Genomic DNA, 55,396 nt, shown 5'->3' on the forward strand with positions numbered 1-55,396 from the left:
CCACATCGAGCCGAACGGCACGCGGCACGGCACGGTCGGCCGGCGGGGCGGCCGGCGCCGGGAGAGCCGGCGCGGCGGGGAGCGGAGTGTCCGCCGGGCCCGCCGGGGAGGACGGGGCGGCTGAGGACCGGTGGCGGGGATGAGCGGCAGGCACCCCCTCAGCGTAAGGGGTGTGACCAAGTGACGGAACTGTCGCCCACCTTGTGGACAGCCTGCCGAACGCTCCGCCGAGCGGTCCGTGGACCGGCCCGCGCCACGCCCCCGGGAGACGGCCGTGCCGGGGCGGCCGGTGGCTTCACGGCGGCCCGGGATCGGCGGACCGGCCGACGCGTCCTACAGTGAGCGCATGACGCAGACCCAGACTCCGATGGACCGCGCCCTCATCGAGGAGGCCACCAAGAAGTCCGGCCTTATCTGGGTCCAGGGCGGGGACCACGCGGCCCGCTCGCTGTGGCACGTCTGGCACGACGGCGCGGCCTGGCTGGTCGGCGGCCCCGGCGAGCAGCCGCTGGACGGGCTCGGCCTGGTCGATGGCGGCACCGCCACCGTGACCGTGCGCAGCAAGGACAAGGGCGGTCGGCTGGTCGCCTGGCAGGCCCGGGTGGTCGAGCCGGCCGCCGGGAGCGAGGAGTGGACCGCGGCGGTCGAGGAGTTGAAGGGCAAGCGGCTCAACGCCCCGGACGCGGAGCGGATCGCGGACCGCTGGGCCGCCGAGTGCCGCGTGCTGCGGCTGGAGCCGCTGGCGGAGAGCCGTCCGGCGGCGCTGGACGGGCTGCCGGACGCCTCGCTGGCCGCGCGTCCGCTGCCGAGCCCGGCGATCACCCGCCGTCCGGTGCCCGCGGCCCTGCCCAAGCTGCTGGCCCGCCGCCGCGGACGCGGCCGCACGGCCTGATCGACTGCCCAGCCGCCCGACGCGGTCACGGGGCACCCGGCCCGACGAGCGGCGGCCTGAACGGGCCTCCGGCCTGACCCGAGGCCGACCCGGCCCGGCCTCAGCCCCGGCCCGGCTCCGGCGTGGCCTGCCCGGACACGCCCTAGTAGTGCTTTGTTAGGTGGTGTCGTAGGGCTGCCATGGGACGGTCTGCTGGCAGGTGGGGCAGGTGCCGGTCCAGGTGGCGATGAGGTGTTGGAGGAGGTCCAGGGCCTGGTAGAGGGTCAGGCCCTGGCAGGGGCTTTTGGGCTGCTCCGCTGTTCGGTGAGGAACAGGTGGGCGGCGGTGACGAGGGTGACGTGGCGGTGCCAGCCGGCGAATGAACGGCCCTCGAAGTGGTCCAGGCCCAGGGCAGTCTTCAGTTCGCGGTAGTCGTGCTCGATGCGCCAGCGGGCTTTCGCGAGACGGACCAGATCCTTGGCGGGAAGGTCGGCGGGCAGGTTCGAGATCCAGTACTTCACCGGCTCCGCCTCGCCCTCGGGCCACTGGGCGATCAGCCAGACCAGACCGATCGTGCCGTCGGCGGCCGGCTTGGGCCGTCGGCCCGCCAGGCGCACGCGTAAGAGTACGAAGTGCGAGCTCATCGCCGCTTTCGAGCCCTTGCGCCAGGTCAGGGTCCTGCCGCTGGTGCGGCCCGCGGCCAGCACGTGCTCGCGCAAGGAGGCAGGGCGGGTGCGGTAGCGGGGCAGCGGCCGGGGGCCGAGCCCGCCGTAGTCGGGCTGGTACGGCACCGCCTCTTCGCCGTGGGCGGTCATCTCGCCCTTGACCTGGAGCATCCAGGCCAGGCCGCGTTCGTCCAGACCACGCCGGAAGTCGGCGTTCGCGCCGTAGCCGGTGTCCGCGACCAGGACGGCGGGCCGCAGACCGGCGGCGGCAAGGTCGTCGAGCATGTCCAAAGCGAGCTGCCACTTGGGCCGGTGGTGCTCGGTGTCGGGGATCCGGCAGGCCCGCCTGCGGGCTTCGGCATCGGGCCCGTCCCAGGTGGCGGGCAGGAACAGGCGCCAGGACAGCGGGCACGAGGCGGTGTCGGAGGCGGCGTGGATGCTGACGCCGATCTGGCAGTTGCCGACCTTGCCCAGCGTGCCGGAGTACTGCCGGGCCACCCCGGGCGAGGAACGGCCGTCCTTGGGGAAGCCGGTGTCGTCCACCACCCACACCTGCGGCCGCACAGCGGCCACCGCCCGCCATGCCAGCCGGGCCCGCACCTGCTCGACCGGCCAGGTCGAGGACGTCATGAACTGCTGCAACTGCTGATGGTCGACACCGAGCCGTTCGGCCATCGGCTGCATCGACTTCCGCCGACCGTCCAGCAGCAGCCCTCGCAGATACAAGGAACCTTTCGCCCGCTGGTCCCGCCGCGCAAGCGGCGCGAACACCTCCCCGGCGAACTCCTCCAACCGGCCCCGACACGCAGCAAGCTCACCCGCCCTCATACACACAGAGAACTACCGAACACCCACCGCGACAAGGCCAGCTAACAAAGCACTACTAGGGGGTGTCCGATGGGTCGGCGTGGGAGAAGGAGCGGCGTCTGGCGCCTGTGATCGCAAGGCGGAGGAGGGAGTCCACGCGGAGCGGTGGGGGCACCTCCCTGCTCGAGCGAAGCCGAGAGCTTGGGGGAGACTGACGACAACGCCGCGAGCGCGGGTGCCAGGGGTCGCGACGCCGCGCAGACCCGTCGGACACCCCCTAGCCCTGCGAGGGGATCTGCTGCCCGTAGTCGACGATCTCGTCCTTCTCCGGCGCCGCGAGGGCGAACTCCTTGTTCCAGTCGGCGAGCCGGATGACGCCCGCGCCGCCCGCCCGGTGCAGCCGCAGCGGGTACGGGACGCCCTCCAGGGAGACGTCGACCGAGCCGCCCGAGCCCTCGGCGGCCAGCACCCGGATGGTGCGGACCCCGGCCAGCTCGCCCCGGTCGCCGGTGGACAGGGTGCCGTGGAGTCCCAGGAGCAACCCATCGACCAGCAGGTTCTTGTCGGTGAAGCCGCCGAGCTGCTTGTAGGAGGGGTCGCCGGCGGGCACCTTCACGTACTTGCCGTCGAGCTTGTCGGCCGCCGCCTGGCCGGTCTTGGAGTCGTCCCGCTGGGTCCAGAAGTCCGCGTCGGCCTTGAGGTAGAGGTCCTTGCCGACACGCAGCAGCTCGAAGGTCGCGTCCTTGGTGGAGACCCGGCCGGTGCCGCCGTCCCCCGCGAGCCGCATGTCGAGCTGGTAGGAACGGCCCTTGCTGACCAGGGTGCCGGACAGATGCACGGCCCGTGCGCTCTGTGCCGACCGCCGGGCCTTGCCCTCGATCTGTTTGGCGGAGAGCTTGCCGACGCCATTGGTGTTCGCGTCGGGATCCTCTCCTCCGCCGCCGCAGCCCACGAGCGTCGTGGCCAGTCCCACGCACATCGCTCCCACGAGAGCCATGTTCCCGATGCGCACGTCTGCTCTGCCTCCTGATGCCGGTGCAGTAGGGCAGCGTACCTGTGCGGCCCAGGGGGGTCCGCAGGGTGCCGTACCGCCAGCGACACAGGCCCGGGCACGCTAGCCTGAATCCGCATTGTGCTGATATGAGCGAAACGGGAGGTGTGTGGACGTGGGGGCAGGCGGGTCCAGGGTGTTCGTGTCGCACCTCGCGGGAGTCGCCGTGTTCGATCCGAACGGCGATCAGGTCGGGCGTGTCCGCGACCTCGTCGCCATGCTGCGCGTGGGCGGCCGCCCGCCGCGGATGCTGGGCCTGGTGGTCGAGGTGGTCAGCCGGCGGCGGATCTTCGTGCCCATGACCCGGGTCACCAGCATGGAGTCCGGCCAGGTCATCACCACCGGCGTGGTCAACATGCGGCGCTTCGAGCAGCGCGCCTCGGAGACCCTGGTGCTGGGCGAACTGCTCGACCGGCGGGTGCGGCTGGTGGAGACCCGCGAGGAGGTGACCGTGCTGGACGTCGCGATGGTGCAGCTGCCCGCCCGCCGGGACTGGGAGATCGACAAGGTCTTCGTGCGGCGCGGCAAGGGCGGGGCGCTGCGGCGGCGCGGCGAGGCGCTGACCGTGGAGTGGTCGGCCGTCACCGGCTTCTCGCTCCAGGAGCACGGCCAGGGCGCGGAGAACCTGCTGGCCACCTTCGAGCAGCTGCGCCCCGCCGACCTCGCCAACGTGCTGCACCATCTCTCCGCCAAGCGGCGCGCCGAGGTGGCCGCCGCGCTGGACGACGACCGGCTGGCAGACGTGCTGGAGGAGCTGCCGGACGACGACCAGGTGGAGATCCTGGGCAAGCTGAAGGAGGAGCGCGCCGCCGACGTGCTGGAGGCCATGGACCCCGACGACGCGGCCGACCTGCTCTCCGAGCTGCCGGAGGAGGACAAGGAGCGGCTGCTGGGGCTGATGCGGCCCCGGGAGGCCGCGGACATGCGGCGGCTGATGGCGTACGAGGAGCGCACCGCGGGCGGCCTGATGACGACCGAGCCGATCGTGCTGCTGCCGGACGCCACCGTCGCGGACGCCCTCGCCCTGGTGCGCAACCGCGACCTGTCCCCCGCGCTCGCCGCCCAGGTGTACGTCTGCCGGGCCCCGGACGAGACGCCGACCGGCCGCTACCTGGGCACGGTGCACTTCCAGCGGCTGCTGCGGGACCCGCCGTTCACCCTGGTCAGCTCGCTCGTCGACACCGATCTGCGGCCGCTGCCGCCGGACACCTCGCTGCTCGCCGTGACCAGCTATCTGGCCACCTACAACATGGTCTCCGCGCCGGTGGTGGACGACGGCGGCTCGCTGCTGGGCGCGGTGACCGTCGACGACGTGCTCGACCATCTGCTGCCGCACGACTGGCGGGAGCGCGAGCTGCACAGCGCGGACGTGCCCGAGGTCGGGGAGGCGACCGGTGGCGGATGAGGCGAGCCGGCTGGCCCGGCCGAAGGAGCGGCGCCGCACCCCGCTGCCGAGGTGGGACCCGGAGGCGTTCGGCAAGGCGTCGGAGCACATCGCGCGCTTCCTGGGCACCGGCCGGTTCATCGCCTGGATGACGGTCTTCGTCTGCGTCTGGGTGACCTGGAACGTCTCCGCCCCCGAGCGGCTGCGCTTCGACGAGTTCCCGTTCATCTTCCTGACCCTGATGCTGTCGCTCCAGGCGTCGTACGCGGCCCCGCTGATCCTGCTCGCCCAGTACCGGCAGGCCGACCGCGACCGGGTCGCGGTGGAGCAGGACCGCAAGCAGAACGAGCGCAGCATCGCGGACACCGAGTACCTGACCCGCGAGGTCGCCGCGCTGCGGATGGGGCTGGGCGAGGTGGCCACCCGGGACTGGATCCGGTCGGAGTTCGAGGAGCTGGTCAAGGAGCTGGAGGCGCGCCGGATATTCCCGCGGGAGAGTGAGGAACGCGACCGCTGAAGGACTTACCGACCGGTCGCCCCGGAGCCGTACCATCGGGTCATGGCTACCGACACTTCCCCGGACTCCGCTCCCACCGAAGACGCGGTGCGCGCGGCACTCGCCACGGTGAACGACCCGGAGATCCACAAGCCGATCACCGAGCTCGGCATGGTCAAGTCCATCGAGATCGCGGCGGACGGCACCGTCTCGGTGGTCGTCTATCTGACGGTCGCCGGCTGCCCCATGCGGGGGACGATCACCCAGAACGTCAGCGACGCCGTGGCCAAGGTGCCCGGCGTCACCGGCGTCGACGTCGAGCTGGACGTGATGAGCGACGAGCAGCGGCGCGAGCTGGCCTCCTCGCTGCGCGGCGGGCAGACCGAGCGTGAGGTGCCGTTCGCCAAGCCCGGCTCGCTGACCCGGGTCTACGCGGTGGCCTCCGGCAAGGGCGGCGTCGGCAAGTCCTCGGTGACGGTCAACCTGGCCGCCGCCATGGCCGCCGACGGCCTGAAGGTCGGTGTCGTGGACGCCGACATCTACGGCCACAGCGTGCCGCGCATGCTGGGCGCCGACGGCCGTCCCACCCAGGTCGAGAACATGATCATGCCGCCCTCGGCGAACGGCGTGAAGGTCATCTCGATCGGCATGTTCACCCCGGGCAACGCCCCGGTGGTGTGGCGCGGGCCGATGCTGCACCGCGCCCTTCAGCAGTTCCTCGCCGACGTGTACTGGGGCGACCTGGACGTGCTGCTGCTGGACCTGCCGCCGGGCACCGGTGACATCGCGATCTCGGTGGCCCAGCTGGTCCCGAACGCCGAGATCCTGGTCGTCACCACCCCGCAGCAGGCCGCCGCCGAGGTCGCCGAGCGGGCCGGCTCGATCGCGGTGCAGACCCACCAGAAGATCGTCGGCGTGGTGGAGAACATGTCCGGGCTGCCCTGCCCGCACTGCGACGAGATGGTCGACGTGTTCGGCACCGGCGGCGGTCAGCTGGTCGCCGACGGCCTGACCCGGACCACCGGCGCGACCGTGCCGGTGCTGGGCAGCATCCCGATCGACGTGCGGCTGCGCGAGGGCGGCGACGAGGGCAAGCCGGTCGTCATCACCGACCCGGACTCCCCCGCGGGCAGCGCGCTGCGCGCCATCGCCGGCAAGCTGGGCGGCCGTCAGCGCGGCCTGTCCGGCATGTCGCTGGGCATCACCCCGCGCAACAAGTTCTGAGGTTCCGGGCACGCGAGCCAAGCGTGAGGGGCGGCCGGTCTGCTTCAGACCGGCCGCCCCTCACGCACATCGGCTCGCCCGCGGGCAGGCGTGGCGCCTCAGGCGTAGCTGGTGATGTCCTTGATCACCGAGAAGCCCAGACCGTAGGCGCTCATGCCGCGCCCGTACGCCCCGACGTGCACGCCCTCCCGCGCGGAGCCGGCGAGCACCCAGCCGTACTCCGACTCGCGGTAGCGGAAGTCGGCCGGCACGCCGTCGACCGGCAGCGACAGCTGCGACCAGCCCGGACCCTCGAGTTCGTCGGCCAGCTCCCAGGCGAGCGCGGTCTGCTGGTCCAGCCAGTCCTGGCGCAGCGCACGCTCCATCTTGGTGGGCCAGACGCAGGACAGCAGTCCGGCGCCGGCCAGCCAGGCGGCGGAGGAGACCGAGGTCGCCTCCAGCACTCCGGTGCCGTCCGCGCTGCGGCGCAGCGGACGGCTCGCCACCGTCACGACCACCACGAAGCGCTGCTTGTCACGGGTCTCGGGATCGACATCCACGCGCAGTGACGGTTCGTCACCGTGGCCGGTCGCGCCGTGCTCCACGGTGCCGTCCGCGCTCGCGCCGACCTGCATCAGCCAGCGCGGGCCGGTGAAGGCCTCGTCGAGGCCGTACCACGGGAAGGCGGCCATCAGATAGCCGTCGATGGTGCGCCGGGCCTCAGCGGGCATCCCATGCGGCGCCGACGCGGCTGGCAGGGCGGACGCACCCGGCGTGTCTGCCACCGCTTCCTCTACCCCTGTCCGACTCGTCGTCTCCATCTACGCGGAGCCTCCTCTGCCCTGCTTGTGGGCGGCCCGCCCCCCTCGGGCGACCTCACCCCGGACAAAGGGAGGATAGCCATACGAGGCGAGCGCGCCGGGCATACGGGGTCTCAGGTGGCGTCGGCGTCGAACGGCGGACGATCGCCGGTGGCCGGCTTGTCGCGCTTGCGCAGCAGGTCAGAGCCGCCTGCCGAGGCGCCACCGGAGTCGCTGCCGGCGCCGACCGGCCGGGCGCTGCCGGACGAGGAATCGCTCTCCCGGCCGTTCACCGCGTCGGCGACCTCGGCCATCTCCTTGCGGAGGTCGAAGCCGTTGCGGATCTCCTTCAGGCCCAGCTCGTCCTTGTCCAGCAGGTGCTTGCGGGCGAACGTCTTCGGATTGAGGTCCTCGAACTCGAAGTCCTTGAACTCCGGACCCAGCTCCGAGCGGATGTCCTGCTTGGCGCTCTCGGAGAACTCCCGCACCTTGCGGATGAAGCCGGCGATGTCCTGGATCACCTTCGGGAGCTTCTCCGGCCCGAAGACGAGCACCGCAAGGATGATGAGCGCGATCAGCTCAAGGGGTCCTATGTCGAAGAACACCTGGCAGCTCCTTGGGATGTCGGTGGCCGGGAGACGTCTGCGGCTTAAGGGGCCGGGCCACAGAACACGGTACCTGGCCCTGAGTGCGGCCCGGGAGACGACCGGACCAACATCAGGCGTCGTGGGCCCGGGTGCGTCCCGGCCGCGCGGCCCTGCGCGCGCCGGGGATGACCGGGGATGACCGGGGATGATCAGCCGCTGTCAGCCGTGCCGAGGGTGAGGGAGACGGCCCGCTGCTCGCCGCCGCGCTCCACGGTCAGCCGCAGCCGGTCGCCGGGGCGGTGGCTGCGGATCTTGACGATCAGCTCCTGGCCGCTGTGCACCCGCACCCCGTCGACCTCGGTGATCACATCGCCCGGCTCGATCCCGGCCCGGTCGCCGGGGCCGCCCGCCTTCACCGGCGGGCTGTCGTCGGCGCTCTTGGTGTTCACCCGGGCGCCGTCGCCGGTGTAGGCCATGTCGAGGGTGACCCCGATCACCGGGTGGGTGGCCTTGCCGGTGTTGATCAGCTCCTCGGCCACCCGCTTGCCCTGGTTGATGGGTATCGCGAAGCCCAGGCCGATGCTGCCGCCCTGGCCGCCGTCGAGGCCGCCCTCGTCGGCCGCGCGGATCGCGCTGTTGATGCCGATCACCCGGGCCTTGGAGTCCATCAGCGGGCCGCCGGAGTTGCCCGGGTTGATCGGGGCGTCGGTCTGCAGCGCGTCGACGTAGCTGACGTCGCTGCCGTCCTCCTTCTCACCGCCCGCGGTGATCGGACGTCCCTTGGCGCTGATGATCCCCGAGGTGACGGTGCCCGCCAGGTCGTAGGGCGATCCGATGGCCACCACCGGATCGCCGACCCGCACCGAGTCGGAGTTGCCCAGCGGCAGCGGCTTGAGCCCGGAGACGTTGTCGACCTTGATGACCGCGAGGTCGTAGCCGCTGTCCCGGCCGATCACCTTGGCGTCGGCGATCTCGCCGCCGTTGAAGGTCACCGATATCGAGCCGCCGGAGCCGGCCGCCTCCACGACATGGTTGTTGGTGAGGATGTGGCCGCGGCCGTCGAGGACGAAGCCGGTGCCGGTGCCCTCCGCGGCGCCGCCCCGCACATGGATGGTCACCACGCCGGGCAGGGTGCGGGCGGCGATCCCGGCGACACTGCCCCGGTCCCGTGCCTCCTTCTCCGCCGGGGGCTGCGACAGCTCCACCTGGTCGTCGCCGAACCCGCCGTTGCGCTCCAGATAGGCGCCGATACCGCCGCCGAGGCCGCCCGCGAGCAGCGCGACCAGCAGCGCTCCGACGAGCAGCCGCCCCCGGCCGCGGTCGCGCCCCGGCCGCTGGCCCGCGGCCGGTCGCGGCGCGCCCCACGGGTCGTAGGCCGTCCACTGCGAGCCCGGCTGCGCGGGCGCCGCGTGTGCGACCGGAGCCCCGGCGGCTTCGGGCGCGCCGGGGTGCGGATACGGGCCGGGGGCCGCGGGCTGACCCGGATGCGGGGCCTGGGCCGGATGCGGGGCCTGGCCTGGGTGCGGGGCGTGCGGCGGCAGCGCGGTGCCGTGCGCGGGGGTCATCCCGGGGTGCGCGCCGGGCGGCAGCTGGGTGCCGTGCGCCGGAGTGGTCACCGGCCGCTGCACCGGCGGCGCGGGCGCCCAGGGGCCGGGGCCGCCGTAGGGCGGGGTGCCGTACGGATCGGGGGCGTGCAGCGGGCGCACGCTCTCGGTGGAGGCATCCGGCGCCGCGGCCTCGGGGCGCGGCTGCTCGGCGACCGGCTGGCCGGCGTCCGACCGGATGGCGTCCGGGGAGGCCGGCTGGGACGCGGTCGGCTGGACCGCGTCCGGGGATGGGCCGGTCGGCCCGTCGGCGTCCGGGGAGGAGGCCGCCGGTGGGGCCTGGTCGCCGGGCTGGTGCGGGCGGGCCGCTTCCACGGCCGCCTCGGCGGTCGCGTCGGCGGTCGCCTCGGCGGTCGCGTCGGCCGGTGGCGCGGCGGGGTGGTGCGCGTCCACGGAGCCGTGCGCGTCCGCGGGGTGGCGTGCGTCAGCAGCCGGGTCCGTGGCGGCCGTGGCGGCCTGCGGCGACTCGGCCTCGGGCTGGGCGGAGTCGGGAGCGGCGGGCCGCTGCCCCGTCTCGTCGGCCGCCGGACGGCTCACGGAGCGCGCCGCCGGACGGCTCCACCACTTCGGCTTGGCCCCGGGGGCCTTCCCCTCGTCCATGATCTCCCCAGAGTCTTCCGCGACACAGCGCGCTCTGCGCAACTCCCGGGCAGCCGGACCCATGGGCGGGTCGCTGCCTCGATGCGATTCAACCAGGTCTGCCGCCCCTCGTGCAGATCTCCCCGCCCGCTCCCGGCGGGCGGGGACCGGCGGAGCTACTCCGAAGCCGCTCCGGCGGCGGCGAACGGAACGCCCGGTGTCCCGGGCTGCGGCGGGACGGTCGGCTGGGTCGGCACGGAGGTCGCGAGGACCCGCGGGGGCAGCTGGGCGACCGCCGCCGGATCGGCCGGGGCCGACAGGACCGGCTGCACGACCGGCGGCAGGATGTCGCTCGGCAGCCCGGCGGCGTCATACGCCCGGAGCAGCGACGGCGGACGCGCCCCCGGCAGTCCGGCGGCGGGCCCGCTGCCGCCGGACGCCGACAGGCTCTGACGACCGCCGGTCAGGGCGAGCAGCGCCACATCCCCGGGGTGGGAGCCGGCGTAGCCGCCCGGGCGGGAGGCGGCACCGGCCGGCTCGGCCTGCGAGGCGGGCACACCGGTGTCCTGGCCGTCGGCGCGGTTCCGGGAGGCGGGACCGCCGACGTCACCGTCGAGCGTCATCGCGCCGCCGAGCGCGAAGGCGGCCAGCGACACCGCGCCCGCGGCGGCGAAGGCGAATCTGCGGCCGCGCGGAGAAGGGCGCTCGACCTCGTGTATCCGGAAGCCCCGCTCGCGCGGCGGCGTGGGCAGGAAGGCGAAAGCTTCCTCCCGCGCGCCGAATACCCCGGGGCCGCCGAAGGGCCCGCCACGGCCGTCGCCGCCGCGGTCGCCCCGGTCCTCGTCGATGCCGCCGGCCGGCAGACCCTGCAGCCTGGCCAGCAGCGAGTCCGAGGGTGGCGGGGACGCCGTCCTCGCCAGGATGTTCTTCAGCTGCCGCTGTGCGTCGGCTTCCGCCTTGCACCGCGGACAGGTCGCCAGATGCGCGAGCACCCGCTCGCGCGCGTCATGCCCCAGTTCGCCGTCGACGAGAGCCGCGAGGCGGTCGCCGAGATGCTCCTCGGCGGGGGACGGACCGCCTGATCGGGTCACGCGATTCCTACCTCCCCACTGAGCCCGGGACCGGCGGCGGTCCGCGGGGACACCGAGGCGGCGGCGGGCTGCTCCGCGCGGGCCACGGGCGCGCGGTGCTTGAGCGCCTTGCGCAGGTGCGAGCGGCCGCGGTGGATACGGCTGCGGACGGTGCCCAGCTTCACCCCCAGGGTCGCGGCGATCTCCTCGTACGACAGGCCCTCGATGTCGCAGAGCACGACGGCCGCGCGGAACTCCGGCGCCAGGGTGTCCAGCGCCTGCTGCACGTCGGCGTCGAAGTGGTTGTCGTTGAAGTGCTGCTGGGGGGAGGGCTCACGGCTGGGGAGCCGCTCGGCGGCGTCGTCACCGAGCGCGTCGAAGCGGATGCGCTGGCGGCGGCGGACCATGTCGAGGAAGAGGTTGGTCGTGATGCGGTGCAGCCAGCCCTCGAAGGTGCCGGGGGTGTAGGTAGACAGCGACCGGAAGACGCGGACGAAGACCTCCTGGGTGAGGTCCTCGGCGTCGTGCTGGTTCCCGGTGAGCCGATAGGCGAGGCGATAGACCCGTGCACTGTGCATGCTGACGATCTCCTCCCAGGTGGGAGGTGTCCACGCCTGGGAATCCGCGTCGGTGGAGAAGGTCGCGGTGGCGGACTCGGAGATGGGCGCCCCTCCCATGGCCTCAGGGCTCTGGGCGCGGGAACGGTCAGCAGTGTCAGTCACGGATTTCGGCCCGACCGCCGACCTGCGAAAGCGCCTCAGCACTCTCCGGTCACCGGCCGCAGCCGCACCTCCCCTGTCGGCTCTGGTGGTGTCCAGTAGAGCCCCTACCATATCCACCTCGCCCGTTAGCTCCGGATAAGCAATTTTGACCTGCATTTGGCCTTGGTCCCCCTCGTTCCCCCGTACCTGGCCAACGTCCGGTCCCATCTGCGGGTTCCCGCGCGCAGCGGATACAGTCACGGTTGCGTCAACTACGGGGACAGGAGAGGGCCATTACCGGCAACCGGCAGACGAGCTGGGCGTTCGCCGATGCGTTCGTCGCCGAGGACGCAGCCCTGCGCTGGGCCCGTGACCGGGCCCGCGAGGCGGGTCTGCGCTCGGTGTCGTCCGGCACCGGCGCGGCGCTGCGGCTGCTCGCCGCGGCGGCGGACGCCAAGGCCGTCGCCGAGATCGGCACCGGCACCGGCGTCTCCGGTATCCATCTGCTGCACGGTATGCGGCCGGACGGCGTGCTGACCACCGTGGACACCGAGCCGGAGCGGCAGCAGTTCGCCCGCCAGGCCTTCCGGGCGGCCGGCTTCGCCGGGAACCGCGCCCGCTTCATCCCCGGGCGCGCGCTGGAGGTGCTGCCCCGGCTCGCCGACGGCGGCTATGACCTGGTGTTCTGCGACGGCGACCGGATGGAGTGCCTGGACTACCTCGCCGAATCGTTGCGCCTGCTGCGGCCCGGCGGACTGGTCTGCTTCGAGGGCGTCTTCGCCGACGGGCGCACGGTGGACTCCGCGGTGCAGCCCGCGGTCGTCCTCAAGCTGCGCGAGCTGCTGCGGACCGTGCGGGAGAGCACGGTACTCCAGTCCACGCTGCTGCCGGTGGGCGACGGCCTGCTCTGCGCGGTCAAGCGCGGCTGACCGCGAAGCACGTGTGCCGGCGGACGCATCGGCGGCCGGGCGCGTCCGCCGGCCGGCGTATCCCGCGGCCGGGCCCGGATCGGGCAGCCGGGCCGGGATCGGGCAGCAGGCCGGATCAGGCCGCCGGAAAGACCGCTGCCCCGCCGCCGGGTCCGAGTAGTCCTCGGGCCGGGCGGCGGGGCAGATCACGGTGGGGTGCGGGCCTTAAGCCTCAGCCGACGACCTTCTTCAGGGCGTCGCCGAGCGCATCGGCCTCGTCCGGGGTCAGCTCGACGACAAGTCGACCGCCGCCTTCGAGCGGAACGCGCATGACGATGCCCCGCCCCTCCTTGGTCACCTCGAGCGGGCCATCGCCCGTCCGCGGCTTCATGGCCGCCATGCTCGTTCCCCTTCCTGAAACCAGCTCATCGTCCGCCGGACAGCCCCGCGTCACGGTGTCACCGGCATCGAACACATTGCTTCCTCGTCATTATCCCGCATGGCATGACCCAATGACCAACATCGGGCGGCAACCCCTCCGCAAGGCGTTCCCGCAAAACCACCCAATTCGGCGATCGGACTGCGATACTGCGCCCTCCTCGGGCCCGAACGACCGGTCGGCTCTTTGACGCAGGTCACATGTCGGCCGCCCATGATCTCCGGCATGCTGATCGCTGACCCAAGCGCTGCCGCAGCGACGGAGAGGACCCAAGCCATGGCCGACACCGTGCTCTACGAGCTCATCGACGGGCTCGCGACGATCACGTTGAACCGTCCCGACGCGATGAACGCTCTCAACGTCGAGCTGAAGGAAGCCCTCCGCGACACCCTGCGCCAAGCCGCCGACGACCCCGCGGTGCGGGCCGTGCTGCTCACCGGCAACGGTCGCGCGTTCTGCGTGGGCCAGGACCTCAAGGAGCACATCGGGCTGCTCGCCGCGGCCGCCGAGAGCGGTGACGGCGGTCAGGTCATGAGCACCGTCCGGGAGCACTACAACCCGATCACCCGGACCATCGCCGAGATGCCCAAGCCGGTGGTGGCCGGGATCAACGGCGTGGCGGCGGGTGCCGGAGCGGGCTTCGCGTTCGCCGCGGACTACCGCGTGGTCGCCGACACCGCCTCCTTCAACACCTCCTTCGCCGGTGTCGCGCTGACCGCCGACTCCGGGGTGTCCTGGACCCTCCCCCGGCTGGTCGGCCCGGCCCGCGCGGCCGATCTGCTGCTCTTCCCGCGCAGCATCAGCGCGGCGGACGCCCTGGAGCTGGGCATCGCCGGCCGGGTGGTGCCCGCCGCGGACCTGGCCGAGGAGGCGGCCGCGGTCGCCCGGCGGCTGGCGGACGGACCGACCGCCGCCTACGCGGCCATCAAGGAGTCGCTCGCCTTCTCCGCCGGGCACGGGCTCGCCGAGTCGCTGGCCAAGGAGGAGGAGCTGCAGAACCGGGCGGGCGCCTCGGCGGACCACCGGATCGCGGTGGAGGCGTTCGTGAAGAAGGAGAAGCCGAGGTTCCTGGGGCGCTGAGCCCCCTCGCTTCCTGGGGCTCCGCCCCGGACCCCGCCCCTCAACGTCCCGAGGGGCTGGATCTGGCGTGGCAGTCGGCGAGATGGTCGTTGACCAGGCCGCACGCCTGCATCAAGGCGTAGGCCGTCGTCGGGCCGACGAAACGGAAGCCGCGCTTCTTGAGGTCCCGGGCGAGCGCCGTGGACTCCGGGGTGGTCGCGGGCACGTCGGCGAAGGTCCTGGGCACCGGACGGGAGTCGGGCTCGGGGGCGAAGGACCAGATCAGCGCGTCCAGCTCGCCCTCGCCCAGCTCCGCCGCCACCCTGGCGTTGCCGATCGCGGCGGAGATCTTGGCCCGGTTGCGGATGATCCCCGGATCAGCGAGCAGCCGGGCCGCGTCGGCCTCCGTGAAGGCGGCGACCTTCTCGATCCGGAAGCCCGCGAAGGCCGCGCGGAAACCCTCCCTGCGGCGCAGAATCGTCAGCCAGGACAGGCCGGACTGGAACGCCTCCAAGCACATCCGCTCGTACAGCGCGTCGTCGCCGCGCACCGGGCGGCCCCACTCGGTGTCGTGGTACGCCCGGTAGTCCGCCAGGGACTCCGACTCCAGCCCCCAGGGGCAGCGCGCCAGTCCGTCCGCGCCCACCACCACAGCCTTGCCGCTCATGCGCTCTCGTCCTCCCCCTCGTCCCCCACGGTTCCGGCGGGCCCGGTGCCACGGTCCTGGCCGTCCCCGCCACCGCCGAGTTCACCGCGCCCGTTCCGGCCCGCCTGACCGTTCTGCCCGGCCTCTCTGATCTGCCCGGCCGCGCCGTCCTGCCCGACCGCGTCGTCCTGCGCAGCCTCGCCGTTCTGCCCCGCCTGACCGTTCTGCCCAGCCTCGCTGATCTGCCCGGCCTGAGGGCTCTGCCCGGCGTCGCCGTTCCGGGTGCTCCGGCCGCCCGTCAGCGGGCCGGGGCCGCCGTGCCGGGCGGCCCGCGCGCCGGCCAGCGCCGCCTCCAGCTCGGCGATCCGGGAGTCGCGCTCGGCGAGCTCCGCGCCGAGCCGGCCGAGCACGTCGTCCACGTCCGCCATCCGGTAGCCGCGCAGGGTCATGGGCAGCCGCACCGCCTCCACGTCGGCGCGCACCAGCGGCCGGTCGGCAGGCAGCGGGTCGTCGATCCGGTCCGGCAGCGCATCAGCGAGCGGACCGCTCTCCCGGCCGCCGATCACGGCGAGCGTGACCGCGCTGACCACCACGACCAGCGCGATGAGCAAGAACCAGAACACGACGACCCTCTCCCCGGCGCACCTGCGGCGTCCGTCCGCACCGATCGTGCCATGCCCGGCGGGTCCACCGAGAGTGTGGACCGGCTCAGCGGACCAGGAGCATTAAGGTCGCTGACGGACCACGGGAGAGGGAGTACGGATGCTGCGGCTGGGACGGCGTGAGTTCGCGGAGCACGAGCAGGTGATCATGGCGATCGTGAACCGGACGCCGGATTCCTTCTACGACCAGGGCGCGACCTTCCGCGACGAGCCGGCGCTGTCCCGGGTCGACCAGGCGGTGTCGCAGGGCGCCGCGATCATCGACATCGGCGGGGTGAAGGCCGGCCCGGGAGAAGAGGTGTCGGCGCAGGAGGAGGCGCGCCGCACGGTGGGCTTCGTCGCCGAGGTGCGCAGGCGGCATCCGGATGTGGTGATCAGCGTGGACACCTGGCGGCACGAGGTGGGCGAGGCGGTCTGCGAGGCGGGCGCCGATCTGCTCAACGACGCCTGGGGCGGGGTGGACCCCAAGCTCGCGGAGGTCGCGGCCCGGTACGACGTCGGTCTGGTGTGCACGCACGCGGGCGGGGCCCGGCCGCGGACCCGACCGCACCGCATCGGCTACGAGGACGTGATGGCGGACATCCTCAAGGTCACGCTGGGGCTGGCGGAGCGGGCCGTGGAGCTGGGGGTGCGCCGGGACGGGATCCTCATCGACCCGGGCCATGACTTCGGGAAGAACACCCGGCATTCGCTGGAGGCCACCCGGCGGCTGGGCGAGATGGCCGCGGCCGTTCCCCGGGACCTCGGCTTCGCCCGGGCAGGGGACACGCCGTTTCCGGTGCTGGTCTCCCTGTCGAACAAGGACTTCGTCGGCGAGACCCTCGACAAGCCGGTCAAGGAGCGGGTGCTGGGCACCCTGGCGACGACGGCGGTGTCCGCGTGGCTGGGTGCCCGGGTCTACCGGGTGCACGAGGTGGCCGAGACCCGGCAGGTGCTGGACATGGTGTCCTCGATCGCCGGGCACCGGCCCCCGGCGGTCGCCCGCCGGGGACTGGCCTAGAAGGTGTCCGCTGGGTCTGGGCGGCGTCACGCCGACCCATCGGACACCCCCTGACCTCACCCGGTCAGATGCCGATCTCCTTGGTCATCAGCGCGACCGCCTCGTCGACGTCGTCGGTGAGGTGGAACAGCTCCAGGTCGGCCGGGGACGCCTTGCCCTCGGCCACCAGGGTCTCGCGCAGCCAGCCCACCAGGCCCTGCCAGTAGTCAGTGCCGAACAGCACGATCGGGAAGCGGGTGACCTTCTTGGTCTGCACGAGGGTCAGCGCCTCGAACAGCTCGTCCAGCGTGCCGAGTCCGCCGGGCAGGACCACGAAGCCCTGCGCGTACTTCACGAACATCGTCTTGCGGACGAAGAAGTAGCGGAAGTTCACACCGATGTCGACATAAGGGTTGAGGCCCTGCTCGAAGGGCAGCTCGATGCCCAGGCCTACCGAGACGCCACCCGCCTCGCAGGCGCCCTTGTTGGCCGCCTCCATGGCACCGGGGCCGCCCCCGGTGATCACCGCGAAGCCCGCCTCGGCCAGGGCGTGCCCGATGCGCGTCCCTGCCTGGTACTCCGGCGAGTCCCGCAGGGTGCGGGCGGAACCGAAGACCGAGACCGCCCGGCCGAGTTCGGCGAGCGCTCCGAAGCCCTCGACGAACTCCGACTGGATCCGCAGCACCCGGAACGGATCCTCGTGCACCCAGCCCGCGGACGGCTGGGTGTCCAGCAGCCGCTGGTCGGTCGTGCCGGGCCGGACCTGCTCGCGACGGCGCACGACCGGGCCCAGACGCTGCTCGTGCAGCGCTCGCTCTTCCTCAGCGTTGCCCATGTTGCGCTCCCTCCGCGTCGGACCTCCCCGGAGGCCGGTCGCCCGGAGCCGGGGATGGATCTTTGGGTCAGCCTAGGCCCCCACCGCCCCGAGCAGGCGGAATTCCCGGGGTCCGGCCCGTGAACGGGACGGCTCCGCGCGGGCCCGGCGGGCGCCGGACCCGGTCACGGCCAGGGTGCCGGTCAGCTCGTCAGCCAGGCGCGCAGCCGCTCCTCGGCGATCCGCACCGCCTCCGCGGCGACATGCTCCTCGCGGGTGTGCGCCAGCTTCGGGTCGCCCGGGCCGTAGTTGACCGCGGGCACCCCGAGGGCGGAGAAGCGGGCCACGTCGGTCCAGGCGACCTTGGGGGCGACTTCGGCGCCGACGGCCTCGACGAAGGCGACCGCGGCGGGGCGGGACAGTCCGGGCAGGGCGCCCGGAGCGCTGTCGGTGAGACGCACCTCGAAGCCGTCGAAGACCTCACGCACATGGGCCAGCGCCTGCTCCTCGGAAAGGTCCGGGGCGAAGCGGTAGTTCACGGTGACGGCGCAGCTGTCGGGGATGACGTTGGTGGCGTGCCCGCCGTCGATGCGGACCGCGTTGAGGCCCTCGCGGTAGACCAGTCCGTCGATGTCCACCTGGCGCGGGGTGTAGGCGGCGAGCCGGTCGAGGATCGGCGCGGCCTTGTGGATGGCGTTCTCGCCGAGCCAGGAGCGGGCCGAGTGCGCGCGCCGGCCGGTGGTCTCCACCCGCACCCGCAGGGTGCCCTGGCAACCGCCCTCGACCTTGCCGTCGGTGGGCTCCAGCAGGACGGCGAAGTCCGCCGCCAGCCAGTCGGGGTGGCGCTCGGCCAGCCGCTTCAGCCCGTTGAGCTCGGCGGCGACCTCCTCGTGGTCGTAGAAGACGAAGGTCAGGTCGCGGTTGGGCTCGGGGAGGGTGGCGGCGATACGCAGCTGGACGGCGACGCCGGACTTCATGTCCGAGGTGCCGCAGCCCCACAGAATCCCGTCGCTGTCGAGGCGGGAGGGCACGTTGTCGGCGATGGGCACGGTGTCGATGTGCCCGGCCAGCACGACGCGCTCCGCGCGCCCGAGGTCGGTGCGGGCGACCACGGCGTCGCCGTCGCGGTCCACGGTCAGGTGCGGCAGCGCGCGCAGAGCCTGCTCCACGGCATCCGCGAGGGCCTTCTCGTCGCCGCTGACCGAGGGGAAGTCGACGAGCCGGGCGGTCAGCTCGGCGGCGTCCGGGGACAGGTCGAGTGCGAGGTGCTCCATGTCCGCGAGCCTATCCGCCCACCCGTCTCCCACCACCACCCTTCCAAGGAAAGCGCTCCGCGCCCCTCTCCCTCCTCACCCGTCTCCCACCACCACCCTTCCAAGGAAAGCGCTCCGCGCCCCTCTCCCTCCTCACCCGTCACCCACCACCACCCTTCCAAGGAAAGCGCTCCGCGCCCCTCTCCCTCCTCACCCGTCTCCCACCACCACCCTTCCAAGGAAAGCGCTCCGCGCCCCTGCTCCTGGGGCGCGGGAGCCCTCCAGTAACGTGTGGCGGGTGCCGCCTGCCTCCTTCTCCCGTCGCGCCCGGCTCCGGCGTGCGGGCACCGCGTGCGCGGTGCTGCTGGCACTGGCCGGCTACGGGGTGGCGCATGTGCTGACCGGAGGCTCCGGACCGCCGCGCTGTGTGGCGCGGACCGAGGCCGAGACCGTCGCGCTCGACCCGGAGCAGGCGGTGAACGCCGCGACCATCGAGGCGGTCGGCTCATCGCGCGGCCTGCCCCGGCGAGCGGTGACCATCGCGCTGGCCACCGCGATGCAGGAGTCCGGGCTGCGCAACATCCGCCGTGGCGACCGGGATTCGCTGGGCCTGTTCCAGCAGCGCCCGTCCCAGGGCTGGGGCACCAGGCAGCAGATCCTCGATCCGGTGTATTCGGCCGGCGCTTTCTATGACCATCTGGTGCGGGTGCCGGGCTATTCGCGGCTGCCGCTGACGGTGGCCGCGCAGCGGGTGCAGTTCAGCGGATATCCGCAGGCGTACGCGAAGCACGAGGCCCGGGCCGCGGTACTCACCGATGTGCTGATGGGCGGTTCGCCGGGCGCGTTCACCTGTCCCGGTCCGCCGGACGACGGAACCGACGGCGATCCGGAGCGGGTAAGGGCGGAGCTGGTACGCGAATTCGGGCCGCGGGTGCTGTCTTCCAGGGACGGTACGGCGGACGCCGGGGGCGACGGTACGCCGGACGCCGGGAGCGCGGGCACCGACGACGCGAACGGCGAGGGCGCGGCAGCCGCCGCGGACGGCGTGCGGCGCGACAGTTCACTGCTCGTGCTGCCGGTACGGGCGGACCTCGCGGGCGACGTGCCGCGGCGGGGCTGGGAGTTGGCGCACTGGGCGGTGGCTCACTCGGCCGAGTTGCGTATCGAACGTGTCTCTTATCTCGACCGCACCTGGTCGGCGAGAGATTCGGGGAAGGGTTGGCACAGGGCCGATCGAATTCCGGCCCAGGAAGTGCACATCACCGTCGCGCAGTAGTGCGGGCATTCCCTCCACGGGGCTATCCCAGGCGTGCCGCGTTTGACGTTTCGCCCTTCTCTCCTGGCGTGTACGAGTCCGCGCCCACCATGCGTTCAGCGCCTTGCGGATACGTTTCTGCTACGCCCGGTCGCCTCTGCGGATTGCCTGTTTTGACCCGAAGCGGATTATGCGATGCATTACTCATTCTTTACCTGTGTGCAGCGAAACCTTCCCGCGTCTCACGCGATATTCACTGCGTCCGCCCGCCGGACATCACATGCCAACGTCCCTCCGTCAAAGGAGCATCATGTCCCTCCCCCTCACGCGTCGGGTCGCCGGAGTCGCGCTGCTGCTGGCAGCGGGCGCAGCACCGGCGGTCGGCGCGGCCGGCTCCGCGAGCGCCGCGCAGCTGCCGAACGTTCCCCAGATGAATGCGGTCTCCGCGCCTGACACCGCCGACATGGGAACCGCCGCCGACCGCACCGCGCAGAAGGCCGGCAAGGCGGTGGGCCAGGTGGGCAGCAAGACCGTCAAGAAGGTCGTCCCCGCGGTCGGCAAGGCCGCCGGCAAGGTCACCAAGAAGGTCACCAAGGGCGTGGCCGGCAAGAAGCTGCCCGTCGGCCCGGTGGTCGCGCCCGGCAAGCTGCCGGTCACCACGCTGCCGCAGATCGGTCGCTGAGCGACGCTCGCACCTCGCGTTTCCGCACTCCGAGCGGAGGGGCCCGGGAAGCTGATGCTCCCGGGCCCCTCCGTGTGCTCTGCGGCGGCGGCGCTCCCAGGGGGTGTCCGATGGTTCGCCGTGGAGAGAAGTCGCCGGCCGGCGCTCCGGTCAGCCCGCCAGCCGCCGGACCGCCGCCGCCACCCGCTCGTCGGTGGCGGTGAACGCCACCCGGACGTGCCGGTCGCCCGCCGGGCCGTAGAACTCGCCGGGCGCCACCAGGATGCCCAGCTCGGCGAGCGCGCCCACGGTGTCCCAGCAGGGCTCGTCGCGCGTCGACCACAGGTACAGCGACGCCTCGCTGTGCTCGATCCGGAAGCCGTGCGTCTCCAGGGCGTCACGCAGCGCCGCGCGGCGCCGCGCGTAGCGCTCCCGCTGCTCGGCCACGTGCCGGTCGTCGCCGAGGGCCACGACGGTGGCCGCCTGCACCGGGGCCGGCACCATCAGCCCGCTGTGCTTGCGGATCCCCCGCAGCTCGGCCAGCACCTCCGCGTCACCGGCCATGAAGGCCGCGCGGTAGCCGGCCAGGTTGGAGCGCTTGGAGAGCGAATGGACGGCGAGCAGGCCCGCGAAGTCGCCGTCGCAGATCTCCGGGTGCAGCACCGAGACCGGGTCGGCCGTCCAGCCCAGCTCCAGGTAGCACTCGTCACTGACCAGCAGCACGCCGTGCTCGCGCGCCCAGCCGACCGCGGCGCGCAGCTCCTCCGCGCTCATCACACGCCCGGTCGGGTTGGACGGGGAGTTCAGCCACAGCAGCTTGAGCCCGGCCGGGTCCAGCTCGGCGACGCCCGGGGCGCCGTCCGCGAAGATCTCCGGGTCGTAGACGACCGGCTCGGCACCGGCCAGCCGGGCGCCCACCTCGTACGTCGGGTAGGCGAGCCGGGGGAAGGCGACCCGGTCGCCGGGGCCCAGGCCCAGCTGGGCGGGGAGCGACGCCACCAGCTCCTTGGAGCCGACCACCGGCAGGACGTTGGCGTGGGTCACGCCCTTGGCGCCCAGCCGCCGCTCCACCCAGCCGGTGAGCGCGTCCCGCAGCGCGGTGGTGCCCCACACCGTCGGGTAGCCCGGGCTGTCCGAGGCTCCGGCCAGCGCCTCGCGGATCAGCGCGGGGACCGGGTCGACGGGCGTGCCCACCGACAGGTCGACGATGCCGTCCGGATGCGCCGCGGCGGTCGCCTTGTACGGCTCTAGGCGGTCCCAGGGAAAAACCGGGAGGCGTGCGGAGACTGCGGGCACGTGCTTCTTCCTTCTGCTGGGCGGGCCGACTTCTCAGGCAGCGGGCCGGACGCATACGCCTCGGCCCCGCACAGCCGCCGTCTCACCCCGCCTGCCGGAGGCCGGCGGGGGGTGAGGGGCCGTACGGGACCGAGGCGGCGACTGGGACTCGCTGCCTTCTTAGGCGTGGTCCTGGTTCTGCGGCTCGAGCGCGGCGATGAAGGGGTGGTCCCTCTCGATCAGGCCGAGCTTGGAGGCGCCGCCGGGCGAGCCGAGCTCGTCGAAGAACTCGACGTTCGCCTTGTAGTAGTCCTTCCACTCCTCGGGAGTGTCATCCTCGTAGAAGATCGCCTCGACCGGGCACACCGGCTCGCAGGCGCCGCAGTCGACGCATTCGTCCGGGTGGATGTACAAGGACCGCTGGCCCTCGTAGATGCAGTCGACGGGGCACTCCTCGATGCAGGCCTTGTCCTTCAGGTCGACACAAGGCTGCGCGATGACGTAGGTCACGCTGTCGTTCCTCCTCGGTAGGGCCGGCGGACCAGTCTTCGTCCGCCGCGTGGCGCGCGGGAGCGCGGCGTCGATGCCCACATCTAGTATCTCCGTTCTTGGGCACCAGTCGAACATGGGGGGAGGACCCCGCTGTGGATTTCACCTCCAGCGGTCGGCCTTTGGTCACCATCACCACCGCTGACGTGGGAAAACGCGTCTCGGTACGGCGGCTGACCGGCACTGGTGAGGGTCCGGAGAAATTCACCGACGTGGTCGGCGTGCTCACATCCTGGACCGCCGGTGTGCTGCACATCACACGACGGAATGGTGAAACGGTCCAGGTTCCGGAATCCATCCTGGTAGCGGCCAAGGTGGTGCCGGCCACCCCGGCACGCCGCCGCGGCCCGGCGGCCAACGCGCGCGAGCTGGATCTGGTCGCCGCCCGCGCCTGGCCGCCGGTGGAGACCGAGCAGCTCGGCCAGTGGCAGCTTCGGGCCGCCGCAGGATTCACCAGGCGGGCCAACTCGGCGGTGCCGGTGGGCGATCCGGGGATGGGGCTGGATGCCGCGCTGGACCGGGTGACCGCCTGGTACGCCGAGCGCGGGCTGCCCGCGTACCTCCAGGTCAGCACGGGCGCGGAGGGCACCCAGGAGGCGCTGGCCGCCGAACTGGACGCGCGCGGCTGGGTCCGTGAGGTCACCGTCGAGATCTGGATCGCCGCCCTGGCACGGATCGCCGATCTGACCGCCGACGTCTCGCGGGTGGAGGTGTCCCGGTCCATCGACGAGGGGTGGCTGGCCCGCTACCAGCGGTTCACCCAGCCCGGCCCGGAAGTGCTGAAGGTGCTGTGCGGCGGGCCCTCGGTGTGGTTCGCGACCGTACCGGGGCCGGCGGGCGAGCCGCCGACGGCGATAGGGCGGTGCGTGGTCGACGGCCGCTGGGCCGGTTTCACGGCGGTGGAGGTCGACCCGGCCCGCCGCCGCGAGGGGCTGGGCAGCGCGGTGATGGCGGCGCTGGCCCGCCAGGCGCTGGACGAGGGTGCCTCGGCTGCGTACCTCCAGGTGGAGGCGGACAATGACGGTGCGCGCGCCCTCTACGACTCCATGGGCTTCAGCCGCCACCACCTCTACACGCACTGGCGCGCGCCCCGCACGGACCCTCCCGCTCCGCGCTGAACGGCCGACCGACCGATGCCAGGCAGGCAGCTATGAACGACACCCCGGGCGCGGACGATACGCCCGGCGCGGACGGCACCGCGGGCCGGCGCCGCCGGTTCGCCGACGCGGCCCGCGAGGAGCGTCCCGACCTGGCGCTGCTCTGCCTGCTGGTGGCGGCGGAGGCCGACCCCTCGCTGGACGAGGCGGGGCTGGACGAGGCACAGATCGAGCTGGACCGGCTGGCCGGGCTGCTGCCGTACGCCCCCGGCGGCCCCGCCGCGTGGGCCACGGCCGTCGCCGAGGTGCTGGGCGAGCGCTGCGGCTTCCACGGCGCCCCGGCCGACTACCGGCGGCTGGAGTCCTCGCTCCTCCACCAGGTGCTGCGGCGCCGCCGCGGGCTGCCCATCCTGCTCTCCGTGGTGTGGCTGGAGGTGGCCAGACGGGCGGGCGCCCCGGTGTACGGGGTGGCGCTGCCGGGCCACTTCGTGGTCGGCTTCGGCGATCCGTACGGGGAACACGTGCTGGCCGACCCGTTCGACGGCGGGCGTCCGCTCTCCGGAGAGGACGCGGCACTGCTGGTCGCGGGCGCGACCGGCGCCCCGCTGGACGCGTCGATGCTCTCCCCCGCCACCTCGCAGGAGATCGTGCTGCGCATCCTCAACAACATCCGGACCTGGGCCGCCGCGCGGCCGGAGTGCTCCGGGGTCCAGCTGTGGGCCATCGAGCTGTCGCTGCTGCTGCCCAGCCATCCGGCGCGGCTGCGTTTCGAGCGGGCCCAGCTGCTGGTGCGCCGCGGGGACTTCGCCACCGGCGCCCGCGAGATGGAGGAGTACGCCGAGGTCGTCGCGGCGATGGAGCCGGACACCGCGGAAGTGATCCGCCAGCAGGCCCGGGCTGCCCGCGCCCTGCTGAACTGAACGGCTGAACCTGAACGGCTGAGCTGAACCCCCGCGCCGCGGACAGCCGCGGGGACGACCGAGCCCCCGCACCGGGACGGGGCGGGGGCTCGGGCCGCTCTCCTGCGACCGGGCGGTCAGCTGGGGTTGAGCGGGATCTCGGCGGTCCGCTTGGCGGGGTCCTTCTCCAGGATCACCGTCTGCAGGGCGCTCACCACATCCGTCGGCTGGATCGGCGTCTTGCCGCCGGCGCGCTGGACCATGATGCCGTCGAAGATGTTGCCGTACAGCCGCTTCACCGCGTCCAGGTCGTAGCTCTCCTTGAGCTTGGTGCGGCCCTGCTCCTCGACCGGCTTCACGGAGAGGATCTGCGGCAGCGAGACCGCCGGGCCGAAGTCGATGGACTTCCCGCCCGCCTTGATGGTGACGATCCCGGACATCGCGGGCTCGGCGAACTCCTTCATCATCCGGTCGACCTCAGCCTTGTCGATCTTCGGCTGCATGGTGACGACCGGCAGCGAGACCGCCTTCTCCTGGCCCGTCTCGACGCGCAGGCGGTATGCCTCGGCGACCGCGGCAACCGCCTTTTCGACGTCCAGCGCCTTGCCCGGCTTGCCGTACACCGCCTGGACCTTGCCCGGCGCGAACTTGATCGTGCCCTCCCGGGAGGTGCCGGACTCGCCGGCGAGGCGCTCCAGCGCGTCGGAGAGCTTCTCCTCGTCGACCACCACCGGGTCGCCCGCGGTGCGGGTGCCGCCGAAGAGCGAGCCGATGACGTTGACCGGGTTGTAGTCACGCCCGGCGACGTCCCGCACGGTGCCCTCGGTGTCCAGGGACAGCCCGGCGACGGTCGGCTTGAGCTCGTGCTGCTCGCCGTCGACGGTGACCTTCAGCGGCGCCTGGGCGCGCTTGCCGAGGGCCTCGTCGAGCTTGTTGACGGCGTCCTCCTTGGAGCTGCCGCCGATGTCGACGCCGAGCACGGTGACGCCGTTGGGCACGTCGGCGTGGTTCATCACCAGGCCGGCCGCGTACGCGATGCCCACCGCGGCCACCAGGCCGGCGCCGAGCATGACGAGCTTGCTGCGCCCCTTCTTCTTCGCCTTGCCCGCCTTGCCGGCCGGCTTGGGAGCGGGCGCGGCGGCGGGCGGAGCGGGCGGTCCGGACGGGGTGCGGCCGGCGATGGCGTCCAGCGCCGAGGGGTCGCCCTCGAACGTCGGGAACGGCGAGGCCGGGCCCTTCTTCTTGTTCTTCTCGGCCGGCGGCACCACCGGGATGCCGCTGACCAGCGTGTCGCCCGAGACGTGCTCGGCGGGCGCGCCGCCCCGGGGCGTGGGCTCGGGGTCGCGGAAGAGGTCCGCGCCGACCAGACGCCCGCCATCCGGCGTGCCGGTGGTGGAGCCGGTCGTGGCGCCCAGGCCGCCGGAGCGCGGCGCGCCGTGCGGCGGGGTGGCCGGGTGCGCGCCGGGGACGGGCGGCGGAGTGCCGAGGCCCGGCGGCGGGGTGCCCAGCGGGGCGCCGGGCCCGGCCTGCTGCATGCCCAGCGGGTCACCGGCGCCCAGCGGGTCGCCGAAGCCCAGCGGGTCGCCGAAGCCCAGCGGGCCGCCCGCGCCGAGCGGGTCCGGCGTGCCGAGCGGGCCCGGGGCGCCCAGCGGGTCGGCGGGGCCGGGGGGCGGCGGCACCGGCATCTCGCCGCTGCCGCTGGTGGTCGGCCCGGCGGGGTAGCGGTTGAGCGCGTGCTGACCGGTCATGGACATCGGGCCGTCGGCGCTCAGGTCCGGGGTGATCGCGGTGGGCCCGGTCGGCGTGGGGTCGGCGTCGGTGAAGTACGGCAGGTCGGAGAGGTGCCCCGAGCCCGGCGGCGGGGGCGCGGGGAACTGCTGGGTGGTCTCCACCGCCGGAACGCCGGCGGGCGGCGTCGGCGGGCCGGCCGGCGCGGATGGGCCCGAGGGGCGCGGCGCCGCCCCGGAACCGGCGCCTCCGGACGCGGCGGCGGGGGTGGCGCGGCCCTGCTTGCGCGGCGCGAACCAGTCGCTGGCCTTCTCCGGCTGCTTCTTCTCCGCCGAACCGGAGGGCGCCGGGTCCGCTGCGGCCTCACCGCCGGTCACGCCCAGGTCCAGGGTCGCATCGGGGCGAGCCGTGCCGCCCGTACGCTCCTCCTCGGCTCCGGAACCGACCGCGCCGTCATCCCCAACCGGCGTCCGCATGACGACCGGCGGAATGGGCCGCGAGCCGGGGATGTTGATCCGGATGCGGGTGGTCAGCGTGGTTTCGGTCCTCGGCTCCTCGGGCTCGGCGGCGCGTGCGTCCGCCTCGCCGGTGCCGTCCAGCGGTCCCTGCTGCGTCGGGTTCCCCGACGGGTACTGGCGGGATCCGTACGGCGGAGTCCCCGACGGGTAGGCGGCGCCGCCGCTACCCCGGGCCCCCGAGGACGAACTGTCAGATTCACGGCTCAATGCAGGTTCTCCCAGTTAGCTCCGCCGCCCGTCATCATGCGCGCGATGGGGTTCCCCATGCCGTAGGCGAGGGGAGGCTCGGCGGCGCGCACCACCATACTGGGCACCGGCGACGCTCACGCGGCGACCGCCGTTTCGTCGGAGCCGACGAGATCACGACGCGGCGCCCAGCGCCCAGCGGACGTTACGCCGAAAACGTCACGTCACTTACCAAGTCGGACTCCCGTGCTGCCCGGTTGCGGCAACTTCGGCATCGTGGCGCACATCACACCGGCCACCATGCCGCCCAGGAGAAAGACATACGAGCCGATTCCGACGCTGAAGACGAAGTCCCCTTCCGGCCGGGTGGCGGTGAGGAACAGCACCACGATCGCCCAGGTGGCGGCGGGCACGACCCCGCCGAGCCGGGTGCCGGTGGCGTGCACGCCGCCGTAGCACAGCGCCATCTGGCCGAGCAGCGCGAGCGCCAACCCGCCCGGGAACCAGCCGCCTTGCACCAGGGCTCCCGCGATCCCGACGACCACCCCGAGCACGCCGAGCAGGACGTAACCGGCGATCCGCGCCGCCAGGGCACCGCCGCCCTGGGCCGGGGCGGGAGGCACGGCCTGGGAGCCGGTGCGCCGGGCCCCCGACCCAGCCCCGCCCGCCGAGCCTGCCGACGTCTTGGGCGCGGGGCCCGCCGCTCCCTTGAGCGCGGGGCCGGCCGAGCGCGCCCGGGCCCGCTCCGGACCCTTCCCCGCCGGCGTCATGCCGTCACCCCGGTCTCGTCCGCGCCGCCCGTCTTGCCCGTATCGCCGCTATCGCCCGCATCGCCCGTCTCGCCGGTCACTCCGGCGAAGAGGTCGTGCACTCGCCCGGCGGGGGCCTCGTCGCCCGCCAGCCGGTAGTACTCGGTGGTCAGCAGCGGCTGGCCCAGCCCGTTGGACAACGCGAAGTACGGTTCGGCGACCTCGATCTGGGTGGCGTGCGCGCGCATCGCCGCCGCCTTCGCCGCGCCGTGCGCGGTGCCGTCGATCACCGCGGTCACCTCGGCCTCGGTGACCAGGCCGGGCACGTCCTCGGGGGCCGCGATGCCGGGGAAGACCGGCTGACCGGCACTCTCGGCCGCGCGCAGCTCGGCGAAGCGCTCCTCCACGACCGGGCGGGGCACGCAGTTCCAGTAGATCCGGGCGACTTCATGCGGTTCGCCCAGATCGCGGCGGAAGGCCCGCTCGGCGGCGAGCTCCGCGGCGCGCATCGCGACCCGGTGCGCCTGGATGTGGTCGGGGTGACCGTAGCCGCCGTGCGGGTCGTAGGTGACCAGCACCTGCGGGCGGACCTCCCGGATCACCTCGACCAGCAAGGCGGCCGCCTCGTCCACGTCGGCTTCCCAGAAGGCGTCGGCGCGGTGGTTCTGCGGCGCGCCCATCATCCCGGAGTCGCGGAAGCGGCCCGCGCCGCCCAGGAAGCGGTGATCGCTGACGCCCAGCTCCTTCATCGCCGCCGCCAGCTCCCCGCTGCGGTACGGGCCCAGGCCGCCCTCCCGATCGGCGGCGAGGTGCGCCAAGTCGGCCGGGATGACCTCGCCCTCCTCGCCGAGCGTGCAGGTCACCAGCGTGACATGGGCGCCTTCGGCCGCGTATCTGGCCATCGTGGCGCCGTTGTTGATCGACTCGTCGTCCGGATGGGCGTGCACCAGAAGCAGGCGACGAGTGGGAAGCGTGGTGGGCATGGGAACAGCCTACGAGCCCGCCGGGTGGCGGCGGCGTACGCCCGGCGGGTCAGGCGACGGGCACGGGAAAAGGTTCGTCGACCCGTGCGTCAGATCTTGACGTCACCGATCATGTCAGCCACGTTGGTGGTCAGGTCGTCGATCGTCGGCGCGACCGATGAACTGGCGAGGTAGAACCCCAGCAGCACACAGACGATCGCATGCCCGCTCTTCAGCCCGGACTTCTGCACCAGCAAGACGACGATGATCAGCAGCAGCACTGCCGCCGAAATCGTGAGTGCCACAGCGGCTCACCTCCGGTAAGCGAGTTGACGGTCAACATATCGATGCCCCGTGAGTCATACCCACTACGCGCAGTGGATCATAACTTTGTGTCCGTGCGCATGGTTCGGTGCACAGGAGCATGACAGGGGCGCATGCCTGTTCGCACTTGCCAGTTGAACACCTGATGGACCGGTCGGCGCAGGTCACCGCAGTCCGCCCGGCAGTCGCCGGAGTTGGGGCCGCGCGGCCGTAGTCTCGGCATATGACACGGCAGATGACCGGAAAGCTCTCCTTCCCGCGCCAGCACGCACGGACCCAGCGCTTCACTCTGGGCGCTCCACGGGCCGTAACCGTCTCCCCCGATGACACCCGCGTGGTCTTCCTGCGCTCCCGGACGGGTACAGATCGAGCCAATCTTCTGTGGGTGCTCGACCTCGCCGAGGGCCGGGAGTATCCGGCCGCGGATCCGGCCGTGCTGCTCGGCGGCGCGGACGAGGAACTCTCCGCGGAGGAGCGGGCCCGCCGCGAGCGCAGCCGCGAGGGATCCGCCGGCGTGGTGGCGTACGCGGTCGACAAGGCGGTGGAAGTGGCCGCCTTCGCGCTGTCGGGACGCCTGTTCACCGCCGGACTGCGGGCGGGCACCGCCCGCGAGCTGTCCGTGCCGGGCCCGGTGGTGGATCCCCGCCCCTCCCCCGACGGCCGCCGGATCGCCTACACCGCGCAGGGCGCGCTGCGGGTGGTGGACGCCGACGGCGGCGGCGACCGCGCGCTGGCCGAACCGGAGTCCGAGACCGTCTCCTACGGGCTGGCCGAATTCATCGCCGCCGAGGAGATGGATCGCAGCCGCGGCTACTGGTGGTCTCCGGACGGCGAGTCGCTGCTGGTCGCCCGGGTGGACGACGCCCCGGTGCGGCGCTGGTGGATCGCCGACCCGGCCAACCCCGGGCAGCCCCCGGCCGAGGTGGCCTACCCGGCCGCGGGTACGCCCGACGCGCGGGTGACGCTGGCTGTGATGGGCCTGGACGGGTCCCGCACCGAGGTGGAGTGGGACCGCGAGCGCTACCCCTATCTGGCCCGGGTGCACTGGTCGGCTTACGGTCCGCCGCTGATGCTGGTGCAGGCCCGGGACCAGCGCAGCCAGCTGTACCTGACGGTGGACACTCAGACCGGCCGGACCACCGCGGTGCACCGGGAGGAGGATCCGGTGTGGCTGGACCTCTTCTCGGGAGTGCCCGCGTGGACGCCGGACGGACAACTGGTCCGCATCGCGGACGAGAATCAAGAGGAGCCCGAAGCGTCCGTTGAGGGTGGTGGTGGGCGACGGGCGGGCAGCCGGGTGCTGGTGGTCGGTGACCGCAGGCTCACCACGGACGCCCTGCACGTCCGCGCGGTGCTCGATGTCGGCGAGGACGACGTGCTCTTCTCGGCCTCGCCCGGCGCGAACGGGGACGGGCCCGAGCGACCCGGCGAGATCGCCGTCTACCGCGCCTGGTTCCGTGACGGCGGCGAAGGCGACCGCGAAGGCGCCGGCGAACAGCTTCGGTTGGCGCAGGTCGGCGAGCGGCCCTTCCCCGCGGTGCACTCCGCGGCCCGCGGTACGGAGGTGATCGCGCACTCCCATATCTCCCTGGAGCGGCCCGGCGTCACCGTCGATGTCTTCCGGCCGGACTGGGACGACGACGGCGAGCCGGTGGAGGACTGGAAGGGAGCCATCAAGTCGTACGCCGAGCAGCCGGTGATCACCGCACGCGCCCAGCTGGTCTGCGCGGGCGAGCGCCGCATCCCCTGCGCGGTGCTGCTCCCGGAGGGCTACCGCGAGGCGGACGGGCCGCTTCCGGTGCTGATGGACCCGTACGGCGGGCCGCACGGCCAGCGGGTGGTCGCCGCGCACAACGCGCACCTGACCTCGCAGTGGTTCGCCGACCAGGGCTTCGCGGTGATCGTCGCCGACGGCCGGGGCACCCCGGGCCGCTCGCCGGGCTGGGAGAAGGCCATCCGGGACGACTTCGCCCAGGTGACGCTGGACGACCAGGTCGCCGCGCTGCACGCGCTGGCCGAACGCCATCCGCTCGACCTCGGCCGGGTGTCCATTCGCGGCTGGTCCTACGGCGGGTATCTGGCCGGGCTCGCGGTGCTGCGCCGTCCCGACGTCTTCCACGCGGCGATCGTCGGCGCCCCGGTCACCGACTGGCGGCTGTACGACACCCACTACACGGAGCGGTACCTCGGGCACCCCGAGCGGCAGCCGGCGGTGTACGCGGCCAACTCGCTCGTCACCGACGAGGGGTTGTCGGGCGCGATGGAGCCGGCGCGGCCGATGATGATCGTGCACGGTCTGGCGGACGACAACGTGGTGGTGGCGCACAGCCTGCGGCTGTCCTCGGCGCTGCTGGCGGCGGGCCGGCCGCATGAGGTGCTGCCGCTGTCGGGAGTCACCCACATGACGCCGCAGGAGCAGGTGGCGGAGAACCTGCTGCTGCTCCAGGTGGACTTCCTGAAGCGGGCGTTGGGCGGCAAGACCGCGTAGACGACCCCCCGACATCGCGTCCCCACCCCCTCTCCCTCGTCCTCCCCCTGCCTCCCGTCTTTCGGCGATCCGGCGGCCGATCCGCCGCTCACCAGCCGGGAGGCGGGGAGGCGGGGGGCTGGGGCGGAGGCGCGGAGGGGTGCGGTGGTGCCGCGGGGGGCGGGAAGGGGCCGGTGTTCGGGCCCCAGAAGGGGGCGGGGGGCGGTGGCGGGTACGGGCTCCAGCCGGGGTGGAAGCGCGAGGTGAGCGGGAAGCCGCGCTGGGACAGGGCGGCCAGGACCACGAGACCGGCCAGGACCTCGAAGAACGAGCTGAGCACGGAGAGCACACCGGCGGTCGGCAGGTCGTCGAAGCGGTCGAGGGCGTCCACCTTGATGAGCACGGAGACGGCCGCGATCCCGTCCAGCAGCACCAGCGCCGCCACCGTCATCCCCAGCGGCCGTGCGTAGGCGGCCCGGGAGCCCGCGGCGATCGCGGCGACGAGGGCGAGCACGGCAATGCCCCACGCGGACCACGCGGCGGGCGCCGACAGCAGGGTGGCCAGGCTCCGCTCGCCGGAGAACATGTGGCCGTAGGCCTCGTCGGGGAGTTCCTGCGCCCAGTAGATCTGCCAGCCGCCGATCACGACGGCGCAGCCGCCGAGGAAGAGCAGGGCGGTGACGGCCGCGCCCGGGCCGGGGATGGTGGGCGGCTGGTCGGCGGGCGGGATGACCCATTCATGGTCGGCGTGCTCGGCCGGGCGCCGCCCGAGGGCGACGGTCGCCAGCAGCGCGGCGCCGAGCAGCACGCCCGCCCAGGCGCTCAGCAGGGCGCGGTTGCGGAGGTCGTCGGGGGTGCCCGCCTCCATCCAGTCGGAGGTGAGATTCCACAGGCTGGGCAGGCGCATCAGCACCGCCACGGCGCCGAGCGCCCCCAGCGCGCCGGCGGCGGCCGGGGAGCGCAGTGCGGCGGACCCGGCGAAGAGGCAGAGCACGACCAGGCCGAGGTCGATCAGGGACGAGCCGAAGAGACCGGGGCCCGCGCCGTACGGCGGCCCGGACCACGTCCACCAGCACCAGATCCACCACAGATCGCCGCCCTCGTCCGGCTCGTTCAGGTCGCGGATGATCCACGACAGCGAGATCAGTGCGAGAACGGCGCAAACCAGCGCCCCGAAAGCGCGTGCACCACGGTGAAGAACCCATCCCTGCCCCATGCGGTGAGGCTTCCCCGCGCGGCTGGCGGGAACCGCCCGTCGGCACAACAGTCCGGCCGGGGTGCGATGGCGCGCCCCGGCCGGTCTACGGCACCCGCACGGCCGTACGCTCCCCAGGATCGCGTGTTCGTATATCGGCACCGAAACGATCAAGTTGCCTCCGTGTTAACACGGTTGACGGCCCCTCGCGCGCGGCCACACGCCGATGGTCAAGCACATCGCCGTGTCGATCCGCCCAACCTTCCGCCAAGAAGCCCGACGCGAACACATCGGCTGCGCGAACGGTCTTGACGGGGCATCAGCTCAGTTGCCACAGTCCGCACAACTCGACCGGGGCCGCGGGGCCCTGGGCGGCACGGCGTGTACGGACACTGCGGGCACGGACTGCGGGGGGCACGACGTTGATGAAGAGTCCATCCGCCGAAACGGTGGGGCGGTCGCCCGGGCGGCTGATGTGGCGGCGCTTCAAGCGGGACCGCACCGGTGTCGTCTCCGCCTACGTGGTGCTGGTCTTCTTCGCCCTGGCGCTGCTCGCCCCGGTCATCTCCCGGCTGTACGGCAAGGACCCCTACACCACCTACGGGCTCGACCGGCCCGGGCTGCTCAACGAGTTCTCCTACCCGGTCAAGCCCAACGGCGGGATGGACGGCGAGTTCTGGTTCGGCATCGAACCGCAGCTGGGCCGGGACGTGTTCACCCAGCTGCTGTACGGCATCCGCACCTCGCTACTGATCGCGACCGCGGTGACGGTGCTGTGCGTCGTCACCGGCGTCGTGGTCGGAGTCACCGCCGGATACCTGGGCGGGCGGACGGACTACTTCCTGGGCCGCTTCATCGATCTGCTGCTGGCCTTCCCCGCCCAGCTGTCCTTCATCGCCTTCACCCCGGTGGTGTACGCGCTGTTCGTGAGCCCGGAGAAGGAGACCCCGACCGCGCTGCGCGTGGTCACGCTCATCCTGGTGATGTGGATGCTGGGCTGGATGGGGCTGGCCCGGCTGCTGCGCGGGCAGGTGCTCAGCCTGCGGACACGGGAGTTCATCGAGGCCGCCAAGGTCACCGGCGCCTCGCCCTGGCGGATCATCCGCAAGGAACTGCTGCCCAATCTGTGGACCCCGATCCTGGTCCAGGCAACGCTGATGCTGCCGGCCTTCGTGACGACCGAGGCGGCGCTGTCCTTCCTCGGGGTGGGCATCGTCGAGCCCACCCCCGACTGGGGCCGGATGTTCGCCACCGGCTCCCGCCACTACCAGAACGACATCACCTACATGTTCTTCCCCGGCATCGCCATGGTGATCTTCGTGGTCGCCTTCAACCTGCTCGGGGACTCGGTCCGGGACGCGTTCGATCCGAAAACCAAGCGCTAGCCAGACGGGTGGGAACGATCATGACGTCATCTCTTCCGCACAGAGCGCGGCTGATCGCCGCCGCCCTGGCGACCGGGGCCCTCGTGCTCACCGCGTGCAGCAGCGGCGGGGGCGGCGGCGACGGTTCCAACGGCCCGGACACCACCATCGACAAGAACCGGGCGGAGAACTACTCGCTGGGCAGCAAGGCCGAATCCACCGGCCCCGCCGCCCCGGTCCCCGGCGCCAAGCCGGGCGGGACGGTCAGCGTCCTCCAGCGAGACGCCTTCACCCACCTGGATCCCGCGCAGATCTACTACGCCGACCAGCTGACCGTGCAGATGCTCTACAACCGGTCGCTGACCACCTACAAGATCGGCACCGACGGCCACGTGAAGGTCGTCGGCGACCTGGCCACCGACACCGGCACCTCCTCCGACGGCGGCCGGACCTGGACCTACACCCTCAAGGACAACCTGAAGTTCGAGGACGGCTCGCCGATCACCTCGGCCGATGTGCGGCAGAGCGTGGAGCGGCTGTACGCCAAGTTCGCCACCGACGGGCCGCAGTACATCCCGCAGTGGCTCTCCGGTGAGGGCCAGTCCTTCCGCAAGGCCCTGCCGGACGGCCCGTACGACGGCGACCACCTGCCGTCGGACGTGCTCGACACCCCCGACGACAAGACGATCGTCTTCCACTTCCTGGCGCCGCACGCGGACACCCCGTACGCCGTCGCCATGCCGAACATCGGCGCGGTGCCCTCCGACGGCGGCAAGGACACCAAGGAGAGGTACGACAGCCACCCGGTCGCCTCCGGCCCCTACAAGGTGGGCACCCACAAGCCGGGCAAGCAGCTGACCCTGGTCCGCAACGACCAGTGGGATCCGGGGTCCGACGCGGTGCGCCACCAGTACCCGGAGAAGTTCGACATCAGCTTCGGGGTCCAGGAGCCGGTCTCCTCCCGGCGGCTGCTGGCCGAGCGGGGCGGTGACAAGCAGGGCATGTCCTTCACCAACGCGGTCACCGTCGAGACCGGGCCGTCGGTGTTGAAGGACAGCTCCGCCAAGGAGCGCACCTTCAACGAGATCCAGCCGTACGTCGACTACATGGCCATCAACATGGACCGGATCAAGGACAGGAAGGTCCGCCAGGCACTGGCGTACGCGCTGCCCAACGGGCAGATCCTCGGCCAGTTCGGCGGGGCGCGGGCCGGTCAGATCGCGGGCAATCTGATGGCCCCCTCGTCGGCCGGCTGGAAGGACATCGACCCCTACGGCAAGAAGAAGAACCCCGCCGGTGACCCGGCGGCGGCCCGGAAGCTGCTGCGCGAGGCCGGCAAGGAGGGGCAGCGGATCGTCTACGCCTACCCCAACACCACGGAGTACCAGAACGTCTCGGTGGTGGTCACCAAGGCGCTGGAGCGGGCCGGATTCCAGGTGGAGAAGAAGGAGATCGACTCCAACAACTACACCACCGAGATCGCCAAGGTGGACAACACCTTCGACATCTACCGGGCCTCCTGGGGCGCCGACTGGCCGGTCGGCTCGACCGTCGTCCCGCCGCTGTTCGACAGCCGCGTGATCAGCGACGGCAGCCAGAACTACTGGCACCTGCGGGACAAGAAGGTGGATGCCGAGATCGACCGGATCGGAAAGATCACGGACGTCCGGAAGGCCGCCGGCGAATGGGTCGCGCTGGCCGAGCGGATCCTGGTCGACGACGTCCCGGCGATCCCGATCTTCTACAACCGCCAGTGGTCCATCTGGGGTTCGGGGATCGGCGGGGTGAAGTACCACTCGGTGTACGGCACCGCCTCCCCGACCGACGTGTACGTCAAGTAGACCCGGGAAGATCCGCGACGCCATGCTGCGATTCCTGCTGCGCCGCTCACTCGGCGCGATCGTCATCATCTGGCTGATCAGCGCGATCACGTTCTTCCTCTTCTTCGCCCTGCCCTCCGAGCCGGCGCAGCTGGCCTGCGGGAAGAACTGCGGCCCGGACGCGCTGGCGATCATCAAGGAGAACCTGGGGCTGGACGATCCGGTCCCGGTGCAGTACTGGCACTACCTGGTGGGCATCTTCGCCGGCCGGGACTTCGACATCGGGCACTGCTCGGCGCCGTGTCTGGGCTACTCCTTCCGCAACGGCCAGCCGGTGTGGGAGACGATCCTGGACCGCTACCCGACCACGCTGTCCATCGCACTCGGCGGCGCCGTGGTCTTCCTGGTGATCGGCATCTCCATCGGCATGATCGCCGCCGCCCGGCGCGGGACCTTCGCGGACAAGTTCCTCAGCTCGCTGTCGCTGATCGGCAATTCGCTCCAGATCTACTTCGTCGGCACCATCGCGCTGTGGCTGCTGGTCGATTCCTGGGGGGTGCTGGACCGCCCGGAGTACGTCCCGATCAGCGAGAACCCGGCGAAGTGGATGAGCGGGATGCTGCTGCCCTGGCTGGTGCTGTCGATCATCTTCATCGCCAACTACAGCCGGATGACGCGCTCGCAGATGATCGAGGCGCTGGACGAGGACTATGTGCGCACCGCCCGCGCCAAGGGCATGTCCGGCCGGACGGTCTTCTTCCGTTACGCCTGGCGCGGCGCCGTCGCGCCCATCGTGACCATCGTCGGCATCGACCTGGGTTCGCTCTTCGGCGGTGCGATGGTCACCGAGTTCACCTTCACCCTGCACGGTCTGGGCCGGCTCGCGGTGGAGTCGGTGACCGAGAAGGACCTGCCGATGCTGATGGGGGTCATGCTCTTCAGCTGCACCGCGATCGTGATCGCCAACATCATCGTGGACGCGCTCTACGCCGTCATCGACCCGCGCGTGCGCCTCGCCTAGGAGTGCCGGCCAGTGACCACCAGGACCAGTCCCACCAGCGACGAAGGCACCCCGGCGCCGGCCGCGAGCGGCGCTGCCTTCCTCTCCGTCCGCGACCTGCACGTCCACTTCGACACCGAGGACGGCACCGTCAAGGCGGTCGACGGCCTCTCCTTCGAGCTGGCGCGCGGCCGCACGCTCGGCATCGTCGGCGAGTCCGGTTCCGGCAAGTCGGTGACCAGTCTCGCCGTCCTGGGGCTGCACGACCCGCGCCACACCACCATCCGGGGCCGGATCCACCTGGACGGGCGGGAGTTGACCGGCGCGCCGTCCCGGGAACTGGAGAGGCTGCGCGGCAACACCATGGCCATGATCTTCCAGGACTCGCTGACCGCCCTCTCCCCCTACTACACAGTCGGCCGCCAGATCGCCGAGCCGTTCGCCAAGCACACCGGGGCGAGCCGGCGGGAGGCCCGGCGGCGGGCCGTGGAGATGCTGACCAAGGTCGGCATCCCCGGCGCCGCACGGCGGGTGGACGACTATCCGCACCAGTTCTCCGGCGGGATGCGGCAGCGCGTGCTGATCGCCATGTCGCTGATCTGCAACCCGGATCTGCTGATCGCCGACGAGCCGACGACCGCGCTGGACGTCACCGTCCAGGCCCAGATCCTCGACCTGCTGAAGGACCTCCAGCAGGAGTACGGCTCCGCGATCATCCTGATCACCCACGATCTGGGGGTCGTAGCCCACACCGCCGACGATCTCCTCGTGATGTACGCGGGCCGGGCCGTCGAACGCGGAACGGTCCGCGAGGTCCTCCGCGAACCGCAGCACCCCTACACCTGGGGGCTGCTGGACTCCATGCCGCGGCTGTCGGCCGTCGCGGACCGGCCGCTCACCCCCATCCCCGGCACCCCGCCCAGCCTGCTCGCCCCACCGTCCGGCTGCGCCTTCCACCCCCGGTGCCGCTTCACGGAGTTCGCCGAGGAGACGGGTGAGGGCCGGTGCGCCACCGAGCGGCCGGTGCTGCCGCCCGGCCGCGGCGCCGCCTGCCATCTCACGCCCGAGCAGCGGCAGAACTTGCGAAGAAGCCGGAGCACCCGATGAGCGAGGACCTACTGACGAGCGAGGACCGGCCGATGGGTGAGGACCGACCGATGGGTGAGGACCTCCTGATCGCGCGGAACCTGACCAAGCACTTCCCGGTACTGGGCGGCTTCCCCTTCCGGCGCCGGGTGGGCGCCGTGCGGGCGGTCGACTCCATCGACCTGACCATCCGCTCGGGCGAGAGCCTCGGCCTGGTCGGCGAGTCCGGCTGCGGCAAGTCCACCACCGGCCGCCTGCTGACCCGCCTCCTGGAGCCCACCTCGGGCACCCTCACCTACCAGGGCCAGGACATCACCCACGCGGACCGCCGGAAGCTGGCCCCGATCCGCTCCCAGATCCAGATGATCTTCCAGGACCCCTACTCGTCGCTCAACCCCCGCCAGACGGTCGGCACGATCATCTCCGGCCCCATGGAGATCAACGGCATCCGTCCCCCGCGCGGCCGCGAGCACCGGGTCCGCGAGCTGCTGGAGACCGTCGGCCTCAACCCCGAGCACTACAACCGCTTCCCGCACGAGTTCTCCGGCGGCCAGCGCCAGCGCATCGGCGTGGCGAGAGCATTGGCGCTCCAACCCAAACTGATCGTCGCCGACGAGCCGGTCTCCGCGCTGGACGTCTCCATCCAGGCCCAGGTGGTCAACCTCCTCCAGGACCTCCAGCGCGACCTGTCCATCGCCTTCCTCTTCATCGCCCACGACCTGGCCGTGGTGCGGCACTTCTCGCACCGCGTCGCCGTGATGTACCTGGGCAAGATCGTCGAGCTCGCCGACCGCGACGCGCTCTACACCCGCCCCCGCCACCCGTACACCCACGCACTGCTGTCGGCGGTCCCGGAAGCCGACGCGTTGATGGACGAGGAGGGCGAGTCCACCCCCCACCGCGTGGGGGCACCTCCCAGCGATAGCTGGGGGAACATCCGCCTCACCGGCGACGTCCCCTCCCCCATCAACCCACCCTCCGGCTGCCGCTTCCGCACCCGCTGCTGGAAGGCCGAGGACCGCTGCGCGCGGGAAGAGCCGCCCCTGGCCCAGGCGGAAGGCAACGCGCCAGACCACCTCACCGCCTGCCACTTCCCGGAGCCGCCGCCGCTCGCGGCCAGGGAAGGGATGCGCCGTCCTTAATCCAGCTCGCTCAATCAGTAGTAGCCGTTAGGGTCGACACCTTTAGGTGAACGGTAGGTGGGAGATCCGACGGAGAAATGGATCATATCCTCTTTGGATGCGTACGGGGCTTGATTCTTTCTGGTGCTCCTGATCAAGAGCTCCACAGACAGCGAGTACTCGTCCTTTTCATGAACAGCTTCCATTTCCAACTGTCGGGCCTCTGAATTTGCGTGACCGAAATGAGTGACACGCCAGCCCTTCTTCGGAAGCTCCTCACGCAAGCGCTCGAATCCGTGAGTCAGCTCGTCCGGAGAGAGATTCGTGATAGACCAGAAGTGCTGGACGCCGTACTCCCCGTTGCCGTCGTCGGAGGCCGCGACCCCGGGACCAGCCCCCAACACCTTTCCCCGGAGGTGAGTCATGTCGAGGAGGCTACTAGATATCCTGCTGGCGAGTTTCTTGGCTGCCGCCGGGTGAACTTCTTTCGGCGCGCCATCTGAATCATGCATAAAACCGCATCCCGTAGTACACAGGAAGACCATCGCAGCAGCGAGGGCCAGCCCGAGCCATCGATTCTTCTTCATTTCACTCACCCCAGTGCCCTGGTTCACGCCAGCTGCCCCCGGAATCCTTGAGTTTCACCTCACCATATAGCCCGGTGATGACCCTGGCTTGATTCAAGAGACTGAGACTCGGCTTGCCCTTGTCGTCATCGTAATCCCAGTAGCCACTATGCCCCTCAGTATCGGTAGCCATCTGATTAGCCCCGAAGGCATCATCGCTTGGGATAATTCCGGCATCAAGCGATCTCTTCCAATTCGTCCCACCATGGAAGACGCCGCCCAATTCTGGGACCTTGTCCCCGTCGGCTTCCTCATTCCAAACGTGGCCCTTGGCAACATCCAAATCTACGGCGTTGGCTACTTGGACGCCAGGACTACCCGCGAAGACGATGTCATCGACGTTGAGGTCGTGCTGGCGAGCTGCGGAACCAATGAGGGTACTACCATAGGAATGACCAACCGAGGTGATATGACTGTCGGCTCCCGATAGGTTTGCAGCATTAAGACCGTCAATGAATTTATTGTAGGCAGCCGCACCGTCATCCGCATAGCTGCTGCGAGAGGCATCCCATACGAGGTCCTGCGGCGCATCATAACCAAGCCAGGTAATGGTGGAGACCTTCTGACTGGTCAGCGAATCGGACGCCTTCCACAAATTCACGCCGCGATTGATATCGCCCTCAATTTTGTCCAGTCGGGCCGTGGTGCCAGGGTCATACACCGCAACGTGTTCCGCAGTGTCAGGGTTTCCGTTGGCAATAATCGCGCGCCCATTACCCTCGTGACTGAAGTCCAGCAGATACGCCTCCGGCAGGCCATCCTCGCCGACCCTTTCGAAGCGGGCAAAAATGGCATCCATTCCCTTTATCTGGTTAGTAAAAACCGATCTTTTCTTGTCCCACTCGTTCCAGCTTGTTGTATCCGTCCATCCCACCGGAAGCCCTGTCTCGTCATTATAGCGATACCCCTTTTTCGTGGGTTCAGGATTCTCTAGATAAAACTCATGTAGCTTTTGAGAAACATCTGCATGAGCCTCAGCCAGGACGGTGCGGTTCGCCTGGTCGCGAATATCCACAGGAAGCCCCTCCAGGGCACCCACACTGGCGGGATACAGCGAGACGACAGAGTCTTTTTCCTCCTCGGAAAGCCCCTTCCACCACTGGGCGTTCGCTACCGGATCGCTGTCCTCGGATGGGATCTTGACGCCAGTCAGCGACTCCTTCGCGGCCTCGCGAACGCCGCCCATGTCCCGCTTGGCGTCGAGCCAATCGCCATCGGAGACGGTCAGGTCGTCGTCGGCCTTCAGCTGCCGAAGCTTCGGGGCCCACTTCTCATCGATCTCTGTCGCGTCCGCGACGGCTTGGGCAATGCGGTTGGCGCAATTCACCGCTGCCGCATGGTTCGGGTTGGGGTGGCGGGCATTCTCCGCTTCTTCCACACCGTTCACATCGCGGAACAACTCGTCCGGTGTGCTTGACTCGATATCCAGGGGGCGTCCGGTCACCGTGCCGCCTGCGGGTGTCTTACCGTCGACCTTGTCACCAGCTGCCGGGTAACTGACTGACCCGTCTGAGTGCACCGTGAATTTCCAGATCTCCTCGGCGTCCTCAACCGCCGCGTCGAGTCTCTTCTTCACTGTCCGGAGCTCGGCGGCCAAAGCGTTGAGAGACGTTCTCAGCAGGCCGCACTCAACTTCGGCGTAGTGAAAATTCTTTGCTAGCTCAAATAGCTGCTTCACCGCCTGGTCCAGAGCCTCGCCCTTGAGCTCGCGGCGCATGTAGATGACGATCTGGCGCTCCAGGCTGTCTTTAGCGCTGCTCGCTGTCGCGCCCGCCGTCCGGTAGCCGTCGGCCGCAGTCTCGAACTCGGCAAGGTCTAGGGCCTTCAGAGTGGCGAAGTCCATGATGCCGGATCAGCCCTTTCCCTTGCCGTCGCGGCCTGGGGTCTCCCCGTAGCCGTCATTGAGCATTCCGAATTCGAACGCGATCTCTCGGTCGCTCCCGGCGAATTCAGATCCGGCCTTCCCCATCTGCGCCTCAAGAACCTCGCACCTGACGGCCACATCCTTCAGATAACGCTTCCAGGTGCTGTAGACCTCCCGCTGAGCCGCCAGGCTCTGCACACCCGTTGCGGCGAGGTTGGGGGAAAGCACGGGGATCGCCGCCAGAGGGTCGAATCCGCTGTCGCCCCCCTGCCCCTGCTCCATGCTCTTCAGCGCCGCCCGTACCGCCCCTCCGATTGCCCCAACGCTGGTCCCGGCCGTGGTCCAGGCGAGCTTGCGCGACTTGACCCCACCCGAGTCGCCGCCGCCGTCCTTGCCCTCCGCGCTCGCGAGTCTCATGCCCGAGTCCCCGGATACCTCCGCCTTGATCCCCGCCCACTCCTGCTCGAAAGCCGTCGTCACGCCCCACCCCTGCGCTCTTTCATGATCACGAACTACAAGCCGCGATCCTATGAGGCAGCTCAGCCGGCGGTCATGAGTACCGCTACTCAACTGGTGTACCGCAGAGCCCAGCTGTGCGGCCACGAACCCGCTGCTCAGAGCTGCCGAGCGGGTGGTTAGGATCGACGCCCTGTTGGCGGAGCACGGTCAAAAAACGGGGTGAATGGGTTGCGCAGGGCGATACGGGCAGCGGGAGCGGCGGCGGCATTGGTGCTGCTCGCCTCCGGCTGCGGCGGCTCGGACGACAAGGGCGCGCAGCAGGGCGATGCCGCTCCCGCCCCCACGACCTCCACGACCGCGGCCCCGGCCACACCGGCGGATGTCGTCGAGGGGCTGAACAAGGCGCTCGTCGAGCAGGACGAGCAGGCCTTCCTGGCCGCGTTCTCGGATCAGACACGCCCCACCGCCCAGCAGTGGTGGAAGAACCTCGACGGCCTGGGCATGGACCTGGGCGGCGTCGAGGTGCGCGAGGGCGAGGATCTGCAGTACGCGAGCAGCGGCGTCACCAAGGCGTCCGGGGTCATCGCGGTCGGCGTGCACACCGCGTACGACGCCGACGATGACGACGACGATCCGATGCTCAACGAGGGCCGGTACACCGTCACCGTCGAAGGCGGCAAGATCACGGCCTGGAAGCCGTACAAGATCGTCGCGCCCTGGGACGAGGGCCCGCTGTACATCAAGAGGTCGGGGCATGTCGCCCTCGCGGCACCGGCCGCCGACAAGGCGTACGTCGACCGGTACTTCGACGAGGCGAGCGAGGCCGCCGCCTGGAACATCGAGAAGATGAAGGAGTTCGCGCCCCACTCCCTCTATCAGAAGGGGTTCGTCGCCTTCGTCGCCAAGGACCAGAAGACGACCAACCGCTGGTTCCGGACGGGCGAGAACACCCACGGCGGCAGCTGGGCGGACACCCAGGCGGGCGGCTACAACTTCGACCAGTGGGCGACCGAGCCGACCAAGACGTACGGCAAGGAAATCGGCGGAGGGTCGATCGCCGGCTCGCGGATCGTCGTCCGGGTCACCGGGACCGATGTCCAGATGGAGCGCACCTTCGTCCACGAGTTCGCGCACGGCCTGATGAGCCCCTTCGGCTACCAGGAGGAGGAGCGCCGCCAGGACGCCTGGGTCATCGAGGGCTTCGCCCGCTGGTTCGAGACGGTCTGGGCCGCCCGCCCGGACAGCGGTGGCACGGGCAAGTACGCCGACACCGACACCGGAAAGTGGATCCGCGATGCGGTGAGCTCCGGCGCCTTCACCGGCAATCCGCCCACCGACGCGCAGATCTACGAGTCCTCCGCGACCTCGGCCGCCCGCGGGTACGCGCTCAGCTCCAGCGTCTACGCCTACATCAACGAGGAGTACGGCGGCTCCGCGGCCATCGAGTCCTGCACGATGTCGTACTACCTGGGCTACAGCCCGTTCCACCACATCGTGAAGAAGTCCCGCCCGGGGAAGGACCCGATCCTCTACCCCGAGTCGCAGATCAAGCGCGAATGGCAGGCGTGGGTGCGGAACAACTACAGCTGACCGCCGGTTTGCCCGGCCGGTGATCAGCCTCCGACGAGCAGCACCCCGGCGACGAACCCGCAGGCCGCAGACATGACGACGATGAAGACCAGCCCGGCTATGCGGCCCACCATGGCCGCGCCACGTCTCACCAGGCCGTTCACGGCGGGCCGGGCTGGCGGCCGCTCGTCACCGACCGGGGCCCTCGGTGGCCCGGCGACCGGTTCGCCCGGTCTCGGGTCCACGCGCCAGTGCCGCTGCGTCGTCATCAGGAACTGCCGGTGCGTCGCGTCCGCCCGCGTATGGCCGATGGCCCACGCCCCGACCGGGCGCGGGTCGTCGTCCATCCAGCACTCCTCCGGGCAGGTCAGGCATTCCGCGCCATAGATCGCCTCGGGCGCGCCTTCACTGGTCTCCGGCGCCAGGATCCACTCCGCGCCCTTGATGACGTGGTGGTTCACGACGGGTGCTCCAGCAGTTCCGTCTCCGACATCAGCGACTGCCGTTCCGTACCGTCGTCCAGCCGCGCCCACAGAAACGCACGCTCGGCCTCGACCCCCGCCCAGCCGCTGCCGATCTGGACGACAACCCCCTCGAACGGTTCCGGCCGCTCCCAACGGAACCGGTCCGGGGCCACGTACGACATGCCGCGAACGCGGTCACCGATCTGGAACGGGGAGCGCCGGGGTTCATTCCGCGACTCCAACGGGGCCTCCTACCTGGTGCACTGGGTGTAGTCAATTCGTCACCAGGACAACCCAACTCGGCGTACGGTGGGACCGCTTAAACGGCTGCGAGCAAACCGCATAGCCGTCGTTGATGCTGGCCGGGACCAGACGACCGGAGGTCACAGCGTTGGACGAGACCAGCCCTACCCAGCACTTGAACCCCCTCCAACGCTTCGGGCGTGACGTCAAGCAGGTGCGCCTCGCCCGCAAGCTCACGCAGAAGCACTTAGGCAGAGCAACGGGCTACTCCGAGGCGTACGTCAGCCGGGCAGAAGCCGGAAAGCTGCCTTCCAAGCCGAGTGAGAAGTTCGCCAAGGGCTGCGACAAGGTCTTCGGCACCGGTGAGTTATTCGCAGGGTTGCTGAGAAGGATCGACGACGGCGACCATCCCTCGTGGTTCGCTCCGTACCTCGACCTGGAGCGCAAGGCGTGGCGCATCCTGGACTACTCGGCAGACGTCGTGATGGGTCTTCTCCAGACAGAGGGCTATGCGCGGGCCATCTTCCGCGTGTCGAACCCCAGGGCCAGCTCAGAGGCGATCGAGGGCAGGGTAGCCGCGCGCCTGCGGCGCCGTGAGGTGTTCGAGCGAGACACTCCGCCGCTCCTGTGGGCCATCCTCCACGAGGCATGTCTCCAAACCGTCGTGGGTGGCGCTGAGGTCATGGCCGGGCAGCTTGGCCATCTACTGAAGTCAGCCGCGTCACCGCACATCGAGCTTCAGGTGATGCCCTTCTCAGCCGGTGCTCCGACCCCACACATGAAGCCCTTCACTGTGCTGCGCTTCACGGACTCCCCTGCGGTGCTGTACACGGAGACCCGGGTAGGGGGAAGGATGCACGACCTCGCCGAGACGGTCGCCGCTGCTGAGGATGACTACGATCTGCTCAGAGCGCACGCATTGTCCCCGGCTGAGTCAGTGGCCCTGATCAAGACTCTGCTCAAGGAGTACCGCGCATGAGTGCCGACATAGATCTCACCGCCGCCGAGTGGGAGTGGGTCAAGTCGTCGTACAGCGACGGCAGCGGCGGCCAGTGCGTCGAGTTCTCCCGCGACCTCACCCGCGCCCAAGGCGTCGTCCCCGTCCGCGACAGCAAGGACCCCGACGGCCCCGCGCTCATATTCTCCGCCGACGGCTGGACCTCGTTCGTCTCCGCCATCAAGCGCGGCGAGTTCCCCAGCGCCTGAGCCGCCCACCACGCGCCACTCACGATGAATCAGTAGTCATTCGGGTCCACACCTTTGGGTGACCGATAGGTGGGGGACCCGACGGCGAAGTAGATCATATCCACCTTGGAAGCATTGGGGGCCTGATTCTTGCTGGCACTGTTGATCAACAGCTCAGCCAACAGCGAATAGCCGTCCTTCTCATGAACAGCCTCAATTTGCAATTGCCGGTCCAAGGAATGGGCGTGACCGTAACGAGTGATGCGCCAACCCTTCTTTGAAAGTTCGCTGTGCAGGCGCTCGAAGCCTCGCGTCAGCTCATCCCGAGATGGGCCAGCGATAGACCAGAAATGCTGAATGGTGTAACGCCCCCCATCGCGGCCGGACGTCTCCGCCCCGGGGCCTCCCGGCGACACCTTCCCCCGGAGGTGGGTGATGTCAAGGAGGCCACTTGAGAGTCTGCTAGCCAGCTCCTCCGCCTTCTCCGGGTGAACTTCCCTCGGCGAGCTGTCATCATTCGAATTACCCATTGAGCTGCATCCCGTAGCACATAGAAGGATTGCCGCAATAGCAATACCCAGGCAATGCCTTGGCATTCTCAGATTTTCATTCATGCTACTCTAGCGCCACTTTCCCATAATGCCCCGTGATGACCTGTGCCTGATTCAGGATGCTGAGACTCGGCTTCTTCTGATCGTGGTCATAATTCCAGTAGCCGCCGTGTCCATCGGTGTCGGTGGCCATCCGATTTGCTCCGAATATTTCATCGCTCGGCACTAGAAGGGTGCCGCCGCCCATCTTCCATTGACTGCCTCCATGAAACGGTCGGCCCAAATTTGGAACCGGGTCGCCGTCAGCGTACTCAGACCAAACGTGTCCCTTAGGTACGTCCAGGTCCTCAGCTCTCCCCAGGTCGACGCCAGGGCTTCCTGCGAGAACCGCGTCGTCCGCGTTGAGGTCACCGTGGCTGGCCGCATGTCCGATAAGCAAGGTGCCATAGGAGTGAGCAACCGCCGTAATATGACTGTCGGACCCTGACTTGTTCGTAGCATTGAGGCCATCGATGAACTTGTTGAACGCGGGCGCACCGTCGTCCGCAAACTTATCGCGCGTCGCATCTGTCAAAAGATCCTGGGGCGCATCGTAGCCAAGCCACGTAATGGTCGAAACCTTCTGCCCACCCGCGAGGGGATCTGACGCCTGCCATAGGTTCACCCCGCGGTTAATTTGCCCATTGATGTCGGCGAGCTTCGCTCCAGTGCCAGGGACGTATACTGCGGTGTGATCGGCGGTGTCAGGGTTTCCATTGGCGATAATGGCGCGCCCTCTGCCCTCTGAGCTGAAGCCCAGCAGGTACGCTTCCGGCAAGCCATCTTCGCCGCTTCGATTGAAACGATTCTGGATCGCTTCCATGCCTTTTATTCGACCTTCAAGTTGCGTGCGCTTCTCCTCCCATTCGTCCCAGTCGCTACTGGATACAATGATGCCGTCTTTGAAATTCTTGTATTTTGGTCGACCGTCCTTCGGTTCGCTCTCCTTGTGCTCGGCCAGAGCAATTTGCGTCTCGGCGTAGTCTTCTTGCAGCACCACCCGGTTCGCGGAGTCGCGGACTTCGGCGGGAAGCCCGTCCAGCGCGCCTACACTGGCGGGGTACAGAGAGACAAGAGCCTCCTGCTCCTCCTTGGAGCGATCTTTCCACCAAGCGGCGTTCGACGCTGGATCGCTGTCCTTGGACGGGATCTTGACGTCCGTCAGATAACCCTTCGCGGCCTTGCGAACACCGCCCATGTCCTGCTTCGCATCGGCCCAGTCGGCGTCCGAGACGGTCAGGTCATCGTCGGCCTTCAGCTGCCGCAGCTTAGGGGCCCACCTCTCATCGATCTCCGTCGCGTCCGCGACGGCTTGGGCAATACTGTTGGCGCACCTCACCGCTGCCGCGTAGTTCGGGTTGGGGTGACGGGAATTCTCCAGTTCTTCCACACCGTTCACGTCACGGAACAACTCGTCGGGTGTGGCGGAATCGATATCCATGGCTCGTCCGGTTACCGTGCCGCCTGCGGGCGTCTTGCCATCGGTCTCCTCGCCGGCCGCCGGGTAAGTTACCGAGCCGTCCGGGTTGACCTTGAACTTCCAGATCTCCTCGGCGTCCTCAAGCGCCGCGTCGAGCCGCTTCTTCACCGCCCGGAACTCGGCGGTCAGAGCGTTGAGAGACGTACTCACCAGGCCGCACTCGACCTCGATGTAGTGGAAGTTCTGCGACAGCTCAGAAAGCTGTGTCAACGCCTCATCCCGAGCCTCGCCCTTGAGCTCGCGTCGCATGTAGGCGGTGATCTGCCGCTCCAGGCTTTCCTTGGCGCCATTCGCTACGGAGCTGGCCTTACGGTAGCCGTCGGCCGCGGTCTCGAAGTCAGCCGGCTTGAGTGCCTTCAACGTGCTGAAGTCCATTGTTCAGATCACCCCTTGCCCTTGCCGCCGATGTCAGGGGTGTCCGTGTAACCGTCGTTGAGCTTCTCGAATTGATAGGCAAGGGTCCCGTCGCCCCTGGCAAATTCGGATCCGGCTATCCCCATCAGGTCCACCAGTGATTCACATCTGAGGGCCACATCACGCAGATAGGGCTGCCAGGTGCCGTAGACCTCTTGCTGGGCCGCAACACACTGCACACCACCTGCGGCGAGGGCAGGATTGATCACCGGGATGAACGTCAGGGGATCAGAACCGGCACCGCCCTTCTGCCCCTCCTCCAGACTCTTCAGTGCCCCCCGGACCGCTCCGCCGAGGGCTCCGACCATGACTCCGGCCGTAATCCATGCGTTCTTGCTGGCCTTCAGCCCGCCTCCGGGGGAACCATCGTCGCCCTCCTTGTCCGCACTCGCGAGCCGCATGCTCACGTCGTCGGACGTCCCCGCCTTGAGCTGCGCCCACTCCTGATCGAAGGCCGTCGCCATTGTCCCCGCCCCGCGTCCTTACGTGATCAACGAACTGCAAGGGGCGATCCTATGCAGAGAAGCAGTCGGTGATCATGAGTACCCCTACTCAGACGGGTCGTTGGGCCGTCGCCATCGAGCTCATGTGCGGCCCTGGTCCGGCGCCATAGCCTGGTGCCATGCAGCCAGAGCGCCCCACGTTCCCCGCTACTCTCCCGCGGCATCCGCAGCGAGCTCATGAGGCGGAGCCCAGCAGCGGTCGGCCTGTCCTCAAGTCGGTCATGGCGGTGGTCATCATCGGGATCGCCATGGGCCTCTGCTACGCCGCCTACCTCATCCTGACCGCGCCTTGGGGGATTTACCTCTAAGCACCCTCGGGACCGGGCTCCGGCTCCTGACCAGAATCCGGCTCCTCCGGTTCCGGTGGTACCACCCGGATCTCCTCCGCGAAGTGGCAGGCCGAGTCGTGGACCGCCGGGCCCTCGGTGTGGCGGAATTCGGCGGGGACGGCTAGGAGGGGGACTTCCAGGGCGCAGCGTTCCTGGGCCTTCCAGCAGCGGGTGCGGAAGCGGCAGCCGGAGGGTGGGTTGGCGGGGCTGGGGACGTCGCCGTAGAGGAGGATGCGCTCGCGGCGGTGCCGGGCGGCCGGGTCGGGGACGGGGACGGCGGAGAGCAGGGCCTGGGTGTACGGGTGGGTGGGGTGCTCGTAGATCTGCGTGTCGGTGCCGACCTCGGCGAAGCGGCCCAGGTACATGACGGCGACGCGGTCGGAGATGTGGCGGACCACGGACAGGTCGTGGGCGATGAAGATGTAGGAGAGGTCGAACTCGGCCTGGAGCCGCTCCATGAGGTTGATGACCTGGGCCTGGACGGAGACGTCGAGGGCGGAGACGGGCTCGTCGGCGACGATGATCTCGGGGCGTAGGGCCAGCCCGCGGGCGATGCCGATGCGCTGGCGCTGGCCGCCGGAGAACTGGTGCGGGTAGCGGTTGATGTATTCGGGGTTGAGGCCGACGACGTCGAGGAGTTCCTGCACCTTGCGGCGGCGGTCGCCTTTGGGGGCGACCTCGGGGTGGATCTCGAAGGGCTCGCCGATGATGTCGCCGACCGTCATGCGGGGGTTGAGCGAGGTGTAGGGGTCCTGGAAGACCATCTGGATGTTGCGGCGTACGGCCTTCAGCGCGCGGCCGGAGAGTTTGGTGATGTCCTCGCCCTTGAAGCGGACGGTGCCGGAGGTGGGCTGCTCCAGGTGGACCAGGAGTTTGGCGACGGTGGACTTGCCGCAGCCGGACTCGCCGACGATGCCGAGGGTCTCCCCGCGGGCGAGGGAGAAGGAGACGGTGTCGACGGCGCGCACCGCGCCGATCTGCCGCTTGAAGACGATGCCCTGGGTGAGCGGGTAGAGCTTGGCGAGGTCGCGGACCTCGAGGATCGGCTCGGCTCCGGTGGCGGGCGCGGACGGAGCGGGCGCGGGGGGCTCAACGGGCATGGAGTTCGTCCTCCCAGAAGTGGCAGGCGCTGGTCCGGCCCGGCAGTTCGGTGCCGTCCTCCTCGGTCACCGGGTAGAGCGGGGGCCGGTCGCTGCGGCAGATGTCCTGGGCGCGCGGGCAGCGGGGGTTGAAGGGGCAGCCCGGCGGGATCGCGGTGAGGTTGGGCGGCAGGCCCTTGATCGCGTACAGCTCCTGGCCCTTGAGGTCGACCCGGGGGATGGAGTCGAGCAGGCCGCGGGTGTAGGGGTGCGCGGGGCGCCTGTAGAGCTCGTGGACGGGGGCGGTCTCCATGATCCGGCCGGCGTACATGACCGCGATCTTGTCCGCGACGTCGGCGACCACGCCGAGGTCGTGGGTGATGAGGATCAGGCCCATGTTGTACTCACGCTGGAGCTCCGCGAGCAGGTCCATGACCTGGGCCTGGACGGTGACGTCCAGCGCGGTGGTCGGCTCGTCGGCGATGATCAGGTCCGGCTCCAGCGCCATCGCCATGGCGATCATGATGCGCTGACGCATACCGCCGGAGAACTGGTGCGGGTAGTCGCCGACCCGCTCGCGCGCGGCGGGGATGCGGACCCGGTCCATCAGCTCGATGGCTTTGGCCTTGGCGTCCTTGCGGGACATGCCCCGGTGCACCTGGAACATCTCGCCGAGCTGGGCGCCGACCGTCATCACGGGGTTGAGGGACGACAGGGCGTCCTGGAAGATCATCGCCATCCGGGCGCCGCGCACCTTGCGGCGCTCCTCGGCGCCGGCCTTGAGCAGGTCCCGCCCCCGGAAGAGGATCTCGCCGCCGGTGACGAAGCCCGGCGGTGAGTCGAGGATGCCCATCACGGCCTGCGCGGTGACCGATTTGCCGGACCCGGACTCGCCGAGGACGGCGAGTGTCTCGCCCGCGTCGACGCTGTAGGTCACGCCGTTGACGGCCTTGGCCACACCGTCCCGGGTGCGGAACTCCACCCGCAGCTCCCGCAGCTGGAGCAGGGGCGCCGCCTCGTCGGGCGACACCGGGACGGGGCCCGGGCCCTCTTTCGCGATGGTCATCGACGGCTCCTCAGCGCAGCTTGGGGTCGAGGGCGTCGCGCACCGCGTCGCCGAGCATGATGAACGCCAGCACCGTGACGCTCAGCGCGCCGGCCGGCCACAGCAGCATGTGGGGGGCGTTGCGGATGTGCGTGGAGGCGGACGAGATGTCGATGCCCCAGGAGACGGTGGGCGGTTTCAGGCCGACGCCGAGGAAGGACAAGGTGGCCTCCAGCGCGATGTACGTGCCCAGGGCGATGGTGGCGACGACGATGACCGGGGCCACCGCGTTGGGCGCGATGTGCCGCAGCAGCAGCCGGCTGTTGCCGGCGCCGAGTGCCCGGGCGGCCTGCACGTAGTCGTTCTGCTTGGCGGTGACGACCGATCCGCGGGCGATGCGGGAGATCTGCGGCCAGCCCAGCAGCACGATGAAGCCGACTACCGGCCAGATGGAGCCGCTGGTGACCACGGACAGGAAGACCAGGCCGCCGAGGACGATCGGGATGCCGAAGAAGACGTCCGCGACCCGGGAGAGCAGCGCGTCCCCCCAACTGCCGAAGAATCCCGCGAGTCCGCCGAGCACACTGCCGAGCAGGGCCGCGCCGGCGGTGGCGCAGATGCCGACCTCGATGGAGGCGCGGGCCCCGTAGACCACCCGGGTGTAGACGTCGCAGCCCTGGGTGTCGAAGCCGAAGGGGTGGCCGGCCTGGGAGCCCTGCTGTGCCTTGGCCAGATCGCAGCTGAGCGGGTCCCGGCTGGTGATCGACTCCGGCCAGATCGCGATCACGATCAGGAAGATGATGACCAGCCCGGAGATGACGAAGATCGGGTTGCGGATGAGGTCGTGCCAGGCGTCCGACCACAGGCTGCGGGCCTTGACGGCCGGTTCGGGTCCCTGCTCGTGCCCGGGGCCGCGCTCCAGTGTCTCGGCCTCTCCGGTGGCCAGGTCCATGGCGCCTCCCCCGCCGGTGGGCGCGATGGCCTCCTTGGGGTCGTAGGGGTGTTCAGGCATAGCGGATCCTCGGGTCGAGCACGGCGTAGAGCAGGTCGACGAGCAGGTTCGCCAGCAGGAACACGATCACCAGGATCGTCACGAAGCCGACCACGGTGGGCGAGTTCTGCCGCAGGATGCCCTGGTAGAGCTGGTAGCCGACGCCGTGGATGTTGAAGATCCGCTCGGTGACGATGGCGCCGCCCATCAGTCCGCCGATGTCGGTGCCGATGAAGGTGACCACCGGGATGAGGGAGTTGCGCAGCAGGTGCCGGCTGATGATCCGGTGGCGCGGCAGTCCCTTGGCCACGGCGGTGCGCAGGTAGTCGGCGCGGGCGTTCTCCGCGATCGAGGTGCGGGTGAGCCGGGTGGCGTACGCCAGTGAGGTCAGGGCGAGTACGGCGCCGGGCAGCATCAGCTCGTCGAAGGTGGCGTCGGGAGAGACGGTGGGGCTGACCCACTCCCATTTCACCCCGAGCAGGTATTGCAGGACGTAGCCGCTGACGAAGGTCGGGATGGAGACGACGACCAGGGTGAGCAGCAGGACGGAGGTGTCCAGGGCGCGGCCGCGCCGCAGGCCGCTGAGGACGCCGAGGGTGATGCCCACGACGATCTCGAAGAAGATCGCGACCATGGTGAGCCGGAGGGTCACGGGGAAGGAGACGCGCATCAGCTCGGTCACCTGGTCGCCGTTGAAGGCGGTGCCGAAGTCGCCCTGGAAGATCTGCCCCATGTAGTGCAGGTACTGCTTCCACAGGGGCTCGTCGAGGTAGAGATCCTCGCGGATCTGGGCTGCCGTGGCCGGGTCGGGGGCACGGTCGCCGAAGAGGGCGGCGACCGGGTCCCCCAGCGCGTACACCATGAAGAAGATGAGGAACGTGCTGCCGATGAAGACCGGGACCATCTGGAGCAGCCGCCGGATGACGTAGCGGCCCATGCGGTCAGCTGACCTTGATCTTGTCGTAGACGGGGACGCTGAAGGGGTTCAGGGCCACGTCACTGAGCCGGTCGGAATAGCCCGCGCTGCCGTTCTGGTACCAGAGCGGGATGGCGGGCATCTGGTCGGCGAGCACACCCTCCGCGTCCTGGAAGGTGGAGACGGCGGCGCCGGTGTCGGACTCGGCGTTGGCCTTGTCGACCAGGTCGTCGAACTTCTTGTCGCTCCAGTGGCCGTCGTTGGAGGAGGCGTTGGTGTAGTAGAGCGGCTGGAGGAAGTTCTGGATGAGCGGGTAGTCCATCTGCCAGCCGGCGCGGAAGGGGCCCTTCATCTGCTGGTCGCTGATCTGGTTGCGGTAGTCCGCGAAGGTGCCGACCGGGTTGCCGACGCACGCCCGGCTGTTGCCCAGCGCGTTGTTGATGCTGTTGCAGACGGCGTCGACCCATTCCCGGTGGGAGCCGGTGTCCGCGTTGTAGGTGATGGTCATCTTGCCGCCGGGCAGCCCGCCGGCCTGCTGGATCAGCTTCTTGGCGTCCGCCGGCTTGTACTGGCAGGCGTCCCCGCACAGTCCGGCCTTGTAGCCGCCGTCCGCGCCGAGGACCGGGGAGGTCCAGTCGGTGGCGGGGGTGCGGGTGGAGCGGAAGATCGTCTTGGTGATCTGCGCGCGGTTGATCGCCATCGAGATGCCGCGCCGCAGCTTGTCGGAGTCCGGGCCGCTCCACCGCTTGTCGTAGAAGGGGAAGGCGAGGGTCTGGATGATGCCGGCGGGCTGGTTGATGTAGCGGTCGCCCAGGTCCCCTTGGACGTTGGTCAGCTGGGAGGCGGGGATGTCGTCGACCAGATCGAGGTTGCCCGCCTGGAGGTCGGTGTAGGCGGTGTTGCTGTCCGTGTAGACGCGCAGGTCGACACCGTTGTTCTCGGCTTTGTCGGGGCCCTGGTACCCGTTCCACCTGCGGAGTTTCATGACCGAGCCCTTGGCGTACGACTCCACGAGGTACGGGCCGTTGCCGACGGGCTTCTTCACCCAGGCGGCGTGGTCGGTGAAGAACGCCTGGGGCAGCGGTGCGAAGGCGTTGTAGCCGAGCGTCTCGGGCCAGGTGGAGAACTTCTGCTTGAGCTTGACGGTGAAGGTCCGGTCGTCCTTGACCTGCAGCCCGCTGAGGGTCTTGGCGGTCGGCTTGCCCTGGGTCGGGTGGACCTTGTCGTAGCCCTCGATGTACTCGAAGAAGTAGGCGTTCTTCTGCCGGTTGTCGAGCAGCGCGCCGTAGTTCCAGGCGTCGACGAAGGACTTCGCGGTCACCTTCTCGCCGTTGCTGAAGGTCCATCCCGGCTTGAGGGTGACGGTGTAGTTCTGCTGATCGGTGCTCTCGATCTTCTCGGCGACCATGTCCTTGGCCTCGCCGGTCTTGGGGTCGTACCGCTTGAGCCCCCGGAAGACCATGTCGAGGACCTTGCCACCCTGGACCTCATTGGTGTTCGCGGGCTCCAGGGGGTTCTGCGGGTCCCCCCAGGAGGACCGGACCACCCCGTCGCCGCCACCCCCGCCGTCGCCCCCACCCCCGCAGGCCGTGGCCACGGCGGCGACCATGACGGCGCACGCGGCCCACTGGGTACGCCTGGCTCCGCGCATGAGGTGCCTCCTCAGGGTCCAAGATCAGCACTAGGGACCCATATCACCCCAAAGGGATATGAAATGCACCTTTCGCGTCCGCGTGGCCCAGGATCGGACTGCGGAATGCGCTCGTCTTGCGTATTGCTTAAGCAATGCATATCGGGGCCGGGCTCAGACCGTCTGCAGGGTGACCGGTTTCCCCGGAACCCCCAGACAGCCGAGCAGGTGCCCGATGTCCTCCGGGTCCGAGGTCAGCACGGCCGCACCCAACCGGGCGGCCAGCACCGCCACGGCCCCGTCGACGGGATCCGAAGTGCCGGACTTCCCCAGGAGCTCACCCACTTCGCGAGCGGTCGAGTTGTCCATGGCCGGGACATCGCACCCCTTCAGCAACTGGCCGAGTCGGGCTTGGCGGGCGCCGTCCCGCCACACCTGAGCGACGACCGGGGCAGGCACCTGCGGTACGCCACCCGCCATGAGGTAGGCCCGGTGTGCCCGCCAGACCCGAGCCTGGGATCGTTCGGCGGCGATCAGCATGCCCGCGTCATAGACGACGGGACGCAGAGCGGTCATCGGAATCTCCCCCTCCCAAGCCCCACTCTCAGGCCACCCGATGGTCGGCCGCATCAGGGCCGTCATGCCCGACCGGCCTGGTCACCGTGTCCATGAACTGATCCACCCAGCCCTGCTCGTCAGGCGTGGGCGGCTCGATCTCCGCCAGCACCTCCTCCGCGGCGGCCAGCCCCGCCTCGATCTTGGCCGCCCGCTCGGCCGCCCGCGACAGCCAGGCCGAGACACTCAGCCCCTCCCGCTCGGCCGCCTCCCTGGCGGCACTCAGCGTCTCGCTCGGAATCGTGATCGTCACGCGCTCGAGGCTCATACTCTGAATCATACTGAGCCTCGGCGGCCCGGGCCGGGGAATCTCGACGCCGTTCACCCGACCGAGGCCACGCCGCTTCGCCCCCTGTCAGCAGGGACAAGCGGGGCTCAAGAGTCTCTTGTGAACGACCCACCTCCCCTTTAGCGTCGTGACTTTGGGCCGTCGGCCATGGGGGTTGGGCGTGGCGTTGTTGATGGTGGCCGCGACCGTGTACGGCGTGGTGCAGCTGCTGGCGCTGTCCGCACCGACGCGTTCGGTGCGGATCTCCACGGTGCTGCTGGCGATCGGGGTG

At 70.3% G+C, this 55,396-nt stretch carries 56 protein-coding genes (2 of these 56 only partly in view); 21 read left to right on the forward strand and 35 right to left on the reverse strand.

Annotated features, from left to right (window positions below):
* On the reverse strand, positions 1-28 hold the 5' portion of the coding sequence (locus AC4BDD_RS09360; RefSeq protein ID WP_490690520.1) for a DMT family transporter. The gene continues 881 nt to the left of window position 1, outside the view; 28 of the gene's 909 nt are visible here — the first part of the coding sequence; the start codon lies at positions 26-28; the stop codon falls past the left edge of the window.
* A 318-nt stretch (positions 29-346) separates the two neighbouring features.
* Between AC4BDD_RS09360 and AC4BDD_RS09365 the strand changes: the two genes are divergently transcribed.
* Positions 347-892, forward strand: coding sequence for a hypothetical protein (locus tag AC4BDD_RS09365; RefSeq protein ID WP_490690521.1), 546 nt, complete (start codon positions 347-349; stop codon positions 890-892).
* Positions 893-1,155: 263 nt separating this feature from the next.
* Here the strand turns inward: AC4BDD_RS09365 and AC4BDD_RS09370 are convergent, their stop codons facing one another.
* Together AC4BDD_RS09370 and AC4BDD_RS09375 are read right to left on the reverse strand one after the other, a co-directional pair.
* The gene (locus AC4BDD_RS09370) at positions 1,156-2,364 is read right to left on the reverse strand and encodes an IS701 family transposase (protein WP_490688719.1); all 1,209 of its coding nucleotides are present in this window, start codon (positions 2,362-2,364) and stop codon (positions 1,156-1,158) included.
* Positions 2,365-2,620: 256 nt separating this feature from the next.
* The gene (locus AC4BDD_RS09375; RefSeq protein ID WP_490691719.1) at positions 2,621-3,340 is read right to left on the reverse strand and encodes a hypothetical protein; all 720 of its coding nucleotides are present in this window, start codon (positions 3,338-3,340) and stop codon (positions 2,621-2,623) included.
* A 169-nt stretch (positions 3,341-3,509) separates the two neighbouring features.
* On the opposite strand from AC4BDD_RS09375, the gene AC4BDD_RS09380 reads away from it, so the two are divergent.
* The 3 genes from AC4BDD_RS09380 to AC4BDD_RS09390 are packed head-to-tail and all read left to right on the forward strand — an operon-like array spanning position 3,510 to position 6,498.
* Positions 3,510-4,799 (forward strand): magnesium transporter MgtE N-terminal domain-containing protein, encoded by a 1,290-nt coding sequence (locus tag AC4BDD_RS09380; protein ID WP_490690522.1) that lies wholly within the window; start codon positions 3,510-3,512, stop codon positions 4,797-4,799.
* Positions 4,789-5,295 carry a DUF1003 domain-containing protein gene (locus AC4BDD_RS09385; protein ID WP_490690523.1) on the forward strand — a complete coding sequence of 169 codons (507 nt, stop codon included), beginning with the start codon at positions 4,789-4,791 and terminating at the stop codon, positions 5,293-5,295. The genes AC4BDD_RS09380 and AC4BDD_RS09385 overlap by 11 nt, the downstream gene beginning before the upstream one ends.
* 42 nt (positions 5,296-5,337) lie before the next feature.
* On the forward strand, positions 5,338-6,498 hold the full coding sequence (locus tag AC4BDD_RS09390; protein WP_490690524.1) for an Mrp/NBP35 family ATP-binding protein: 1,161 nt from the start codon (positions 5,338-5,340) through the stop codon (positions 6,496-6,498).
* Between the two features lie 98 nt (positions 6,499-6,596).
* Here AC4BDD_RS09390 and AC4BDD_RS09395 read toward each other — a convergent pair whose 3' ends face one another.
* The 5 genes from AC4BDD_RS09395 to sigE all read right to left on the reverse strand — a co-directional run bounded on the left by AC4BDD_RS09395 (position 6,597) and on the right by sigE (position 11,950).
* The gene (locus AC4BDD_RS09395; protein ID WP_490690525.1) at positions 6,597-7,298 is read right to left on the reverse strand and encodes a hypothetical protein; all 702 of its coding nucleotides are present in this window, start codon (positions 7,296-7,298) and stop codon (positions 6,597-6,599) included.
* Positions 7,299-7,411: 113 nt separating this feature from the next.
* Positions 7,412-7,882: a sec-independent translocase gene (locus AC4BDD_RS09400; protein ID WP_490690526.1), complete on the reverse strand. Its 471-nt coding sequence runs from the start codon at positions 7,880-7,882 to the stop codon at positions 7,412-7,414.
* 191 nt (positions 7,883-8,073) lie between these two features.
* Positions 8,074-10,068, reverse strand: a complete 1,995-nt coding sequence (locus AC4BDD_RS09405) for a S1C family serine protease (protein WP_490690527.1) — start codon at positions 10,066-10,068, stop codon at positions 8,074-8,076.
* Positions 10,069-10,223: 155 nt separating this feature from the next.
* Positions 10,224-11,138 carry a zf-HC2 domain-containing protein gene (locus tag AC4BDD_RS09410; RefSeq protein WP_490690528.1) on the reverse strand — a complete coding sequence of 305 codons (915 nt, stop codon included), beginning with the start codon at positions 11,136-11,138 and terminating at the stop codon, positions 10,224-10,226.
* The gene (gene sigE, locus AC4BDD_RS09415; RefSeq protein ID WP_490690529.1) at positions 11,135-11,950 is read right to left on the reverse strand and encodes an RNA polymerase sigma factor SigE; all 816 of its coding nucleotides are present in this window, start codon (positions 11,948-11,950) and stop codon (positions 11,135-11,137) included. The genes AC4BDD_RS09410 and sigE overlap by 4 nt, the downstream gene beginning before the upstream one ends.
* Positions 11,951-12,081: 131 nt before the next feature.
* Here sigE and AC4BDD_RS09420 point away from each other — a divergent pair, with 131 nt between their 5' ends.
* Positions 12,082-12,747 carry an O-methyltransferase gene (locus AC4BDD_RS09420; RefSeq protein ID WP_490690530.1) on the forward strand — a complete coding sequence of 222 codons (666 nt, stop codon included), beginning with the start codon at positions 12,082-12,084 and terminating at the stop codon, positions 12,745-12,747.
* Between the two features lie 211 nt (positions 12,748-12,958).
* Here the strand turns inward: AC4BDD_RS09420 and AC4BDD_RS09425 are convergent, their stop codons facing one another.
* Positions 12,959-13,126 carry a DUF3117 domain-containing protein gene (locus AC4BDD_RS09425; RefSeq protein WP_003966491.1) on the reverse strand — a complete coding sequence of 56 codons (168 nt, stop codon included), beginning with the start codon at positions 13,124-13,126 and terminating at the stop codon, positions 12,959-12,961.
* Between the two features lie 315 nt (positions 13,127-13,441).
* Between AC4BDD_RS09425 and chcB the strand changes: the two genes are divergently transcribed.
* Positions 13,442-14,245: a 2-cyclohexenylcarbonyl CoA isomerase gene (chcB, locus tag AC4BDD_RS09430; protein ID WP_490690531.1), complete on the forward strand. Its 804-nt coding sequence runs from the start codon at positions 13,442-13,444 to the stop codon at positions 14,243-14,245.
* A 40-nt stretch (positions 14,246-14,285) separates the two neighbouring features.
* Here the strand turns inward: chcB and AC4BDD_RS09435 are convergent, their stop codons facing one another.
* Positions 14,286-14,891: a DNA-3-methyladenine glycosylase I gene (locus AC4BDD_RS09435; RefSeq protein WP_490690532.1), complete on the reverse strand. Its 606-nt coding sequence runs from the start codon at positions 14,889-14,891 to the stop codon at positions 14,286-14,288.
* Positions 14,888-15,493, reverse strand: a complete 606-nt coding sequence (locus AC4BDD_RS09440; RefSeq protein ID WP_490690533.1) for a DivIVA domain-containing protein — start codon at positions 15,491-15,493, stop codon at positions 14,888-14,890. Before AC4BDD_RS09440 ends, AC4BDD_RS09435 begins: the two co-directional genes overlap by 4 nt.
* Before the next feature lie 139 nt (positions 15,494-15,632).
* On the opposite strand from AC4BDD_RS09440, the gene folP reads away from it, so the two are divergent.
* Positions 15,633-16,532 carry a dihydropteroate synthase gene (gene folP / locus AC4BDD_RS09445; protein ID WP_490690534.1) on the forward strand — a complete coding sequence of 300 codons (900 nt, stop codon included), beginning with the start codon at positions 15,633-15,635 and terminating at the stop codon, positions 16,530-16,532.
* 64 nt (positions 16,533-16,596) lie between these two features.
* Here folP and AC4BDD_RS09450 read toward each other — a convergent pair whose 3' ends face one another.
* Both AC4BDD_RS09450 and dapE read right to left on the reverse strand, forming a co-directional pair.
* Positions 16,597-17,346, reverse strand: a complete 750-nt coding sequence (locus AC4BDD_RS09450) for an LOG family protein (protein WP_490690535.1) — start codon at positions 17,344-17,346, stop codon at positions 16,597-16,599.
* A 182-nt stretch (positions 17,347-17,528) separates the two neighbouring features.
* Entirely contained in the window at positions 17,529-18,599 is a 1,071-nt protein-coding gene (gene dapE, locus AC4BDD_RS09455) for a succinyl-diaminopimelate desuccinylase (RefSeq protein ID WP_490690536.1), read from the reverse strand.
* Positions 18,600-18,876: 277 nt separating this feature from the next.
* Between dapE and AC4BDD_RS09460 the strand changes: the two genes are divergently transcribed.
* On the forward strand, positions 18,877-19,854 hold the full coding sequence (locus AC4BDD_RS09460; protein ID WP_490690537.1) for a hypothetical protein: 978 nt from the start codon (positions 18,877-18,879) through the stop codon (positions 19,852-19,854).
* Between the two features lie 289 nt (positions 19,855-20,143).
* Complete coding sequence (locus AC4BDD_RS09465; RefSeq protein WP_490690538.1) at positions 20,144-20,515, forward strand: ATP-binding protein; 372 nt, start codon at positions 20,144-20,146, stop codon at positions 20,513-20,515.
* A 150-nt stretch (positions 20,516-20,665) separates the two neighbouring features.
* On the opposite strand, the gene dapC is transcribed toward AC4BDD_RS09465, so the two are convergent.
* Positions 20,666-21,790 carry a succinyldiaminopimelate transaminase gene (dapC, locus tag AC4BDD_RS09470; RefSeq protein WP_490690539.1) on the reverse strand — a complete coding sequence of 375 codons (1,125 nt, stop codon included), beginning with the start codon at positions 21,788-21,790 and terminating at the stop codon, positions 20,666-20,668.
* 159 nt (positions 21,791-21,949) lie between these two features.
* A complete protein-coding gene (gene fdxA / locus AC4BDD_RS09475; RefSeq protein WP_490690540.1) occupies positions 21,950-22,279 on the reverse strand; it encodes a ferredoxin in 330 nt (109 codons plus the stop codon).
* A gap of 134 nt (positions 22,280-22,413) precedes the next feature.
* Between fdxA and AC4BDD_RS09480 the strand changes: the two genes are divergently transcribed.
* Complete coding sequence (locus tag AC4BDD_RS09480) at positions 22,414-23,436, forward strand: GNAT family N-acetyltransferase (RefSeq protein WP_490690541.1); 1,023 nt, start codon at positions 22,414-22,416, stop codon at positions 23,434-23,436.
* Between the two features lie 32 nt (positions 23,437-23,468).
* Positions 23,469-24,335 carry a transglutaminase-like and tetratricopeptide repeat-containing protein gene (locus AC4BDD_RS09485; RefSeq protein ID WP_490690542.1) on the forward strand — a complete coding sequence of 289 codons (867 nt, stop codon included), beginning with the start codon at positions 23,469-23,471 and terminating at the stop codon, positions 24,333-24,335.
* Between the two features lie 116 nt (positions 24,336-24,451).
* Here the strand turns inward: AC4BDD_RS09485 and AC4BDD_RS09490 are convergent, their stop codons facing one another.
* The 4 genes from AC4BDD_RS09490 to AC4BDD_RS09505 form a co-directional block, all read right to left on the reverse strand.
* Positions 24,452-26,767 carry a hypothetical protein gene (locus AC4BDD_RS09490; RefSeq protein WP_490690543.1) on the reverse strand — a complete coding sequence of 772 codons (2,316 nt, stop codon included), beginning with the start codon at positions 26,765-26,767 and terminating at the stop codon, positions 24,452-24,454.
* Between the two features lie 203 nt (positions 26,768-26,970).
* The gene (locus tag AC4BDD_RS09495) at positions 26,971-27,369 is read right to left on the reverse strand and encodes a DUF6113 family protein (protein ID WP_490691720.1); all 399 of its coding nucleotides are present in this window, start codon (positions 27,367-27,369) and stop codon (positions 26,971-26,973) included.
* A 143-nt stretch (positions 27,370-27,512) separates the two neighbouring features.
* Complete coding sequence (gene mshB, locus AC4BDD_RS09500) at positions 27,513-28,478, reverse strand: N-acetyl-1-D-myo-inositol-2-amino-2-deoxy-alpha-D-glucopyranoside deacetylase (RefSeq protein ID WP_490690544.1); 966 nt, start codon at positions 28,476-28,478, stop codon at positions 27,513-27,515.
* 89 nt (positions 28,479-28,567) lie between these two features.
* Positions 28,568-28,762 (reverse strand): hypothetical protein, encoded by a 195-nt coding sequence (locus tag AC4BDD_RS09505; protein ID WP_490690545.1) that lies wholly within the window; start codon positions 28,760-28,762, stop codon positions 28,568-28,570.
* Positions 28,763-29,016: 254 nt separating this feature from the next.
* Here AC4BDD_RS09505 and AC4BDD_RS09510 point away from each other — a divergent pair, with 254 nt between their 5' ends.
* Positions 29,017-31,269, forward strand: coding sequence for a S9 family peptidase (locus AC4BDD_RS09510; protein WP_490691721.1), 2,253 nt, complete (start codon positions 29,017-29,019; stop codon positions 31,267-31,269).
* An 88-nt stretch (positions 31,270-31,357) separates the two neighbouring features.
* Here AC4BDD_RS09510 and AC4BDD_RS09515 read toward each other — a convergent pair whose 3' ends face one another.
* Positions 31,358-32,464, reverse strand: coding sequence for a hypothetical protein (locus tag AC4BDD_RS09515; RefSeq protein ID WP_490690546.1), 1,107 nt, complete (start codon positions 32,462-32,464; stop codon positions 31,358-31,360).
* Between the two features lie 404 nt (positions 32,465-32,868).
* Between AC4BDD_RS09515 and AC4BDD_RS09520 the strand changes: the two genes are divergently transcribed.
* Genes AC4BDD_RS09520 through AC4BDD_RS09540 form a run of 5 tightly spaced genes read left to right on the forward strand, consistent with a single transcriptional unit; the run spans position 32,869 to position 38,855 of the window.
* Positions 32,869-33,828, forward strand: coding sequence for an ABC transporter permease (locus AC4BDD_RS09520; RefSeq protein ID WP_490690547.1), 960 nt, complete (start codon positions 32,869-32,871; stop codon positions 33,826-33,828).
* A 20-nt stretch (positions 33,829-33,848) separates the two neighbouring features.
* Positions 33,849-35,648, forward strand: coding sequence for an ABC transporter substrate-binding protein (locus tag AC4BDD_RS09525; protein WP_490690548.1), 1,800 nt, complete (start codon positions 33,849-33,851; stop codon positions 35,646-35,648).
* 22 nt (positions 35,649-35,670) lie between these two features.
* Positions 35,671-36,648: an ABC transporter permease gene (locus tag AC4BDD_RS09530; RefSeq protein WP_490690549.1), complete on the forward strand. Its 978-nt coding sequence runs from the start codon at positions 35,671-35,673 to the stop codon at positions 36,646-36,648.
* 12 nt (positions 36,649-36,660) lie between these two features.
* The gene (locus AC4BDD_RS09535; protein WP_490690550.1) at positions 36,661-37,734 is read left to right on the forward strand and encodes an ABC transporter ATP-binding protein; all 1,074 of its coding nucleotides are present in this window, start codon (positions 36,661-36,663) and stop codon (positions 37,732-37,734) included.
* Positions 37,731-38,855, forward strand: coding sequence for an ABC transporter ATP-binding protein (locus AC4BDD_RS09540; protein WP_490690551.1), 1,125 nt, complete (start codon positions 37,731-37,733; stop codon positions 38,853-38,855). The genes AC4BDD_RS09535 and AC4BDD_RS09540 overlap by 4 nt, the downstream gene beginning before the upstream one ends.
* Positions 38,856-38,869: 14 nt before the next feature.
* On the opposite strand, the gene AC4BDD_RS09545 is transcribed toward AC4BDD_RS09540, so the two are convergent.
* The 3 genes from AC4BDD_RS09545 to AC4BDD_RS09555 are packed head-to-tail and all read right to left on the reverse strand — an operon-like array spanning position 38,870 to position 41,804.
* Positions 38,870-39,421: a hypothetical protein gene (locus AC4BDD_RS09545; protein WP_490690552.1), complete on the reverse strand. Its 552-nt coding sequence runs from the start codon at positions 39,419-39,421 to the stop codon at positions 38,870-38,872.
* A 1-nt stretch (position 39,422) separates the two neighbouring features.
* Positions 39,423-41,303, reverse strand: a complete 1,881-nt coding sequence (locus tag AC4BDD_RS09550) for an alpha/beta hydrolase (RefSeq protein ID WP_490690553.1) — start codon at positions 41,301-41,303, stop codon at positions 39,423-39,425.
* A 9-nt stretch (positions 41,304-41,312) separates the two neighbouring features.
* Positions 41,313-41,804, reverse strand: coding sequence for a hypothetical protein (locus AC4BDD_RS09555; protein WP_490690554.1), 492 nt, complete (start codon positions 41,802-41,804; stop codon positions 41,313-41,315).
* A 207-nt stretch (positions 41,805-42,011) separates the two neighbouring features.
* Between AC4BDD_RS09555 and AC4BDD_RS09560 the strand changes: the two genes are divergently transcribed.
* Positions 42,012-43,373: a hypothetical protein gene (locus AC4BDD_RS09560; protein WP_490690555.1), complete on the forward strand. Its 1,362-nt coding sequence runs from the start codon at positions 42,012-42,014 to the stop codon at positions 43,371-43,373.
* Between the two features lie 23 nt (positions 43,374-43,396).
* Here the strand turns inward: AC4BDD_RS09560 and AC4BDD_RS09565 are convergent, their stop codons facing one another.
* A complete protein-coding gene (locus AC4BDD_RS09565; RefSeq protein WP_490690556.1) occupies positions 43,397-43,813 on the reverse strand; it encodes a DUF7848 domain-containing protein in 417 nt (138 codons plus the stop codon).
* On the reverse strand, positions 43,810-43,998 hold the full coding sequence (locus AC4BDD_RS09570; RefSeq protein ID WP_490690557.1) for a hypothetical protein: 189 nt from the start codon (positions 43,996-43,998) through the stop codon (positions 43,810-43,812). Before AC4BDD_RS09570 ends, AC4BDD_RS09565 begins: the two co-directional genes overlap by 4 nt.
* A 209-nt stretch (positions 43,999-44,207) precedes the next feature.
* Between AC4BDD_RS09570 and AC4BDD_RS09575 the strand changes: the two genes are divergently transcribed.
* Both AC4BDD_RS09575 and AC4BDD_RS09580 read left to right on the forward strand, forming a co-directional pair.
* Positions 44,208-45,038 (forward strand): helix-turn-helix domain-containing protein, encoded by an 831-nt coding sequence (locus AC4BDD_RS09575; protein ID WP_490690558.1) that lies wholly within the window; start codon positions 44,208-44,210, stop codon positions 45,036-45,038.
* The gene (locus AC4BDD_RS09580; RefSeq protein ID WP_490690559.1) at positions 45,035-45,265 is read left to right on the forward strand and encodes a DUF397 domain-containing protein; all 231 of its coding nucleotides are present in this window, start codon (positions 45,035-45,037) and stop codon (positions 45,263-45,265) included. Before AC4BDD_RS09575 ends, AC4BDD_RS09580 begins: the two co-directional genes overlap by 4 nt.
* A 29-nt stretch (positions 45,266-45,294) precedes the next feature.
* Here AC4BDD_RS09580 and AC4BDD_RS09585 read toward each other — a convergent pair whose 3' ends face one another.
* The 10 genes from AC4BDD_RS09585 to AC4BDD_RS09630 all read right to left on the reverse strand — a co-directional run bounded on the left by AC4BDD_RS09585 (position 45,295) and on the right by AC4BDD_RS09630 (position 55,104).
* Positions 45,295-45,774, reverse strand: a complete 480-nt coding sequence (locus AC4BDD_RS09585) for a hypothetical protein (protein WP_490690560.1) — start codon at positions 45,772-45,774, stop codon at positions 45,295-45,297.
* Positions 45,775-45,859: 85 nt separating this feature from the next.
* Positions 45,860-47,689 (reverse strand): alpha/beta hydrolase, encoded by a 1,830-nt coding sequence (locus AC4BDD_RS09590; RefSeq protein WP_490690561.1) that lies wholly within the window; start codon positions 47,687-47,689, stop codon positions 45,860-45,862.
* Positions 47,690-47,697: 8 nt separating this feature from the next.
* Positions 47,698-48,192: a hypothetical protein gene (locus tag AC4BDD_RS09595; protein ID WP_490690562.1), complete on the reverse strand. Its 495-nt coding sequence runs from the start codon at positions 48,190-48,192 to the stop codon at positions 47,698-47,700.
* 343 nt (positions 48,193-48,535) lie between these two features.
* The gene (locus AC4BDD_RS09600; RefSeq protein ID WP_490690563.1) at positions 48,536-49,660 is read right to left on the reverse strand and encodes an ABC transporter ATP-binding protein; all 1,125 of its coding nucleotides are present in this window, start codon (positions 49,658-49,660) and stop codon (positions 48,536-48,538) included.
* Positions 49,650-50,705, reverse strand: a complete 1,056-nt coding sequence (locus tag AC4BDD_RS09605; RefSeq protein WP_490690564.1) for an ABC transporter ATP-binding protein — start codon at positions 50,703-50,705, stop codon at positions 49,650-49,652. The genes AC4BDD_RS09600 and AC4BDD_RS09605 overlap by 11 nt, the downstream gene beginning before the upstream one ends.
* Positions 50,706-50,715: 10 nt before the next feature.
* Entirely contained in the window at positions 50,716-51,696 is a 981-nt protein-coding gene (locus AC4BDD_RS09610) for an ABC transporter permease (protein ID WP_490690565.1), read from the reverse strand.
* On the reverse strand, positions 51,689-52,612 hold the full coding sequence (locus AC4BDD_RS09615; RefSeq protein WP_490690566.1) for an ABC transporter permease: 924 nt from the start codon (positions 52,610-52,612) through the stop codon (positions 51,689-51,691). Before AC4BDD_RS09615 ends, AC4BDD_RS09610 begins: the two co-directional genes overlap by 8 nt.
* A 4-nt stretch (positions 52,613-52,616) precedes the next feature.
* On the reverse strand, positions 52,617-54,242 hold the full coding sequence (locus tag AC4BDD_RS09620; RefSeq protein WP_490690567.1) for a peptide ABC transporter substrate-binding protein: 1,626 nt from the start codon (positions 54,240-54,242) through the stop codon (positions 52,617-52,619).
* Positions 54,243-54,395: 153 nt separating this feature from the next.
* Positions 54,396-54,797 carry a PIN domain-containing protein gene (locus AC4BDD_RS09625; RefSeq protein WP_490690568.1) on the reverse strand — a complete coding sequence of 134 codons (402 nt, stop codon included), beginning with the start codon at positions 54,795-54,797 and terminating at the stop codon, positions 54,396-54,398.
* 28 nt (positions 54,798-54,825) lie between these two features.
* Positions 54,826-55,104, reverse strand: coding sequence for a hypothetical protein (locus tag AC4BDD_RS09630; RefSeq protein WP_490690569.1), 279 nt, complete (start codon positions 55,102-55,104; stop codon positions 54,826-54,828).
* A 181-nt stretch (positions 55,105-55,285) separates the two neighbouring features.
* On the opposite strand from AC4BDD_RS09630, the gene AC4BDD_RS09635 reads away from it, so the two are divergent.
* Positions 55,286-55,396 carry the start of an RNase A-like domain-containing protein gene (locus AC4BDD_RS09635; RefSeq protein WP_490690570.1) on the forward strand. 1,929 nt of this gene lie beyond the right edge of the window, so only the first 111 of its 2,040 coding nucleotides appear in the window; the start codon lies at positions 55,286-55,288; its stop codon lies off the right edge, out of view.

This window comes from Streptomyces sp. JLBT605, from assembly GCF_058215555.1.

Excerpts from the sequence above, each read along its gene's own strand:
- AC4BDD_RS09530 (WP_490690549.1), top strand. The coding sequence starts at position 35,671 with ATGCTGCGATTCCTGCTGCGCCGCTCACTCGGCGCGATCGTCATCATC.
- AC4BDD_RS09375 (WP_490691719.1), bottom strand. The coding sequence starts at position 3,340 with ATGGCTCTCGTGGGAGCGATGTGCGTGGGACTGGCCACGACGCTCGTG.
- dapE (WP_490690536.1), bottom strand. The coding sequence starts at position 18,599 with ATGGAGCACCTCGCACTCGACCTGTCCCCGGACGCCGCCGAGCTGACC.
- AC4BDD_RS09605 (WP_490690564.1), bottom strand. The coding sequence starts at position 50,705 with ATGACCATCGCGAAAGAGGGCCCGGGCCCCGTCCCGGTGTCGCCCGAC.
- AC4BDD_RS09585 (WP_490690560.1), bottom strand. The coding sequence starts at position 45,774 with ATGGGTAATTCGAATGATGACAGCTCGCCGAGGGAAGTTCACCCGGAG.
- AC4BDD_RS09465 (WP_490690538.1), top strand. The coding sequence starts at position 20,144 with ATGTCCCTCCCCCTCACGCGTCGGGTCGCCGGAGTCGCGCTGCTGCTG.
- sigE (WP_490690529.1), bottom strand. The coding sequence starts at position 11,950 with ATGGTAGGGGCTCTACTGGACACCACCAGAGCCGACAGGGGAGGTGCG.
- AC4BDD_RS09395 (WP_490690525.1), bottom strand. The coding sequence starts at position 7,298 with ATGGAGACGACGAGTCGGACAGGGGTAGAGGAAGCGGTGGCAGACACG.
- AC4BDD_RS09435 (WP_490690532.1), bottom strand. The coding sequence starts at position 14,891 with ATGAGCGGCAAGGCTGTGGTGGTGGGCGCGGACGGACTGGCGCGCTGC.
- AC4BDD_RS09525 (WP_490690548.1), top strand. The coding sequence starts at position 33,849 with ATGACGTCATCTCTTCCGCACAGAGCGCGGCTGATCGCCGCCGCCCTG.
- AC4BDD_RS09425 (WP_003966491.1), bottom strand. The coding sequence starts at position 13,126 with ATGGCGGCCATGAAGCCGCGGACGGGCGATGGCCCGCTCGAGGTGACC.
- AC4BDD_RS09620 (WP_490690567.1), bottom strand. The coding sequence starts at position 54,242 with ATGCGCGGAGCCAGGCGTACCCAGTGGGCCGCGTGCGCCGTCATGGTC.
- AC4BDD_RS09580 (WP_490690559.1), top strand. The coding sequence starts at position 45,035 with ATGAGTGCCGACATAGATCTCACCGCCGCCGAGTGGGAGTGGGTCAAG.
- AC4BDD_RS09610 (WP_490690565.1), bottom strand. The coding sequence starts at position 51,696 with ATGCCTGAACACCCCTACGACCCCAAGGAGGCCATCGCGCCCACCGGC.
- AC4BDD_RS09515 (WP_490690546.1), bottom strand. The coding sequence starts at position 32,464 with ATGGGGCAGGGATGGGTTCTTCACCGTGGTGCACGCGCTTTCGGGGCG.
- AC4BDD_RS09630 (WP_490690569.1), bottom strand. The coding sequence starts at position 55,104 with ATGAGCCTCGAGCGCGTGACGATCACGATTCCGAGCGAGACGCTGAGT.
- AC4BDD_RS09450 (WP_490690535.1), bottom strand. The coding sequence starts at position 17,346 with ATGGGCAACGCTGAGGAAGAGCGAGCGCTGCACGAGCAGCGTCTGGGC.
- folP (WP_490690534.1), top strand. The coding sequence starts at position 15,633 with ATGCTGCGGCTGGGACGGCGTGAGTTCGCGGAGCACGAGCAGGTGATC.
- AC4BDD_RS09405 (WP_490690527.1), bottom strand. The coding sequence starts at position 10,068 with ATGGACGAGGGGAAGGCCCCCGGGGCCAAGCCGAAGTGGTGGAGCCGT.
- AC4BDD_RS09600 (WP_490690563.1), bottom strand. The coding sequence starts at position 49,660 with ATGCCCGTTGAGCCCCCCGCGCCCGCTCCGTCCGCGCCCGCCACCGGA.
- AC4BDD_RS09365 (WP_490690521.1), top strand. The coding sequence starts at position 347 with ATGACGCAGACCCAGACTCCGATGGACCGCGCCCTCATCGAGGAGGCC.
- AC4BDD_RS09370 (WP_490688719.1), bottom strand. The coding sequence starts at position 2,364 with ATGAGGGCGGGTGAGCTTGCTGCGTGTCGGGGCCGGTTGGAGGAGTTC.
- AC4BDD_RS09595 (WP_490690562.1), bottom strand. The coding sequence starts at position 48,192 with ATGGCGACGGCCTTCGATCAGGAGTGGGCGCAGCTCAAGGCGGGGACG.
- AC4BDD_RS09510 (WP_490691721.1), top strand. The coding sequence starts at position 29,017 with ATGACCGGAAAGCTCTCCTTCCCGCGCCAGCACGCACGGACCCAGCGC.
- AC4BDD_RS09540 (WP_490690551.1), top strand. The coding sequence starts at position 37,731 with ATGAGCGAGGACCTACTGACGAGCGAGGACCGGCCGATGGGTGAGGAC.
- AC4BDD_RS09520 (WP_490690547.1), top strand. The coding sequence starts at position 32,869 with ATGAAGAGTCCATCCGCCGAAACGGTGGGGCGGTCGCCCGGGCGGCTG.
- AC4BDD_RS09570 (WP_490690557.1), bottom strand. The coding sequence starts at position 43,998 with ATGTCGTACGTGGCCCCGGACCGGTTCCGTTGGGAGCGGCCGGAACCG.
- chcB (WP_490690531.1), top strand. The coding sequence starts at position 13,442 with ATGGCCGACACCGTGCTCTACGAGCTCATCGACGGGCTCGCGACGATC.
- AC4BDD_RS09390 (WP_490690524.1), top strand. The coding sequence starts at position 5,338 with ATGGCTACCGACACTTCCCCGGACTCCGCTCCCACCGAAGACGCGGTG.
- AC4BDD_RS09625 (WP_490690568.1), bottom strand. The coding sequence starts at position 54,797 with ATGACCGCTCTGCGTCCCGTCGTCTATGACGCGGGCATGCTGATCGCC.
- AC4BDD_RS09550 (WP_490690553.1), bottom strand. The coding sequence starts at position 41,303 with ATGGACTTCGCCACTCTGAAGGCCCTAGACCTTGCCGAGTTCGAGACT.
- AC4BDD_RS09545 (WP_490690552.1), bottom strand. The coding sequence starts at position 39,421 with ATGAAGAAGAATCGATGGCTCGGGCTGGCCCTCGCTGCTGCGATGGTC.
- AC4BDD_RS09590 (WP_490690561.1), bottom strand. The coding sequence starts at position 47,689 with ATGGACTTCAGCACGTTGAAGGCACTCAAGCCGGCTGACTTCGAGACC.
- mshB (WP_490690544.1), bottom strand. The coding sequence starts at position 28,478 with ATGCCCACCACGCTTCCCACTCGTCGCCTGCTTCTGGTGCACGCCCAT.
- AC4BDD_RS09615 (WP_490690566.1), bottom strand. The coding sequence starts at position 52,612 with ATGGGCCGCTACGTCATCCGGCGGCTGCTCCAGATGGTCCCGGTCTTC.
- AC4BDD_RS09485 (WP_490690542.1), top strand. The coding sequence starts at position 23,469 with ATGAACGACACCCCGGGCGCGGACGATACGCCCGGCGCGGACGGCACC.